Below are 56,019 nucleotides of genomic sequence, written 5' to 3'. Positions count from 1 at the left end.
CCTCGACGGGATCAAGAACAAGATCCACCCCGGCGAAGCCATGGACAAGAACCTGTACGACCTGCCGCCCGAAGAGCTGGCCGACATCCCGACCGTCTGCGGCTCGCTGCGTGAAGCACTCGACGAACTGCAGAAGGACATGGACTTCCTGCTGGCCGGCGACGTGTTCACCAAGGACCAGATCGAAGGCTACATCGCCCTCAAGATGGAAGAGCTGGAACTGTACGAGCACACCCCGCACCCCGCGGAATACGCTCTCTACTACTCCTGCTGATCCGCTTTACGGCGATCAACGGATCGGGGCGCCCACCATCGGGCGCCCCTTTTCTTTTGCCCCGGATTGACCGGTGCCTGCGCGATTGACCGGATTTCGAAGGACCCGCCGCCCCATGCCAAGCGGGCCGCGTGGCAGATTCGGCTATACCCTGCCAAGCTGGCAACCAAATCCGGCAGGAAACGGCTGAAACGCTGACACAAAGCTGTTTCAGCCTGTATCCACCCCGCCTCGAATCGAGAAACTTGTTTCCCCAGACCATCAAATCGACAGGATTCGGGGCAGAGTGTTTCCATGACGCAGGGGAATACTGTGGAAAAGCACGGGAGGATGACGCGAGAATGCTTCAGATCACCCGCCTACTTTGTGGCTACCTGACGCTATATAGCACCACAACCTCAGGCAAATAAAAGGCAATTAAGGCGCACCTGCCTTATTCGTTCGAAGTGCCCCCACGTCAAAATGAAATTATTGACGCGAGACGGCGTAAATCTGGCGAAACGCCACGGGACTGCCGCATTTCGGTCAAAATCACTAAAAAACTGGCCAAATTATTCCGTTTTCTCCCGACAAATATGGAGCATCAAAAAACAAAGGTTCGGGAAAAATGCCCTACAACATGATCAAACACCAAGCGGGCCTCATCTTCACGGATGAAACCTCTGTGCTGGTCAGTGACCTGGCCGAGCCCGTGCAAACGACCCTTGAAGCCTTCGGTCAGGACGCTGTCGCGCCCGTCGAGTTCGACGAAACGGGTCTGCGCCTCCGCGGTCGCAGCCTGGACGTTGAACTTCGGGTCTACGACGCGCCGCAGACGGATGCAGAAGCCCAGAAGCTGATGCCCGCCGCCGAGGTCCGGACGCTGGACAAGGATACCCGCGACGCGGTCGCGCATCCCTCCTGCTGGATCCAGGTGACCATCGCCGCCCACACTTCCGACGACATGATGCACCCCGAGACGCCCAAGGCGGTTCTCGCCGAGGTCCTGCACATGATCGTTGCCGAAACCGGCGCACAATACGTGCAGTGGCTGGACCGCGACGTGGTGCTCAGCGCCAAGCGCTTCCAGTCCGCCTTCACCCCGATTTGCTACCAGCGTCAAGCTGCGTCGCTGGAGGCCGCACAGGCTTCCCTGCACGCCGGCGCTGCGGCGATGGCATCGGCACCGGCCATGGGGGCCGCCATTGCAATGGATGATGGCCGTGCCGTGCCTCGCCGGGTTCGTCCGGCGGCGCGCAACCGCGCCCGGGACGTCTTCCCCGCGATCAACTCGACCGAGAAGGCGCTGGATACCCGGCTCTCGGCGATGCGCGAGAAGACCGATCCGGAGATGTCCCGCCTGCTGAACACCAGCAACTGGGGCCTGCACCAGCGTCAGCTGGAAACCCAGGACCCGTCGCTGGAAACCCTGGCCGCCGTGTTCCGCGAGGACATGGAGCCCGAGGACGGTATCGAGGCCGAACGCGGCCCGCTGGATGCGCGTCTGGCCGCCTGGGCCATGAACGGGGCCGTGGCCGTGTTCTCGCCGCCGATGGCCGCCGCGCTCTTCACCTACAACGTCCTGCGCAAGGAGGATTTCCGCCTCAATGCCCAGGCCATGGGACTGACCGGTCTCTTCGCAGCCCTCGGCGTCTCGTCCAGCGCTGTCGCGGAAACCATCTCGCTGCTGCCCTTCTGACCTGACTGTCCCTTCCGGGTCCGCAGGCCCGCAGCCACAAGGCCCCGGCGCACCGCCCCCACGGTGCGCCGGGGTTTTGCGTTCCCGTCTCTCACAGTCCCGTTTGTCGTCATCCCGGCGCTGCCCTGCCGGCTGCGCCCTACTCTGCCGCTTCGGCGCGGCGCAGGATGAAGGTATGGATGCCAAAGACCACGGCCCGCGTCTGCGGCAGGCGGCGCATGGTCTGGCGCTCGGACCGGATGTAGGTCTGCGGCGCCTTGGAATAATTCGCATAGTCTTTCCGGCTCTCGCTCTGCGGCTGGTAGAGCGAGGGATTGCCGTGGTGCAGATAGTTGTAGCGCCAGAGCGGCTTGCCCACCTGCACCCCGTCAAAGAGACGCTGCACCCGCTTGGCGATGTTCTCGTCATAGACCGCGACAGGCTTGTGGATGCGGATCATCGGGTGCAGGAACTTCTCGGCCAGCGTCCAGCTTGCCGGGAAGCAGAGCACGGCCCCGGTGAGGACGTGTTCCTCCTCGTCCGGCGCCTTCTCCAGCAGGCAGAAGTCCTCCTGCACCAGAAGGCCGAGCGTGCCCATCGGGTCGGCCCGGTCGATCGTCACCGCGACACCGTCGGGCCGGGTCATCACCTCGCCCGTGCGGGAGTAGCCGGGATCGCCCTTCAGGAAATCCAACACCAGCTCCAGCAATTCGTCCGCCGCGGGGCGCGCCCGGTCGGAGAGCCGCAGCACGTCGTCGCGCCGGGTGGAGAGCAGCTCTTCCCGCAGTGCCATCTGGCCGGCAAAGGCCTCGTCACGCAGCAGCCATTGCGCCTCGTCCAGCGGACGGGTGCCGGGCAGCCGGTGGGCCGGATCGATCTCGTAGGGCAGTCGGGTCTGGAGAATCTCTTGCATGGTCCTGATTAGGCCGCGCCCGGCCATCCCGCCTATGGGAAAAACGCCGCAGCAGCGCCGCGACGTGGCGGCGCGGGCAGCGTGCCGGGGATTTTGGCAGGGAACTATCGGCCGGGAGTTTCCGGCCGCAAGCCACCCGGCAGGGTGATCGCTGCTGCGGACAGCGCGGGCGACACTGACCGGGGCCTGCGCCCGCACGACCCCCACCGGTGGGATCACCCGGACAACAGCCTCACATCGGGCTGTAGAGGCTTTCCATCCAGTAGCCCTTGCGCGGCCCGCTCACCCGCCACTCTGCCCGCCAATAGGGCCAGCCGGTGAAATCATAGACCACCTCGTAACGGTCGGGATCGCAGTAATGCGTGGCCTCGGCCCAGCCTCCGGCCGGATCGAAGTCGTGGAACGCGCGCCCGTCGGCAAAGCGCACCGCGATCCCGCGTCCGCCCGCGCCCCAGAGATAGCGCCGCTCGGCCTTCAGCGCGGGGGCCTGCCCCATCTGCAGCGTGCCGCTCTCCTCGACGACAAGACCGGCCCCCTCCGGGCGGAAGTCGACATGCCCCGTGAACCGCCCGTCCGGGCCGACGGCGTTCTCGATCCGCCGCTCCAGCCGCCACCGCCCCTCGAAGTCCGCCAGACCGCGCATTCCTGCCTTCCCTTGCTCAAAACTGCACCCGGCGTTAAAGACCGCGCGAACCCGTGTAAAGGAGCGTCCGCCGATGATCCCCCGCTATTCCCGTCCCGACATGGTCGCCATCTGGGAACCCGCCACCAAGTTCCGCATCTGGTACGAGATCGAGGCCCATGCCTGCGATGCCATGGCCGACCTCGGGGTGATCCCCAAGGAGAACGCCGAGGCCGTCTGGAAGGCCAAGGACGTCGAGTTCGACGTGGCCCGCATCGACGAGATCGAAGCCGTCACCAAGCATGACGTGATCGCCTTCCTGACCCACCTGGCCGAACACGTCGGCTCGGAAGAGGCGCGCTTCGTCCACCAGGGCATGACCTCGTCGGACGTGCTGGACACCTGCCTGAACGTGCAGCTGGTCCGCGCCGCGGATATCCTGCTGGCCGACATGGACAAGGTGCTGGCCGCGCTCAAGACCCGCGCCTTCGAGCACAAGATGACCGTGCGCGTCGGCCGCTCTCACGGCATCCACGCAGAGCCCACCACCATGGGCCTGACCTTCGCCCGCTTCTACGCCGAGATGGACCGCAACAAGGCCCGCCTGCAGGCCGCCCGTGCAGAGATCGCCACCGGCGCGATCTCGGGCGCTGTCGGCACCTTCGCCAACATCGACCCGCGCGTGGAAGAGCATGTCTGCGCCCAGCTGGGCCTTGAGCCCGAGCCGATCAGCACGCAGGTGATCCCGCGCGATCGCCACGCGATGTTCTTCGCCACCCTCGGCGTGATCGCCTCCTCGATCGAGAACGTGGCGATCGAGATCCGCCACATGCAGCGCACCGAGGTTCTGGAAGGCGCCGAGTTCTTCTCGATGGGCCAGAAGGGCTCCTCGGCGATGCCGCACAAGAAGAACCCGGTTCTGACCGAGAACCTGACCGGTCTGGCCCGCCTCGTGCGCATGGCCGTGATCCCGGCGATGGAGAACGTGGCGCTCTGGCACGAGCGCGACATCTCGCACTCCTCGGTTGAACGCGGCATCGGCCCGGATGCGACGATCACGCTGGACTTCGCCCTGAACCGTCTGGCAGGCGTCGTCGAGAAGATGCTGATCTTCCCGGAGAACATGCTCGACAACATGAACAAATTCCCCGGCCTCGTGATGTCGCAGCGCGTACTGCTGGCCCTGACGCAGGCCGGTGTGTCGCGCGAGGACGCCTATTCCATGGTGCAGCGCAACGCCCTGAAGGTCTGGGAAGAGCGCCTCGACTTCCGCGAGCTGCTGCTGGCGGACGAAGAGGTCGTGAAGGCGCTTGGCGTCGACCAGATCAACGAGAAGTTCGACATGGGCTATCATACGAAGCACGTGGACACGATCTTCAAGCGGGTCTTCGGCGAAAGCTGATCCGGCTGATATCGCAGGATCGGGGGCGGTTGCGCAGGCAGCCGCCCCTTTTTCATGCGCATCGCCCGCGGCGGGGCGTCCAAGAATTTTCGAAAATTCTTGGCAAAATTCTTCGAAGAATTTTGGGCGCCAGGTCTCTGCGGCCCACAACGTCCAGACCGGCCCTTCCAGATCAGACCGCAGGTGTCGAAGGCGCAAACCCTGCCGTGCGAGGCGCATGGCAGAGGTGAAAGTGACGCTAGGTCATGGTAGGGTGGCTCCAGCAACCAGAGGAGATGCGCCATGCCGACCCGAGTGATCCTTGCCGTCCTGCTGACCCTTGCCAGCGGCAGCGCCGCGCTTGCCACCTGCGACTATGAGCACCAGAAGCAGGCCCAGAGCTGTTCCGAAGGCTACGTCTGGGACGGCACCCAGGGCGCCTGCGTGCAGAAAGTCACCGGCTGAGTTCAGTCTTTCTTCATGCCCCCGCCGCTATCCTCGCCCGGATGGACACGGACCAAGCGGTGAGGCGTGAATGGGCAACCTGACACCGATCGGCGGAGCGACCGCACCCGCCGGTCTGACTCGCCGCCACAAGGCGGCGATCATCGTGCGGCTCTTGCTCACGGAAGGGGCCGACCTGCCCCTGACCGACCTGCCGGAGGAGATGCAGGCCGATCTGACGCGGCTCATGGGCACCATGCGCCACGTGGACCGCGACACGCTGACCGGCGTGATCGAGGAATTCGCGGAGGAGTTGGACCGCCTCGGCCTGACCTTCCCGCGCGGCGTCGCCGATGCGCTCTCGGCGCTGGATGGGCGGATCAGCCCGCACACCGCGGCACGGCTGCGCAAGGAAGCGGGCGTGCGGCAGACCGGCGATCCCTGGGAACGCCTGCGCGCGATGGAGGCCAAGGCCCTGCTGCCCCTGCTGGAGGAGGAGAGCATGGAGGTCGCCGCCGTCATGCTCTCCAAGCTCGATACCGCCAAGGCAGCAGCACTGCTGGGCATGCTGCCGGGCACTCGCGCCAGGCGCATCACCTACGCGGTCTCCCAGACCACCGGTATCACGCCCGAGGCCGTGGACAGGATCGGCCTGTCCCTGGCGACGCAGATCGACCAGCAACCGGGCCGCGTCTTCGAGAAGGGCCCGGTGGAACGGGTCGGCGCGATCCTGAACCAATCCACCGCCGCCACCCGGGACGAGGTCCTGGGCGGGCTGGAGGAGGAGGACGCCGATTTTGCCGATCAGGTGCGCAAGGCGATCTTCACCTTCCTGAACATTCCAAGCCGGATCGCGCCCCGGGACGTGCCCAAGGTGGTGCGCGGCGTCGATCAGATGGCGCTCGTCACCGCGATCGCCGCCGCGCAGGACAACGCGGAGGCCGAGAAATCGGCGGAGTTCATCCTCGCCAACATGTCCGCCCGCATGGCGGACCAGTTGCGCGAGGAGGCCAAGGAGATGGGCAAGGTGAAACCCCGCGACGCCGAGGAAGCGATGAACAACGTCGTCTCTGTCATCCGCGAGATGGAAGGCGCGGGCGAGATCCTCCTGCTCGCGGATGAGGAAGAAGAGGAGGGTTAGGCACGGCCCAAAGGCGCGCCCTGTCCGGTCCCGGCGCGCAATGAACAGCACGGCGCGGCCTGCCCGATCCCGCCCGATCCGGCCTCCGCCCCACCCGGATGCTTGTCCTTGCGGGGGTGCGGGTCTATGTCAGGCGCACCCTTCGGCGCCGCACCGCGCCCGGAGGCCGCTTGTCGTACGAGGATCGGATCGCATCATGGCCGCCAAACAACTGACACCGCTGCGCAAGGTCGGCCAGTTCGTCGTGAACCTCCCCTTCGAGGGGCTGATCCGCCTCGCCCAACTGCTGCCCTACGAGACCCGCGTGCCGCTGGTCGGCTGGATCACCAGCCGCGTCTTCGCACCGCTGGCGGGCTACAACCGGCGCATCCGCGCGAACCTCGCCCTCGTCTGGCCCGACCTGCCCGAGGCGGAGGTGAAACGCCTCCTGCGCGAGGTCCCCGACAACGCGGGGCGCACCCTGGCAGAGCTCTATTCCACCGAGGAATTCAAGGAGCGCCTCGCCAAGCTGCCGCTGGAGGGCGACGGGGTGCAGCAGATGATCGCAGCCCAGGCCGCCGGGCGTCCGATCATCATGGTCGGCGGCCACTTCGGCAATTACGACGCCATGCGCGGCCTGCTGATCCAGCGCTACGAGAGGGTGGGCGCGCTCTACCGGCCGCAGAACAACATCTACTTCAACCGGCACTACGCCGAGCGGATGAACGCCATGGCGCAGCCGCTCTTCCCGCGCGGGCGGCGCGGGCTGGCGGAGATGGTGAAGTTCCTGCGCAGCGGCCACATGGTGGGCCTGCTGATCGATCAATACGTCAGCAATGGCACGGATCTGACCTTCTTCGGCCGCAAGGCCCGCACGACCCTGTCCGCGGCGGAAATGGCCCTGAAGTACGATGCGCTGATGATCCCCTTCCACGCGGTGCGCAAGCCGGACGGGCTGACGTTCCAGATGATCGTCGAAGCCCCGATCCCCCACAGCGACGCAGTGACCATGAGCCAGGAGTTCAACGACCGACTGGAAGTGATGGTCCGCAAGCACCCCGGCCAGTGGCTCTGGGTGCATCGTCGCTGGAAGGTCAAGCCGGAGTAATCCGCGTCATGCGGACTGTCCCTGCGCGGTGTCGATTGCGCCGTCAGACCGGTGCCGGACCACATGCGCACCCTAGTCCCGGTGGAACGGCGCCAGAGCCGCAGAGCGGCCCGTCAGCGGATCACCTTGGCGATGGAGGGGCTGCGTCACCGCAGGTGGGCGTGGCCGCCCCTGCCCCTCTCAGCGCCCCCTCAACGCAGGCGCGCGGCGGCGACGATCTGGCCCGGACCGGCCTTCTGCATCAGCACGACCACCGGAGCCTCGCCTTCGATCGGCAGGGTCTCATCGAGGGTCGAACTGCCGTCCCATTCGCCGACGACCTTCCATTCGGTCACGACGTTCGAATAGGTCAGCGTCTTGCCCGCGTTCTCGCCGCGCTTCACCTTCACCGATTGCTCGGGACTGTAGCGCACCATGACCACCTGCACGGGCCCCAGTGCCGCTCCGTCCACGGGGCGAGCCTGCAGGCGCAGGCTGGTTGCCCCCTGACGCGCGATCTGCAGCACGGCACTGTAGGGCGTGCTGCGGTGGCTGCGGATCAGGTCGGCCACGTCCATCGGGTGATTGCCCATCACCTCGTCCACGCCGCCGATGATCATCTGGGGCGTATAGACCGCGCGGCGACCGGCCTCGCGGGCATAGGCCTTCTGACGGCGGGTGAAGGCATGGCTGCCGAAGGTGTCCTCCCAGCCGATGTAATCCCAGTAGTCCACGTGCAGGGCGAGGGCGATGACATCGTCACGCTCGGCCAGCATGGTCAGGAAACTGTCGGCGGGCGGGCAGTAGGAGCAGCCCTGCGAGGTGAAGAGTTCCACCACCACGGGCTTGTCCCCCGGCAGCGAGAACCCCGAGCCCGTCGCGTCCCCCAACTGGGCCGCTGCACCGGGTGCGCCGTTTGCACTCTGGTCGGGCGCAGAGGCCGAGGCAGTGGCCGTTCCGGTGCCGCCTGCCCCCTGTCCGGCCGCACCGTCCTGTCCGCCGGGTCCCGATTGCGCAGAGACAGCCCCCGCAGCACAGGCCAACATTCCGGACATGATCAGGCCGATCGCGGCCCCGCGGCGCCACAGTAACATGCGACTGGAACTCCCCATTTCTACCCACCCGTGAATACCTAGAGGGCCTTTGCAGCGCCAATCAAGGTTTCGAGAAGTGCCAGTGACCATCCTGTGGCCCTGTGACGCCACTTTCCCGGTCAGATTGTGCCTTCCTTTGCGGAACCAAGGGCGGCGCTGTGCGTTATCTGGTCATGCCCCCGGCGCGCGCCGCTCTGCGCGGCTCCGGCGCGGCCGAAACCGGGCCATGCCGCACAGCCTTCGGGCTGCCCGCGCCGCCCTCCTACAGCCCTCATCATGAAAGCTTTCCCGGAGAGGGTTGAAACTGTGTGCAATGGTATACATTTCAGGCAAGACCATTGATCGTGCCCTGCTCTTGGGGCACAACCAGCCGTAGCAACACCCCTTGTTTAACCTCAGAGGGAGGCCAATCATGCCCATCGTCGTTGGAAATGATACCGGTAAGACGCGCAAGACGCTGTCTGTCGGCGGAAAATCCTTTGCCTATTACTCCATCCCCGCGGCCGAAGCGGCCGGGCTCGGCGAGTTCTCCAAACTCCCCGCCGCGCTGAAGGTGGTGCTGGAGAACATGCTCCGCTTCGAAGACGGCAAGACCGTCTCGGTGGATGACATCAAGGCCTTCTCGGACTGGGGCAAGAACGGCGGTCAGAACCCGCAGGAGATCGCCTACCGCCCGGCCCGCGTGCTGATGCAGGATTTCACCGGCGTGCCCGCCGTGGTCGACCTTGCCGCCATGCGTGACGGCATCCTCGGCCTTGGCGGCGACGCCAAGAAGATCAACCCGCTGGTACCCGTCGACCTCGTGATCGACCACTCGGTCATGATCGACGAATTCGGCAACCCGCGCGCGTTCCAGATGAACGTGGACCGCGAGTACGAACGCAACATGGAGCGTTACCAGTTCCTGAAATGGGGCCAGACCGCGTTTGAGAACTTCCGCGTCGTGCCCCCGGGGACCGGCATCTGCCACCAGGTGAACCTCGAATACCTCGCCCAGACCGTCTGGACCGACAAAGACCAGAACGGTGAAGAGGTCGCCTACCCCGACACGCTCGTCGGCACCGACAGCCACACCACCATGGTGAACGGCGCGGCCGTCCTTGGCTGGGGCGTGGGCGGTATCGAGGCCGAGGCCGCGATGCTGGGTCAGCCGATCTCGATGCTGATCCCCGAAGTGGTCGGCTTCAAGCTGACCGGCGCGATGGTCGAAGGCACCACCGGCACCGACCTCGTGCTGAAGGTCGTGGAAATGCTCCGCAAGCATGGAGTGGTCGGCAAGTTCGTCGAATTCTACGGTGAGGGCCTCGACAACCTGCCGCTGGCACAGCGCGCCACGATCGCCAACATGGCGCCCGAATACGGTGCCACCTGCGGCTTCTTCCCGATCGACGCGGAGACCCTGCGCTACCTCGAACAGACCGGCCGCGACAAGGACCGGATCGCCCTCGTGGAAGCCTACGCCAAGGAGAACGGCTTCTGGCGGGATGCGGATTACGATCCGATCTACTCCTCGACGCTGCACCTCGACATGGGCACCATCGTGCCGGCCATCTCGGGCCCGAAACGTCCGCAGGATTACCTCGCACTCGACACCGCCGCCGGGGCCTTCGAGAAGGTCGTGGCCGAGTTCCGTGGCACCGACGTCTCGGACGAAGCGCAGGAAATGGCCGACGAGGGCCCTGCCCCGACCCTGACCAAGCCGCTGATCAAGACGGCCCCGGTCGAAGGGGAAGAGTACCAGCTGAACGACGGTTCGGTCGTGATCGCCTCGATCACCTCCTGCACGAACACGTCGAACCCCTACGTGCTGATCGGTGCGGGCCTCGTGGCGCGCAAGGCCCGCGCGCTTGGCCTGAACCGCAAGCCCTGGGTGAAAACCTCGCTGGCGCCGGGTTCGCAGGTCGTGACCCAGTACCTTGAGGCCGCGGGCCTGCAGGAAGACCTCGACGCCGTGGGCTTCAACCTCGTGGGCTATGGCTGCACCACCTGCATCGGCAACTCCGGCCCGCTCCAGCCCGAGATCTCCAAGGCGATCAACGACAATGACCTGATCGCCACCTCGGTCCTGTCGGGCAACCGGAACTTCGAAGGCCGGATCAGCCCCGACGTGCGGGCGAACTACCTCGCCTCGCCGCCGCTGGTCGTGGCCTATGCGCTGGCCGGTGACATGAACATCGACATCGCCAACGATCCGATCGCCCAGACCCCGGACGGCAAGGACGTCTTCCTCAAGGACATCTGGCCGACCGACGCCGAGATCGCCGAACTGGTCGAGAAGGTCGTCACCCGCGAGGCCTTCCTCTCCAAGTACGCCGATGTCTTCAAGGGCGACGAGAAATGGCGCGGCGTCGAAGTCTCGGGCGGGGAAACCTACGACTGGCCCGCGTCCTCGACCTACATCCAGAACCCGCCCTACTTCAAAGACATGGGCAAGGAGGCCGGGACGATCAGCAACATCGAGGGTGCCAAGGTTCTGGCCATCCTCGGCGACATGATCACCACCGACCACATCTCGCCCGCGGGGTCGTTCAAGGACACCACCCCGGCCGGGAAGTATCTGCTGGAACGTCAGGTGCCGGTGCGGGAGTTCAACTCCTACGGGTCGCGTCGCGGTAACCACGAAGTCATGATGCGTGGCACCTTCGCCAACATCCGCATCAAGAACGAGATGCTGGACGGCGTCGAGGGCGGCTACACGCTGTCCCCCTCGGGCGAACAGACCTCGATCTACGACGCCTCGATGGAATATCAGGACGCCGGCACCCCGCTGGTGATCTTCGCCGGTGAGCAATACGGCGCGGGGTCCTCCCGTGACTGGGCCGCGAAGGGCACCGCCCTGCTGGGCGTGAAGGCCGTGATCGCCGAGAGCTTCGAGCGGATCCACCGCTCCAACCTCGTCGGGATGGGCGTCATTCCCTTCGAGTTCACCGGCGGCGACACCCGCAAGTCTCTGGGCCTGAAGGGCGACGAGACGATCGCGATTTCCGGCCTCGACACGATCAAGCCGCTGCAGGAGGTGCCCTGCACCATCACCTATGCCGACGGCACGGTGAAGGAGATCGCGATCAAGTGCCGGATCGATACGGCGATCGAGATCGAATACATCGAACACGGCGGCGTGCTGCACTACGTTCTGCGCAACCTCGCGGCTTCCTGATCCGTCAGGCGCTGTGACAGAGATCGGAAAGGGCTCCTTCGGGGGCCCTTTTCCTTTGCGCGCATCAGGACAGGACGCGACCTCTGCGGCAGAATTGAGCAGCATGCGTCGGAACCGCCGCCCGCGCGCCCCGATCCGCAGATTGGCGGGAACCTGCCGGGCGACTGGCGGTTGGCCCTGCAGGAGGTACAGCCATGAGTGATATTCTCACCCCCATTCAAGCCATCGTCTCCAGCCCGTGGTTCCTCGGCATCTGGTTGGCGCTGATGCTGCCGTCGCTGGCCATCGTGATCCGCGATCTGACCACGAAGAACGCCCACCTCATGTCGCTGATGAAGGTCGTCTGGGTCCTGACGGTGCTCTACTCCGGGCCGCTCGGCCTGCTGATCTACTGGCGCACCGGGCGCAAGGAGATCCCCGACGACGCACCGTGGCGGCGGGCCTTCCGTTCGGTCGCGCATTGCTACTCGGGCTGCGGCCTGGGGGAGATCATCGGCGTGCTGATCGCCGTCGGGCTGTTCTCGGCCGGGAACATCCAGACCGCGCTCGTGACCTTCGCCTTGGCCTATACCATCGGCTTCGCGCTCGGCTTCGGGCCGCTGCTGCAGGATGGCGTCGCCCCCTGGCAGGCCTTCAAGGACACCTTCCGGGCCGAGACCCCCTCGATCATGGTGATGGAGATCGTGGCGATCAGCGTGGACCTGCTGCTGGCCGGTAACGCCGGCATGGGCGAGGTGATCTTCTGGTCGTCGCTGGTGGTTTCGCTGACGCTGGGGCTGGTGGCCGCCTACCCGGTCAACCTCACCCTGATCAAGGCAGGCGTGAAGGAGGGCATGATGGACCCGCGGATGACGGATCATTCCCACCACAAGGAGGCGGAGGCCGATCCGATGCATCCGCGCTATCACCCGGGCCACGCCTGAGGCGGGCCGCAGGAGATCAAACAGGCGGGCTCAGTTCCCGCGGGCCTTCTCGATGGCGGGGCGGATCGTGTCCTCGATCACCCGCTGGGTGATGGGGCCCGCGAAGCGGGTGACGATCGTCCCCTCGCCGTCGATGACATAGGTTTCGGGCACGCCGTAGAGGCCCCAGTTGATCGCCATGCGGCCCTGTTTGTCGGCCCCAACGGCGCTATAGGGATTGCCCAGTTCCTCAAGGAAGCCGAGCGCCTTGTCGGGCTGGTCCTTGTAGTTCACGCCGAGGATCGTCACGCCCTCCTGCGCAAGCGTGGTGAGGTTGGGGTGTTCCACCCGGCAGGGCGCGCACCAGCTGGCCCAGTAGTTCACCAGCGTCACCTCGCCCGAACGCAGATCCTCATCGCTGAAGCCCGGCAGGGCGCCGAGGCTTTCCAGCACCACTGGCGGCGCCGTGCGCCCCGCCAGCGCCGTCGGCAGCTGGTCCGGATCGTCGCGCTGCATCCCGATGTAGAACATGGCGGCCAGCCCGGCAAAGATCACCGGGGGCATCAGCATCAGCGGCTTGATCTTCATTGCGGGGTCCCTTCGCTGCGGCGGGCCTCGACGGCGGCCAGCTGGGCCTTCACCCGGCGGGCACGCCAGAGCGAGGCCGCCACCAGCACCACGATCAGCCCCAGCGAGGCGCCATAGGCCGACAGCACGGCGCCCGCGTATTTTCCAAGGTCGGGCATCATCCCAGACGCTCCCGTGCAAGAAGGGCCCGCATCCGGCGGGCGCGGATCTCGGTCCGGGTCCGCAGCAGGACGAGGGCAAGGAAGAGCAGGATGAACCCCGCCATGCAGACCAGCAGCGGATACCAAAAGATGTCCGCGATGTTCTCCTGCTTGTCCATGGAGAGCGTCGCGCCCTGGTGCAGGCCCTGGTTCCAGAAGTTCACCGCATAGCGCGAGAGCAGCGCAAAGACCGAGCCCACAAGGCAAAGCACCGAGGTCAGGTCGGCGGCGGTGTCGTCGTTCTCGATCGCGGCCCAGAGGGCCATGTAGCCGAGGTAGAAGAGGAAGAGGATCAGGAAGGAGGTCAGCCGCGGGTCCCAGGCCCACCACGTGCCCCACATCGGCTGGCCCCAGATCGCCCCGGTGATCAGCGCGATCAGCGTCATCGTGGCCCCCACGGGTGCCGCGGCGCGGGCCGCAAGGGCGCTGACGTGGTGACGCCGCACGATCCAGATCAGCGAGGCCGCCAGCATCATCAGCCAGCCGTTGATCGCCATCAGCGCGGACGGCACATGCAGGTAGATGATCTTGACGGTGGAACCCTGCCGGTAATCCTCGGGCGTGAAGAAGAAGCCCCAGATCAGCCCGCCCACCAGACAGAGCACGGCCGCCGCAGTCACCCACGGCAGCACCACGTCGGTCGTGCGGATGAACTTCCGCGGGTTGGCGTATTCCCAGATCGAGGCCATGGTCTTCCCTTAGCTTTGCCCCCTCGCAGGGGCCAATCACATTAGCGCAGGTTCACCCGCAATACCGCAGCAGAGGCGAAAGGCAACAGCGCGATACTGCCGCAGGTGATCCCTGCCAGCAGCAGCAGCGGTGCCTCGACCGCCAGCCCCTGCGCGCCGCGCCGGGCCACTTCCGCCCCGAAGATCAGCGTCGGCACGTAGAGCGGCAGCACGAGCAGCGAGAGCAGCAGCCCGCCCCGTTTCAGCCCCACGGTCAGCGCCGCGCCGAAGGTGCCGAGGACAGAAAGCGCCGGCGTCCCGATGGCGAGCGACAGGACGAGCCAGAGGTAGCCCTCCCCCGGCAGCGACATCAGCAGCCCGAAGAGCGGCGCGGCCAGCACCAGCGGCAGGCCGGTGGTCAGCCAGTGGGCGAGCGCCTTGAGGGTGACGATCGCCTCCATCGGCAGGGGTGCGGTCGCCATGAGGTCAAGCGTGCCGTCCTCCCAATCGAGCGCGAAGATCCGGTCGAGCGACAGCAGGCAGGCCAGCAGCGCCCCCAGCCACAGGATGCCCGGCGCGATCCGCGCCAGGAGCCCGGTTTCCGGCCCCACGGCGAAGGGCACCAGCACGGTGACGATCAGGAAGAAGGCAAGGCCAAGGCCAAAGCCCCCGCCCGCGCGCAACGCCAGCTTCAGGTCGCGGATCAGCAGGGCGATCACAGGAAGGCCTCGTCGAAATCATCCTCGCCGCGCAGGGGTGCGCGGGCCTTGAAGGGGGTCACGTCCAGCACCTGCGCGTCGAGCCCGAGGTCGATATGCGTGGCGATCAGCGCCATGCCCCCGCCCGCAAGGTGCCGCTGCACCGCCTGCGCGAAAAGCGCGACAGAGGCCACGTCGAGCGAGACGGTCGGTTCGTCCAGCACCCAGATCGGCCGCCCCGTCACCATCAGCCGCGCCAGCCCGAGGCGCCGCTTCTGCCCGGCGGAAAGCCCGCCCGCGGGCCGGTCCGTCAGCTTGGTCAGGTCGAAACCCTCCAGCGCCGGGGTGATGTCGCCGGTGCCGTAGATCGCGGCCCAGAAGCGGAGGTTCTCCTCGACGCTCAGGGTGGCCTTGATCCCGTCGGCATGGGCGGCATAGGCGATCAGCTCGCGGTCGGCCGAGATCTCGCCCGCCAGCGGCGGTTGCAGCCCGGCGATGGTGCGCAGCAGGGTCGTCTTGCCGATGCCGTTGGGCCCGCGCAGGATCAACGCCTCCCCGGCGGCGAGGGAGAAGCTCAGCCCCCTCAGGACGGGGATGCCACCACGGGCAATGGCAAGATCGGTGATCGTCAGTGACATAGGGGTTGATTAGACGAAAGCAGGCTGTCGCAAAAGCGGTTAAGCGCCGGTCAGACCGGCAGCAATGCCGCAGCCACCCGGCGCGCCTCGGAGAGGAGGACGTTGAAGGTGCGGCAGGCGGAGGGACTGCTCATCGCCTCGACACCAAGGCCCGCGGCGCGCAACTCCGTCACGAGGTCGGCGGGCGCATGGGCGATGTCCGCCCCCATGCCGAGGAAGATCACGTCCACCTGCCCCGCAAGGTCCAGAAGCGCCTGCCGGTCGTCGAACCCCGCCCAAGCCTCCACGCTGTCAGCGGTGACGAGGCAGGGGCCGTGGATGACCTCTCCGCCCACGCGGAAGAAACCGGGGCCGTAGCCGTCGATCGGGCGGGCCTTGCCATAGTCGATTTCGTTCAGACGCATCGGGGTCTCCTCATTCAAAGATCGGCAGGCCGACGACGGCGGCAAGCGCGATGGTGGTATAGGCGATCCCGCGGAAGAGCTTCTCCCGCCCGGGGCGGAACAGCGCCTGCCCGGCCAGCGAGCCCAGCACGAAGGGCACCGCCAGCACGGCCGAGAGCCAGAGCGCCTGCGCCGTCACCAGCTGGTTGATCCAGAGCATCGCGATGATACCCACGTCGATCAAGCCGAGGAAGAGGATCGTGTTGGCCCGCACCGAGGCCGCAGCCGCCGCCCCGGCGAGGTAGAAGAGGATCACCGGCGGACCGGCCAGCCCGGTGGAGCCGCCCAGCAGACCGGCGGCAAGGCCGAGGCCCACCAGAAGGCCCCTGCCCTGCGGCCCGGTGTAGCGCCAGCCCGAGACGAGCGCTGCCAGCGTCAGCGCCACGATCCCGCAAACGGCCCACCGCAGCAGCGCCTCGTCCACGAGGTTCAGAAGCCAGATGCCTGGCGTCATGGCGGCGATGGCAGCCACGCCCATCAGCAGCACTGCGCGCTTGTCCGCGTCACGCAGCGCGCGGGGCACCAGCGAGGGCACGGTCGTCAGATCGGTGAAGGACAGCACCACGATGGCCACGGGCAGCGGCAGCAGGTGGGTGGCGATGGGCATGAAGATCAGCGCGGTCCCGAAACCGGCGAAGCCGCGGACAAGGCCCGCGGCTCCCATAGCCAGGATCAGCCAGATGAGGCCCGGGCTGGCCAGTGCGGCGGCCAGCCCCGACGGGATCGTCTCAGGCATCGATGTCGGCAAACTTGTTGCCGGTGTTCTTGGGGCCGGACTTGGTCCAGTCCCGCTTCACGCCGAGGCGCAGCAGCAGGGCCGAGGCCACGAAGATCGAGGAGTAGGTCCCGACGATCACGCCCCAGGTCATCGCGAAGACGAAGCCCCGGATCACGTCGCCACCCAGCACCAGCAGGGCGATCAGCGCGATCAGCGTGGTACCCGAGGTCATCAGCGTCCGGCTCAGCGTCTCGTTGATCGAGAGGTTGAGCACGTCCTTCAGGGGCATCTGCTTGTACTTGCGCAGGTTCTCCCGCACCCGGTCGAAGACGACCACGGTATCGTTGAGCGAATAGCCCACGATGGTCAGCAGCGCCGCGATGATCGCAAGGTCAAAGCGGATGCCCACCTCCGAGAAGATGCCGATGGTCAGTGCCACGTCGTGGATCAGGGCCACCACGGCACCGACGGCGAACTGCCATTCGAAGCGCAGCCAGATGTAGACCAGCACCGCCGCGATGGCGAGGACGACGGCAATGGCCGCGGTCTTGATCAGCTCGCCCGAGACCTTGGGCCCGACGCTTTCGACCGAGACGAACTTGATGTCCGGCACCGCCGCCTGCAGCGCGCCCTCCACCGCGTTGATCAGGTCCTGCGAGACGGCTTCGGTGTCGTCCTGCGCCTGAATGCGGATCATCGCCACGTTCTGATCGGGGCGGAAGGTCGGATCGAAGATCTCGGTGATGGTCACGTCACCCAGATCCAGAGCCGCCACTGCATCGCGGTAGCCCGCGATATCGACGGGCTGCGCGCTTTCGGTCCGGATCGTGGTGCCGCCGCGGAAATCGATGCCGAAGTTCAGGCCCCGGATCGAGACCGAGACGAGCGCCAGCACGATCAGGAAGGCAGAGATGCCGAGCCAGATCTTGGAGGCCTTGAAGAAGTCGAACTTCGTGTCGTCGGGGATCAGCTTAAGGCGCATCTCACACCTCCAGGGTCTTGGGACGGCGCCGCTGGAACCAGATCACGATCAGCAGGCGGGTCAGGTAAATCGCGGTGAAGACCGAGGTGAGGATCCCAAGGCCCAGCGTGATGGCGAAGCCGCGCACGGGGCCGGAGCCCACGGCGTAGAGGATCACGGCGGTGATGAAGGTGGTGATGTTCGCGTCGATGATCGCGGACAGCGCCTTCTCGTAGCCCAGCTGGATGGCACGCGCCGGGCCCTTGGCCGTTTTCAGTTCCTCGCGGATACGCTCGAAGACCAGCACGTTGGCGTCCACCGCCATACCGATGGTCAGCACGATACCGGCGATGCCCGGCAGGGTCAGCGTGGCCCCCAGCAGCGACAGCAGGCCGAAGATCAGCACCACGTTGGCCATCAGGGCGATGTTGGCGAAGATGCCGAAGAGCCCGTAGGAGGCGACCATGAAGACGAGCACGGCGATGAAGGCGACGGTGGTCGCGATCTTGCCGGCCTCGATGCTGTCGGCGCCCAGTTCCGGGCCGATGGTCCGCTCTTCAAGAAAGTCGAGACCGGCCGGCAGCGCACCTGCGCGCAGCAGCACGGCGAGGTTGGTGCTCTCCTCGACGGAGAAGTTGCCGGTGATGATGCCCGAGCCGCCGGGAATATGCGACTGGATCACCGGGGCGCTGATCACCTCGCCATCCAGAACGATGGCGAAGGGGTTGCCGATGTTGTTGGCGGTATAGTCGCCGAACTTGCGCGCACCGGAGGTGTTGAACCGGAAGGAAACCGCGGGCCGCCCGTTCTGGTCGAAGGAGGGCTGTGCATCCACCAGTTCCTCGCCGCTGACGACGGGGGCGGTTTCCAGCACGTAGTAGACGCCCTGCTCGTCCAGCGAGGGCAGCACTTCGTTGCCCGCGCCCGGCGCGGTGTCGGCGCTGGAGGTCCGGCTGATCACCGGCTGGAAGGTCAACTGGGCGGTGGTGCCGATGATGTCCTTGAGTTCCGCGGCCGAGCCGACGCCCGGCACCTGGATCAGGATCCGGTCGGTGCCCTGACGCTGGATCGTGGGCTCGCGGGTGCCGACCTCGTCGATCCGGCGGCGGATGATCTCCAGCGACTGGCGCACGGTGCGGTCGTCGGTGGCCAGCTTCTCGGCCTCCGAAAGCTGCACGGTGATGACGTCGCCCTGCGCGGAAACGGTGATGTCGGTGGCCCCGGCGCCGGTCAGGCTGGTGACCGGGCGGGCCAGTTCCTCGATCAGCTGCACCGCGCGATCGACGCCACCGGCCTCACCGATGCGGATCTGCAGGACCGACGGGTCCGAGCTGTCTTGCAGGCGGATGGTGCCGACCTCTGCGCGGGCATCGCGCAGGCGGTCGCGAATCTCGGGCCACATGCTCTGCATGCGGGTGGCATAGACGTCCTGAACACGGACTTCTGCCAGCAGGTGCGCCCCGCCCCGAAGGTCGAGGCCCAGGTTCACCAGGTTCGAGGGCAGGAAGGAGGGCCAGCCCTCCCCCTCGCCCGTCGCGGCCACGCTGTCGTTGTAAGTTTCAACGCGATTGTAGAAGGCGTTCGGCAGCGCCAGCAGGAGGCCTGCGACGACCACCAGCCAGATGGCCACCTTCTTCCAAAGCTCGATTTGCAGCATCGGCCGCTCCGGGGGTTATTTCAGGGATCAGGATTCGGTCGGTTCGGTCTTCGACACGACGGCCGCGAGGGTCGTCTTGACCACGCGGACGTTCACGCCCGGTGCGATCTCGACCTCGATGTCGCCATCGTCACGGACCTTCGAAACCTTGCCCTTGATCCCGCCCTGGGTGACGACCTGGTCGCCGCGGCGCACGGCGTTGACCATCGCCTGGTGCTCCTTCATCTTCTTCTGCTGCGGGCGGATCAGCAGGAAATACATGATCGCGAAGATCAGAATGAGCGGGAGAAACTGGGCGATTGCGCCACCATCCATGGGAATTGTCCTTGTTCTTTGTTTGTCGTTGAAGGGCAAAGGCCCGGCGTCCAAGTCGCCGGGAACCTATGGGGCAGCCGCGTTATTTGCAAGGCGCGAAACGCCCCGCTGCCCCGGCGCTCCTGCCGGGGTGCGCGCACCTTCCCGTGAACGCCCCGCAGGCCACCGCCCTCCGCCCGCGCGCGCCCCCGGCGCACCGATGCCGCAGGCCCCACCGGCCCGGCCTGTGCCCCCCTCACACCACCGCCCCGGCCTGCGTCCCTCGCCCGGTTTCCCCCCGCGCGAAAATCCCGCATAAGGCGCTCACGATTCTTCATGAGGGAGACGATCATGCACGACATCCGCGCGATCCGCGAAAATCCAACCGCTTTTGATGCCGCCCTGGCCCTGCGGGGCGCCGCGCCTCTGTCGTCGTCGATCCTCTCGCTCGACGATGAGCGCCGGGCCAAGATCCACGCCGCCGAATCCGCGCAGGCCGAGCAGAACAAGGCCTCCAAGGAAGTCGGCGCCGCCAAGGGCCGCGGCGACGAGGCCGAGTTCGAGCGCCTGCGCGCCCTCGTGGCCGACAAGAAGGCCGAGGTCGCGGCGATGAACGCCGAGGCCAAGGAGCTCGACGCCAAGCTGACGGACGTGCTCATGGGCATCCCAAATGCGCCCTTCGCCGACGTGCCGCAGGGCGCGGACGAGGACGACAACGTCGAGATCCGCCGCTGGGGCAGCCCGCGCAACTTCTCCTTCACCCCGAAGGAGCACTACGAGCTGGCCGGCGTGAAGCCGGGCATGGACTTTGAGACCGCGGCCAAGCTTTCGGGCGCGCGTTTCGTCGTGCTGAGCGCGGGCGTCGCCCGTATTCACCGGGCGCTTGCGCAGTTCATGATCGACACCCACGTCGAGGACCATGGCCTGAGCGAGACCTGGACCCCGGTTCTGGTGCGCGACGAGATGATGCTGGGCACCGGCCAGCTGCCGAAGTTCGGCGAGGACAGCTATCAGACCCGCGAGGGCTGGTGGCTGGTGCCGACGGCAGAGGTCACGCTGACCAACATCGTCCACGGCGAGACGGTCGAGGAAGGCACCCTGCCCCGGCGCTACGTGGCCCACACCCAGTGCTTCCGCTCGGAAGCGGGCAGCGCGGGCCGCGACACCGCGGGCATGCTGCGCCAGCACCAGTTCGAGAAGGTCGAGATGGTCTCGATCACCCATCCGGACAGCTCGCTGGACGAGCACGAGCGCATGACCAAATGCGCCGAGGCGATCCTCGAGAAGCTGGAACTGCCCTATCGCACCGTGGTGCTCTGCACCGGCGACATGGGCTTCGGTGCGCGCAAGACCCACGACATCGAGGTCTGGCTGCCCGGTCAGGACACCTACCGCGAGATCTCCTCGGTCTCGGTCTGCGGGGATTTCCAGGCCCGCCGCATGAACGCCCGCTTCAAGCCGGCCGAGGGTGGCAAGCCGGAGTTCGTGCACACGCTGAACGGCTCGGGCCTCGCCGTGGGCCGCGCGCTGATCGCGGTGCTGGAGAACGGCCAGCAGGAAGACGGCTCGGTCGTGCTGCCTGCGGTGCTGCACCCCTACCTGCGCGGCAAGACCACGCTGAGCGCCGAGGGCGTGCTGGTCTGATCCGGCCCTCTCTGGTCAAACGACAAGACAAGCGGCGTCCTTCGGGGCGCCGTTTTCCTTTGGGGCCCGGCTCCGTCGCGGCCCTGTCTTCGGCCAGCGGGCTGCGCCACCCTCGCCCCCCGCGACCAAGAATTTTCGAAAATTCTTGGGAAAATTCTTCGAAGAATTTTCCGCACAACCGGGATACCGGGGCGGAAACCGAAAGGCATCCGCCTGTCTCATGGCAGGTATTCCGTTTGAGAGTGAACCACTTGGGCGTTTGGAACGTTTCACGCACATGATGAAGATGAATGCGATTTTCGTGCTCGCCGCGGCCCTGGCCTTTGCCGCCTCGCCGCTTGTCAGTACCGGGTTCAACGGCTTCTCGCCGGACCAGTTTCCCGTGCCCCAGACCGATCCGCCGCTGCAGCCGGCGGGCTGGGCCTTTTCGATCTGGGGGGTGATCTACCTCTGGCTGATCGTCTCGGCCGGCTATGGCCTGCTGAAACGCGACACCGATCCCCGCTGGGACCGGACCCGCGCGCCGCTGATCGCCAGCCTCGTGGTGGGCGCGGCGTGGATCCCCGTGGCGAACCTGTCGCCGATCTGGGCCACGGTGCTGATCTGGATCATGTGGGGGACGGCCGTGCTCGCGCTGCTGCGCGCGCCCAAGGTCGATCCGTGGTGGCTGGAGATGCCGCTGGGGCTCTACGCCGGGTGGCTCACCGCCGCCTCCTGCGTGGCGACTGCCGTGCTGGCCACCGGCTATGGCGCCGCGCCGGTGACGCCGATCCACGTGGCCTTCCTCTGGCTGGCGATCGTGCTGGGGCTGGGCGTGCTGCGTCTGCGCCCGCGCAGCTGGGGCTATGCCGCGGCCCTCGTCTGGGCGCTGATCGGCGTGCTGGCCTCGAACATCGACCCGCTGAACACGGTGATGCTGCTCGCCACGGGGCTGGCGCTTCTGGCCGTGGGCCTCACCGCCGCCCGTCAGGCAGCGGTGAGCTGACGCCTCACTTCTTCTTGTCGAGGTGCTTCTTCAAGGCGCCGGCGTTCTTCTCGCGGCGGCTCTTGTAGGGGTTCTTGTTCCCCTGCCCGCGCATGGTCAGCCGGATCGGCGTACCGGGCATGTCGAAGTCCGCCCGCAGCCCGTTCACGAGGTAGCGCGAATAGCTGTCGGGGATCTTGTCGGGGTGCGAGCACATGACGACGAACCCCGGCGGACGGGTCTTGGCCTGCGTCATGTAGCGCAGCTTGATCCGGCGGCCCTGCGGCGCGGGTGGCGGGTGCTGTTCCAGCATCCCGATCAGCCAGCGGTTCAGCTTCGCGGTCGAGATGCGGCGGTTCCACGTCTCATGCGCCCGCAGGATCGCATCGTGCAGCCGGTCGAGACCCCGGCCCGTCTTGGCCGAAACGGTGATCAGCGGCGCGCCGCGCAGCTGCGGCAGGAGGCGCTCGAAGGCTTCCTTCAGGTCGCGCAGCTTCTCCTGCTTGTGCTCTTCCACGTCCCACTTGTTCACCGCGATGACGACGGCGCGGCCTTCCCTCTCGGCCAGATCCGCGATGCGCAGGTCCTGCTGCTCGAACGGGATGGCCGCATCCAGCAGCACCACCACGACCTCGGCGAACTTCACGGCCCGCAGCCCATCGGAGACCGACAGCTTCTCGACCTTGTCCTGCACCTTGGCCTTCTTGCGCATGCCCGCGGTGTCGAAAATCCGCATCGGCGTGCCCTCCCAGTCGATGCGCAGCGAGATGGCATCGCGGGTGATCCCGGCCTCGGGGCCGGTCAGCAGGCGGTCTTCGCCGAGGATGCGGTTAATCAGCGTGGACTTGCCCGCGTTCGGGCGGCCCACAACGGCAACCTGCAAGGGCTTGAACTCGCTCGGGCGCCAGCTCTCGTCGTTTTCCAGCTCCTCGCCCTCGGCCTCGGTCAGGTCCTCGGGAAGGGAGACCTCGATCACCGGTGCCTCCGCCTCGGCCTCGGCGGCCTTCTCGGCGAATTCGTCGGCAATCGGCATCAGCGCGGTGTAAAGGTCGCTCATCCCCTCGCCGTGCTCGGCGGAGAGGCGCAGCGGTTCCCCCAGGCCCAGGTTCCAGGCTTCCAGCACACCGGCGTCGGCGGCGGCGCCCTCGCCCTTGTTGGCGGCCAGCAGGACGCGGGCGGCGCGCTTGCGCAGGATCTCGGCAAAGATCTCGTCAGTCGGCGTGATGCCGGTGCGGGCGTCGATCATGAAGAGACAGACATCGGCCATGTCCACGGCGCGTTCGGTCAGGCGGCGCATCCGACCCTGAAGCGAGTCGTCGGTGGCATCTTCCAGACCGGCGGTGTCGATCACCGTGAAGCGGATATCCCCCAGCTTCGCCTCGCCTTCGCGCAGGTCGCGCGTCACGCCCGGCTGGTCATCGACCAGGGCCAGGCGCTTGCCCACGAGGCGGTTGAACAGCGTGGACTTGCCCACGTTGGGCCGGCCCACGATGGCGAGCGAAAAAGACATCTGTCACTCCAAAGACGGATCAAGCCGCCCCGTTACACGATTTGTCCGCGCGGGGAAAGCGTCAAGCTCAGCGATAGGCGTAGAGCTTGCCGTCTGCCCCGACGACATAGAGCGTGTTGCCCGCCACGACGGGGGCCGAGGTGGCGCCGCCCGCGATTTCGACCTGCCCGGTCAGGCTGCCGCTGGCGGGGTCGAAGAAGTAGACGTAGCCCTCGTTCGAGGCGACCACCAGCCGCCCGCCAGCGAGGATCGGGCCGTAGTAGGCAAAGACCTCTTTCTGCTTCTTCGGCTTGTCCTTGACGAAGAACCGCAGCGGCTGCGCCCAGATCCGGCTGCCGTCGCTGGCGTCTAGCCGCACAAGCTCGTTCCGGTCGGAGAGCAGGAAGACAGAGCCGCCCGCGATCCATGCGGGCGAGATCGGGCCTTCCTCGGTGCTCCAGATCCGGTCGCCGCTGGCCAGGTCCAGCGCGACCATCCGCCCGGAGGAGGAGCCGACGTAGACCGTGTTGCCCACGATCACCGGATCGCCGGTGATGTCGTCGACGTTGGCGCGGGCATAGCCCTCGCGGCGGCCGTTGACGATCGTATCCCAGAGCCGCATGCCGCCGCCCTTGTAGGCGCCCTGCACCTCGCCCGAGCCGAAGCCGAAGACGGCGTATTGATCGGTCACGGCGGGGGCCGGGCCGCCCACCATGTTGTTGATGTCCGGCGCGGCAGAAAGCTGCCATTGCACCCGGCCGGTATCGGCCTTCACGGCCCAGGCGAGGTTATCACCCGAGGTCACGTAGACCATGCCGTCGTGATAGGTCGGCGTACCGGAGCCGGTGGCGTTGAGCCGCTGGGTCCAGAGTTCGCGGCCCGTGGACGGGTCCAGCGCGGTCAGCATCCCGAAGGAGGAGGAGACATAGAGCCGCCCGCCGCCCACGGCCAGACCGCCGCCCGAGGCATCGCCGTCGCTGTCACGCGGCGGCACGAGGTCCTGCGACCACAGCACCTGCCCGCCGGTCGAGACGGCGGTGACCGTCGCCACGGCATCCAGCGTGAAGATACGCCCGTCCGAGACGACGGGATCGGCGGTGATGCGGAACTTGCGGCTGTCGCCCTCGCCGATGTCGGCGGTCCAGGCCAGCTGCGGGTTGGCGCGCAGCGCGGCATGGGCCACGCGGGTCGCGGGCGTCGTGTGGCGCTGCGGCCAGTTGGCGTTGCCCGTCTGCGCGGGCAGCGAGATCGGGCGCGCCTCGTTCACCGTTTCGGTGTGCAGATCGCCGGGCGCCGGGTCCTGCAGGACCGAGCGCGGGTCTTCGCGCGTGCCGGTGAGGATCACCTCGGGTTCAGAGCAGGCCGCGGTCAGCGCGACGAGGCCGCACAGGCCGACACCCAGCATGAGGCGGGCGCGCATTCCGCGCGGCGCACCGGTTCCGGTCCAAATGTTGGACGTATCCTGCGTCATGGCTGCCCGGCCCTCTGTTCTTACCCGTTGTCGGTCCCGGGAGCCGCTGCCGGCTCCCCAAGCGCCACAATCAACTGTGTGACGCGGCGACGCAAGCCTGCGCTTACCTCTGCATCCGATTGAATTGCCCGCAATTCCTCGAGCGCGGCCTCGGCGTCACCCTCTTCGATATAGGTCAGGGCAATCTGCTCCTGCGCCAGCAGGCGGAAGTCCGCGGCACCGCCTTGCAGCGCCTCGTAACCGGCACGGCGGTCAGCGGGCGACATCGTGCCGGCCTGCAGGCCAAGCGCCTTGAAGGAGGCCACGCGGCGATAGACCATCGGCAGGTCCTGCTCCCCTGCGAGCGCTTCGAGCGCATCTGCCGCGGCGGCGCTGTCGCCGGCCTCGGCCGCCTCGGAGGCTTTCAGGAAGGCGCGCAGCGCCCGGCCGCCGGTGGTGTCCACCGCAACGGCGTCGAGGGCTGCGACCCGCGCTTCCGGCGTGTCCTGATCCAGCGCGGCCAGAAGGGCCTCGCCCAGATCCTGCGCCTGCCGCGTCTGCGTCGCACGGCTGTACTCACGCCAGGCGGCACCGCCCACGATGACAAGGACGATGAGGATCGCAATCCAGCCATAGCGCTTGATCAGCGCAAAAAGGCGGTCACGGCGAACCTCTTCGGTCACCTCGTCGATGAAGCTGTCAGTGTCGCTCACGTCTTCCCCCTGAACCGGATCGACCCCTCTTATCGCGTCACTTGGGGCGTGCCAAGGGGCCGGGTCCGCGCGGGCCGGGATCGGCCGCACCGCCCGCACAAACGTGATGCCCCCGAAGTGGACAGCCCTGACCGAAAAGCCCGCTTCCCCACCGGCTCCGCCTTCGCCACGCGCGCGGCGCGGACACGACGCGACCCATTGGCGCAGGTGCGGCTGCGGCGGCTGCCAGCCCCTGTTCCCGTGGTTGCGCCGCGCAGCGAACCTGCCTATTCTGAACCGGACAGTTCAGAATTTTTCAGGCCGACCTTGCATTGTCCGGCGGCCGCCCCATCTGGGCTGAAGCATTACGCGCGCAGCAACAGGGTCAATTTGGTATGCGTTTGTTTCCCCTGCTGACGGCCATCGCCGTCACGGTCTTTCTCTACCTGCTCGTGATCGAGCGCGATGCCCTGCTGGCCTTTGCGCGTGGCGAGGGAATCGAGGAGGCCGTCGCCGTGGCCAAGGCCGAGGACACCCCGGCGATGAGCCCCGAAAGCCTTGCCGCCTCTGCCGAGAAGACCCATGACACCGCGCCCGTCCGCGTCGTCGCCACGCATTCCGCCGCGCGCGAGATCGACAGCGCCGTCATCGTGCGCGGCCAGACCCGGGCCGCCCGCGAGGTCGACCTGATGGCCGAGACCACGGGCCGCGTCATCTCCGAGCCGCTGCGCAAGGGCACGATGGTCGAGGAAGGCGCGGCGCTCTGCCAGCTCGACCCCGGCACACGGCAGGCGACACTCGCCCAGACCCAGGCCGCCCTGGCCGAGGCCGAGGCCGCCCGCCCCACCGCCGACGCCCGTGTTGCCGAGGCCCAGGCCGCGCTGGACGAGGCGCAGATCACCTTCACGGTCCGCGACCGGCTGAAGGGCGACGGTTTCTCCTCCGACACGCAGCTTGCCGCCGCCCGCGCCGCTGTGCGCGCGGCCGAGGCCTCGCTCGCCTCTGCCCGGTCGGGGCTGACCAGTGCCGATGCCGCCGTCGAGGCCGCGCAGGCCTCCGTCGCCTCGGCGCAGAACGAGATCACCAAGCTGACGATCACCGCGCCCTTCGGCGGCCTGCTGGAAAGCGACACCGCCGAACTGGGCACGCTCCTGCAAAGCGGCAGCCTCTGCGCCACGGTCACCCAGCTCGACCCGATCAAGCTGGTGGCCTATGTGCCCGAGCTTCAGGTGGACCGGGTCAAGATGGGCGCCATGGCTTCGGGTCGGCTTGCCTCCGGCGGGGCGCAGGTGACCGGCCAGGTGACCTATATCGCCCGCTCCGCCGATCCCGAGACCCGCACCTTCCAGGTGGAAGTGACGGTCGAGAACCCCGACCTTGCGATCCGCGACGGCCAGACGGTCGAGATGTCGATCTCCGCCGAAGGCGTTCAGGCGCATCTGCTGCCGCAATCGGTGCTCACCCTGAACGACGATGGCGTCCTTGGCGTGCGCGTGGTGGACGGTGACAGCAAGGCGGCCTTCGTGCCCGTCCACCTGATGCGCGACACGGCCACCGGCGTCTGGCTCACCGGCCTGCCGGAGCAGGCGGACGTGATCGTGATCGGGCAGGACTTCGTCATCGCGGGCGTGCCGGTGGCCGCCACCTTCGCGCCGCCCGCAGAGGGGGCAGGCCAGTGAACGGGATCGTCGCGGCGGCGGCCAACCGCGCCCGCATGATCCTCGCCTTCATCGCGCTGTCGCTGATCGCGGGCGGCTTCACCTATGCCAACCTCCCCAAGGAGGGCGAGCCCGACATCGAGATCCCCGCGCTCTACGTCTCGGTCCAGTTCCCCGGCATCTCCGCCGCCGACAGCGAGCGGCTGTTGGTCAAGCCCATGGAGACGGAGCTGTCCGATCTCGACGGGCTCGACAAGATGAGCGCCACCGCGGCCGAAGGCTATGCCGGGGTCGCGCTGGAGTTCGAGTTCGGCTGGGACAAGACCAGGACCATGGCCGACGTGCGCGACGCCATGCAGACGGCGGAAAGCAAGTTCCCCGAAGGCGCCGACAAATACACGATCAGCGAGATCAACTTCTCCGAATTCCCGATCCTCATCGTGGACCTGACTGGCGACGTGCCCGAGCGCACGATGAACCGCGTGGCCCAGGACCTGCAGGACCGGATCGAGGGGCTCGACTCGGTGCTGGAGGCCGGCATCGCCGGGCAGCGCGACGAGATGGTCGAGGTGGTGATCGACCCGCTGCGGCTGGAATCCTACAACGTCACCGCGGCCGAGTTGATCAACGTGGTGACCAACAACAACCAGCTGATCGCCGCGGGCGAGGTCGACAGCGCGGGCGGCACCTTCGCGGTGAAGATCCCCGGCTCCTTCCAGGAACCGCGCGACATCTATGCCCTGCCGGTCAAGATCAACGGCGACCGCGTTGTGACCCTCGGCGATCTCGCCGACATCCGCCTCACCTTCGAGGACCGCACCGGCACCGCCCGCTTCAACGGCCAGACCACGGTCGCGCTGCAGGTGGTCAAGCGCAAGGGCTTCAACCTGATCGACACCGTGGCCGCGGTAAAGGACGTCGTGGCCGAGGCCCGCGCAGACTGGCCCGAGGGGCTGCAATCCGCGATCCACATGGGCACCTCGAACGATCAGAGCCGCGTGGTGGAATCCATGGTGCAGCAGCTCGAAGGCTCGGTCCTGACCGCCATCGCGCTCGTCATGATCGTCATCCTCGCCGCCCTCGGCCCCCGGCCCGCGCTGCTGGTGGGCTTTGCCATTCCCACCTCCTTCCTGCTCTGCTTCGTGCTGCTGGCCGCCATGGGAATCACGATCTCCAACATCGTCATGTTCGGCCTGATCCTCGCCGTGGGGATGCTGGTCGACGGCGCCATCGTCATCGTCGAATACGCCGACCGGCGGATCAGCGAGGGCACCGGCCCGATGCACGCCTACGTGGAGGCAGCACAGCGGATGTTCTGGCCGGTGATCTCCTCCACCGCCACGACGCTCTGCGCCTTCCTGCCGATGCTGTTCTGGCCCGGCGTCCCGGGCGAGTTCATGGGGATGCTGCCGGTGACGCTGATCTTCGTGCTCTCCGCCTCGCTGGTGGTGGCGCTGATCTACCTGCCGGTCATGGGCGGCGTCACGGGCCGCATCGCCCGCACCTTCGACCGCTCCGCCGCGCGTCTGACATCCGCCCTGCCCTGGTGGGCCCGCGCGGCCCTCGTGCCAGTGGCGATGTACGCGATGTTCGTGGGCGCCATGTGGGCGGTGAACCCCGCCTATCTCACCGGCAGCGCCCTGCTACCCGGCATGGCCGCCCCCCTGCCCGGCCTGATCCTCTTCTGCCTTGCCGCCGTGGCGGCCTCGATCACCGTCACCGCCGCCAAGCTGCCCCTGCGCCGGGGCGGCAAGGTTCGCGTCGGCCGCCGCCGCACGCCGTTTGGGTGGTTCATCAAGCTGCTGACCGGCAACCCGGTGATGCCGCTGGTCACCATCGGCACGGTGATCGCCTTCGTGATGGCGACCTTCGTCACCTTCGGCCAGAACAACAAGGGCGTCGAATTCTTCACCGAGAGCGAGCCGGAACAGGCCATCGTCTATGTGCGCGCCCGCGGCAACCTCAGCCTCGACCAGAAGGATGCGCTGATGCACGCGGTGGAGGACATCGTCCTGCAACACCCCGGCGTGCTCAACGCCTTCTCCTTCGCGGGCGACGGCGGGCTCAACACCAACACCGGCGGGGCCGAGGCGCCGCTCGACACCATCGGGCAGATCCAGTTGGAAATCGTGCCCTGGGAAGACCGTAAGGGCCTGCCGGAACTCGACGGCGACGTGGTCATCGCCGACCTGAATAGCGCCCTCGCCGGGGTGCCCGGCATCAAGATCGAGATCCTCTCGGCCTCCATGGGCCCCGCTTCGGCCAAGCCGGTGCACCTGCAGGTGCGCGGCGATGACTGGGACACCCTCGTCGCCGCCACCGAGAAGGTGCGCGCGAAATTCGACGCGACCGAGGGCCTCGACCTCGTGGAAGACAGCCTGCCCCTGCCCGGCATCGACTGGCAGATCGACGTGGACGTGGAGAAGGCCGGGCGCTACGGCGCCGACGTGGCCACCGTGGGCGCCATGGTGCAGCTCGTCACCAGGGGCATCCTGCTCGACACGATGTCGGTGGACAGCTCCGACGAGGAGATCGACATCCGCGTCCGCCTGCCCGCCGAGGACCGGGTGCTCTCCACCCTCGACAACCTCAAGGTCCGCACCTCCGACGGGCTCGTGCCGCTCTCCAACTTCATCACCCGCAAGCCGGTGGAGAAACTGGCCCAGATCAAGCGCGTCGACCAGACCCGCTACTTCGACGTGAAGGCCGCAGTGCTGCCCGGCCTCACCACCGAGGGGCCGGAGGGCAAACCCCTGCCGATCACCGCGACCGAGCGGATCGAGACGCTCCAGCACTGGCTCGACACCGAGGCCGATCTCCCCCCCGGGATCGAAACGGTCTGGACCGGCGACCAGGAGGACCAGGCGGAAAGCCAGCAGTTCCTCATGTCCGCCTTCTCCGCGGCACTCGCGCTGATGTTCATCATCCTGCTGGCCCAGTTCAACTCCTTCTACAACTCGGTGCTGGTGCTCCTCGCCGTGGTGCTCTCCACCACGGGCGTGCTGATCGGCATGCTGGTGATGGATCAGGCCTTCTCGATCATCATGACCGGCACCGGGATCGTGGCCCTGGCGGGCATCGTGGTGAACAACAACATCGTGCTGATCGACACCTACCAGGAATACTCGCAGTACATGCCCAGGATCGAGGCGATCATCCGCACGGCAGAGGACCGCATCCGCCCGGTGCTGCTGACCACGATCACCACCATGGCCGGCCTTGCCCCTATGATGTTCGGCCTCTCGCTCGATTTCTTCGGCGGCGGCTATTCCATCGACAGCCCCACCGCGCTCTGGTGGAAGCAGCTTGCCACGGCGGTGGTCTTCGGCCTCGGCATCGCGACGGTGCTCACCCTCGTCTTCACGCCCGCGATGCTGGCGCTGCGGGTCTGGGCCTCGACCTACGTGAACCTGCTGGCCACCCTGCTTGCGCGGCTCTCCTTCGGCCGCACCAGCCAGGCCGCCCGCGACTGGACCCTGCGCCGCGCCGCCCGCCGCCTGAAGGCCCCGGAAATCCTCTGGGACGCCGGCCCCGACCACCAGATCGAGGTCCTCCCCGCCAACAAGCCCGGCCTGCGCGCCGCCGAGTGACACACCAAGACCCGCGGCGCGCCCCTTTTCATTTTCGTTGCCGAAAATATCCTCGGGGGTGAATTGCAGGCGCAGCCTGCAAGAGGGGGCAGACAGCCCCCTCCAAAATTCTTCGAAGAATTTTGGGAAGAATTTTCGAAAATTCTTCCAGCCTCCCCGCGAAGGCCGCGCGCCTCGACGGGCCCCCGCCCTCACCGCCCTGCCCGTTTTCTGCACAGAAAACGGGCCGGAAAATCTCCATTTTCCGGCCCGTCCTCAGGGATCAACAAGGTATCAGATGCGCGCCCCGCTCAGGGCTCGCCCCCGATCAGCTTGCGCCGCAGCCAGCCCGAGAACCAGTCCATCACGAAGACCAGCAGGATCACGAGGATGATGTAATAGGTCACCTCCTCCCAGTCCTTCTGGGTGATCATCGCCTGGGTCAGCATCAGCCCGATGCCGCCGCCGGTGATCGCGCCGATGATCGTGGCCGACCGGGTGTTGCTCTCGAAGAAATAGAGCACCTGGCTCAGCAGCACCGGCGTCACCTGCGGGATCACCCCGAAGCGGTAGCGCAGCAGCGGCTTGGCCCCGGTCGACTGCACGCCCTCGATCTGCTTTCCGTCCACGTTCTCCAGCGCCTCCGAAAACATCTTGCCGAAACTGCCGGTGTCGGTCAGCAGGATCGCCAACGCCCCGGTCATCGGCCCCGGCCCGAAGGCCCGCGACAGCACGATGGTCCAGATCAGCGCATCGGTGCCGCGCAGGAAGTCGAAGATCCGCCGGAAGGTGAAGCGCACCGCCATCAGGGGCGCGAAGTTGCGCGCCGCGAGGAAGGCCAGCGGCAGCGCCACGATGGCCGCCCCGAAAGTGCCGAGGAAGGCCATCAGCACGGTTTCCACCAGCGCCCAGGCCACGTCCCCGTGGCGCCACATGGCATTGTTCCAGAAGTCATCCCAGATCGCCCCCGCCTCGCCCGAAAGTGCATGGGACAGCAGCTCGCCCGGCCCCATCCCGTGGTAGGGACTGTCGAGGGTGAAGAAGAAGAGCTCCCACCCCAGCGAGTAGCGGAAGACCTCGGTCCGGTTGCGGGTGATCGTCACGCGGCCCGCATCGGTGGTGATCGTCACCCGGTTCTTCGAGGCGTTGATCCACTCCGGCAGCGCGCCTTCCGGGAAGGTCGCGTTCACGCCGCCATTGCCGGGCTGCGCGCTGACCGTGCCATAGCCGGGGATCTCGTAAGACACACCATCGGCCGTGTAATGCACAAGGTGCCCGCCGCCGAGGTCGGTGATCGTGTCATCGCCTTCGATCGTCACCCAGTCCGGGTGGGTGCCCGGGGCGTATTCGCCCTTGCGCTCGCCCTCGATGGCAAAGCTCACCTCGCCCGACCGGTTGTCGCGGGTGACGTGGGTCTTGTAGCTGTAGCTGTCGCGGATCAGCGTGGCCCCGTTCTCGAGGCTGGCCCCCTGCAGCAGCGCAGGCACGTTGAAGGCGAAGAGCGCGTAGACAAGATAGCCCAGCAGCACCAGCGGCAGCGCGATGGCCACCATGCGCTTGCGGCGGAACAGCGCCTCGGCGCGGGTCTTCAGCCCGTCCATCGGCATATCGGCAGCGAGGGTCATGCCAGCATCTCCTTCTTGCGGCCGTGGGTCAGCAGGTCGCGGGCATAGGACGAGAACTGGTCCACCACGACGATGGTCAGGAACAGCAGCAAGAAGATCGCCGCCGCCTCGTCATAGCGCCCGATGCCCCAGCCGATGGCGTTCTTGAGCTCGTAGCCGATGCCGCCCGCGCCCACGAAGCCGAGGATGGCGGAGGCGCGGATGTTGATCTCGAAGCGCAGCAGCGCATAGCTGAGGTAGTTCGGCGCCACCTGCGGCACGACGCCGAGCAGCATCCGCTGCGACCAGTTGGCACCCACCGAGGCCAGCCCCTCGACGGGCTTGAGCGAGGCGTTCTCGTTCACCTCGGAGAAGAGCTTGCCGAGGGCACCGACCGTGTGGAAGGCAATGGCGATCATCGCCGGCACCGGCCCGCCGCCGAGAACGAAGATCAGCACCAGCGCGATGACGATCTCGGGCACGGCGCGCATCACGTCCATGATCCGGCGGAACACCGGGATCAGGCGTGGCCAGCGGGCCATGCCGCGGGTCGCCAGCATCGACAGGACGATCCCGCCAAGCGCGCCCAGCAGGGTGGCGGCGGCGGCGATGTTGATCGTCTCCATCAGCGCGGGGAAGAATTTCACGAGGTTCGCGGGCATCCGGTCGATCTTCTCGACCGTCTCGGCGATGACCCCGGCGGGGAAGTCGAAGATGCGGTGCAGGCCGTCCCAGAAGCCACCGGCGTTGCGGCTGTCGGCGGTGATGAAGCCCCCGGCCATCAGCGCCACGAAGACCGCCAGCAGCATCCCGCTGTAGAGGCGTTTGCGACGGGTCTGGGCAAGATAGCTTTCGCGGATCTCCGCGGGGCTTGCGTCCTCGATGGAGGCGGCGGTCTGGTCGGCCATGGGGTATCCCTGAATAAAGAAGGGCCCGCGCGGACGCGGACCCCTCGAAGCGGTCAGGATCAGTTGATCTTCGACTGGCGGGCAGCGACGATCGACTTGTAGGTCTCGTGGGTGACGGGGATGAAGTCCTTCGCGTCGCCTGCGGCCACGCCGTAGGCGCAATCGGCGTCTTCTTCCCAGAGGTTCGCGGTCAGCTCGGTCACGGTGTCCTTGACCGACTGCGGCAGGGCCTTGCGCAGGACGAAGGGACCTTCGGGGATCACGTTCGACTGCCAGATTTGCACGAGGTCGTTCATGTCGACGAGGCCTGCGTCCACGGCCTTGCGCAGCGCGCCCGAGTTGTAACCGTCTTCCCATGCGCCCTGGCCGTCGGCCCAGGTCACGCCCGCGTCCACGTCACCGTTGTTCACGGCAACGATGGTCTGCTCGTGGCCGCCGGTGAAGACGACGTCACCGAAGAACTGGCCGGGCTCCATCGGGAAGCCTGCATCGGCGATCTCGATCGAGGGGATCAGGTAGCCGGAGGTCGAGTTCGGGTCACCGAAGCCGAACTTCTTGCCTTTCAGGTCGTCCAGCGAGGTCACGCCGCTGTCGGCACGGGCGAAGCCGATCGAGTAGTAGCCGATGGAGCCGTCTTCGTTCTGCTTGACCAGCACGGGCTCGACCGCTTCCGGATCGGCAATGTAGGTGCCAGCGTAGGAGGAGGCGCCCATCCAGGCTGCGTCGATGGTGCCGCCGAGGAGGCCCTGCATCACGCCGTTGTAGTCAGCGGGGGTGAAGACCTTCACCTCGACGCCGAGCGCATCGGCGATCTTGTCGGCGAAGCACTGGTTCGAGGCCAGACGGTCCTGGGCGTTCTCGCCGCCGAGGATGCCGAGGCGGAATTCGGTGATGTCCTGTGCGGAAACGGCGCCGGCCAGGGTGGTGGTGGCCAGGGCGGCCGCGATCAGTTTTTTCATCGGTTGGTCTCCCAGATTGAAAAACCCCGCCGCGACAGGCGACGGGGGCAGATGAAACTCAGGCAGGAACGCGCGCGGTGGTGTGGGCGGAAGGCCGGTCGAGCGCGTCGATTTCGGTGGAGGTGGCGGCCTCGCTGAACGACGCATCGGCGCCGTAGATGTCGCGGGCCGCGCCGGTGGTCAGCTGTTCGGGCAGGCCGTCGAAGACGATGCGCCCGTCGCGCATGCCGATTACCCGGTCGCAGTAGCGGCGCGCGGTGTCGAGCGTGTGCAGGTTGGCGATGACCATGCGGCCGTCTTCCTCGTGGATGCGGCGCAGGGCCTCCATCACCACCTGCGCGTTCATCGGGTCAAGCGAGGCGATGGGTTCATCGGCGAGGATGATCTGCGGGTCCTGCATCAGGGCGCGGGCAATCGCCACGCGCTGCTGCTGGCCACCCGACAGCGCCTCGGCCCGCTTGGGCGCATGTTGTGCGATGCCCAGCCGTTCGAGGATGTCGATGGCGCGATGGATGTCCGAGGCCGGGTAGAGGTTGAAGAGCGCGGCCAGCGTGGAATGGCGGTTCAGCGTGCCGTGCAGCACGTTCGAGACCACGTCCATCCGGGGCACGAGGTTGAACTGCTGGAAGATCATCGCGCATTGCGCCTGCCAGCGGCGCATGTCGCCGCCCTTCAGCGCGGTGACGTCGAGGCCGTTGAAGGTGATCGTACCCGAGGAATGGGGCGTCAGCCGGTTCAGCATCCGCAGCAGCGTCGACTTGCCCGCCCCCGAACGCCCGATGATGCCGATCATCATCGGCCGGTCCACATGGATGGTGGCCCGGTCCACAGCAGTGTTGGCCCCGAAGGTCTTCGTCAGGTTGTCGATCCGCAGCACGTTTTGTCCCCACATCTTTCACGGGGGGTGCTATTGGCGCCGGGAGTCGGAAATGTATCGGTTTGGCGAAAGTTTTGTAACGCACCCCGTCCCGGCCCGATTTCCCCAACGGCAGGCGCCCTGCCCTGCCCGCTGCGCCTTGTTTCATGGCACTTTCGTGACAGAGGACCGGATGAGGGGCCGCAAAGGTGAAGGGCCCCGCTCCATCGGAACGGGGCCCCTGCTCCCTGAGGACCGCCCTGAGAGAGCCGGACGGCCCGCTCAGGGATATGTGTCTTGAAGGTCCGCTCAGGCGGCGGCCTTGACCTCGTTCTCGGTCTCTTTCTCGACCGGCACGACCGCGTCATGCAGCGCACCGACTGTGGCATCCAGCGCGTCGCGCGGCACCACGAACTGCACGTCGACCGAGCGCGTCGTCTGGTGCACGGCCAGCACGTCGATGCCTGCCGTCTCCAGCGCGTCCAGACCACGGGTCAGAACCTTCAGCCCGCGCAGGTCGCGCCCGATGATCGAGGCGATCGCCAGCGACTGCACCGACAGCTCGGCCGAGGGGTAGATCTCGGCCAGGTCGCGTTCCACCCGGCGCATCGCTTTGAGCGAGGCGTCGACGTAGTGGGTGATCGTGTTGGCGTTCGAGGTCTTGGACACGATCCGCACCTTGTGGCGCTTGAGCACCTCCAGCGTGGCCGCGTCGTAGCCCTTCACCCCCACCATGTCCTGCTCGAAGAGTTCGAGCGCATAGACCGGCAGGCCGCAGACGATCTCAGCCGCGGGCGTGTCCGCCTTCTGGTCGTCGATCAGCGTGCCCGGGTCCTCCGGCTCGAAGGCGTTGGTCACGCGCAGCGGCACCTCGGCCTGACGCAGTGTCTTGGCCGCCTTGGGGTGGATCGCCTCCATCCCCATATTCGACAGCTGGTCCGCCACGTCGTAGTTGGTATGGCCCAGCTTGCGCACATGGCCGCCCACGAGGTTCGGGTCCGCCGAGGAGAGGTGGAACTCCTTGTGGATGATCGCCTCGCGCGCCTTGGTCTGGGCAGCGATGCGGCTGAAGGTGACCTCGGAATAGCCGCGGTCGTATTCCTTCATCAGCCCCTCGGTACACTGGGCATAGCCGGTGACGATGGGCATCTCCTTTGAGGTATCCACCCCGTCGAGCGCCGTGGCGATGCGTTCCTCCAGCGTCAACTCGCGCTCATCGCGCCAGCCAGAGAGGTCCACGAACCGCGCGTCGACACTGTGACGGCGCAGCAGCAGCGTGGTGACGAAGGCCGAATGGCTCTCCCCCAGACCCGACAGCAGCTCGCGGATCAGGGCCATGTGTTCCGACAGGCGGAAGTGCCCGTAGGAGCAGAGGCGCTGCAGGTCGATGAGGCAGTTGCGCGCCCCTTCGATCCGGTCGCGGACGAAATCATCGGCATCCGACAGGTCGGCGGGATGGGTCAGGATCTCGCGGTGCGCGGCGTTCATGGCCTCGGTGACGCGGTTGAGCGCGTCCATCCAGCCATGATCGTTCTCGGCGTTCGAGAACAGAGCATAGACCCCGGGCTCGCCGGTCTTCTTGTGCTCGAGCAGCAGGTTCGTGATGCCCCCGAAGGCGGAGACGACGAAGATGCGCTCGTAAAGGTCGGCGCCCTCCCGGCCCCCGATGAAGAGGCTGTCCACGAGTTCGTTGACCCGGGACATGGAGGTGCCACCGATTTTTTCGACGGTATGCTGTGCGTGTGTCACTGTCGTTCCGCCGGGGCTTTCCCCCGGCGGCCTTCCATTGGTCCGTTTCGTGATGAAGCCGTTCCGGATGGGATCAGGCGACTTCCTCGACCGCCGGCGCGTAGGAGCCATCGGCCTGATGGACCTCGGTGCCGGTCACGGGCGGGTTGAAGCAGCAGGCCATGACGAGTTCTTCCTCGGCCCGCAGCACGTGCTTGTCGTGCTCGTTCAGCGCGTACATGACGCCGGGCTTGATCTCGTGGGTCTCGCCGGAGGCAAGGTCGGTGATCGAGCCCTTGCCCTGCATGCAATAGACGCTCTCGAAGTGGTTCTTGTAGTGGAACGTGTGCTCCGACCCCGCTTCGAGGAAGGTGATGTGGAACGAGAAGCCCATGCCGTCGTCGGCCAGCAGCATGCGGACCGAGGTCCACTTGGCGTCCGACACGACGCGGTTTTTCTCTTCGGCAGTGATCTTGTTGAAGTCGCGAACGATCATGGTTTGGTTACTCCGCAGCAATCTTGTGTTTGGTCTGGATGGCGGCCGCCTGCAGGAGGATCTTCAGACCCTCCCGGAAGGTGTCCACCGGCGTGGTCAGCGGCGCGAGGACCTTGACGACCTCGTCATGGGCGCCCGAGGTCTCGATGATGAGACCACGGCGGAACGCTTCGGCACAGATGTCGCCTGCCAGCTCGCCCGAGCCGACGTCGACGCCCATCATCATGCCACGGCCCTTGACCTTGGAGCCAGGGATCTCCTTGGCCAGCTCGTGCATGGCCTCGGACAGGATTGCCGCCTTGGTTTGAATGTCCTTCTGGAAGGTGTCGTCCTTCCAGAACTTCTCCAGCGCGACGCGGGCGGTCACGAAGGCATGGGTGTTGCCCCGGAAGGTGCCGTTGTGCTCGGCCGGCTTCCAGATGTCATGCTCCGGCTTCACCAGCAGCGCGGCAAAGGGCAGGCCCATGCCGGACAGCGATTTCGCCATCGGGATCAGGTCCGGCTCCACGTCCATCTCCTCGAAGGAGAAGAAGGTGCCGGTCCGGCCCACGCCGGCCTGGATGTCGTCGAGGATCAGCAGCGCGCCATGCTTCTTGGCCAGCTTCGCCACGCCCTCGATGAATTCCTTGGAGGCGGCGTTCAGGCCACCCTCGCCCTGCACCGGCTCCATCAGGAAGGCGGCGGGGGCGTCGATGCCGGAAGACGGGTTCTCAAGCATCTGCTCGATGAGCGAGAGCGAGTCCACCTCGTCGCCGAAGGCGCCCTCGTAGGGCATCCGGGTCACGCCGGACAGGTCCATGCCCGCGCCACCGCGCTTGCCGGCATTGGCCGTCGCGGCGAGCGCGCCCAGCGTCATGCCGTGGAAGCCGTTGGTGAAGGCGATCACGTTGGTGCGGCCAGTCACCTTGCGGGCCAGCTTCATGGCGGCCTCGACAGCGTTGGTGCCGGTCGGGCCCACCATCATGATCTTGTGGTCCATGCCGCGCGGCTTCAGGATCACGTTCTCGAAGGTCTCGAGGAACGCGGCCTTGGTCTGCGTGTACATGTCCAGGCCATGGGCGATGCCGTCGTTGCTGATATGCTCGATCAGCGCGGCCTTCATGTCCGGGTCATTGTGGCCGTAGTTCAGCGAGGAACAGCCGGCCAGGAAATCAATGTAGGTGTTGCCCGCGGCATCCGTCATCTCCGACCCGCTGGCCGAGGTGAAGACGGTGTCGAAGCTGCGGCAGTAGGAGCGCGCCTCGGACTCGCGTCGGGCAAATACTTTTTTCTCAACTGACATGTCAGTTGTCATGGGATCTCTCCGGTTCTCTCAGGGATTTGGGGACGGCGGGCAGCCGGGCCTCAGCCTCAGGCCGCCTCACGCAAGGCGGTCAGGCCGCCTGCTGGTCCGCGACAGCCATGTCGATCGTGACCATGTGTTCGGTCGCGTGTTGGCCGTCGAAGTGATCGTCCCGCTTGAAATGGGGTTCATCGTCAAGCTCCGCGCCGCGCTTCTCGGCGAAACGGCGGAACAGGCCCCAGCTCGCGTCATTGTCGGCAGTGATCGTTGTCTGCATCTTGGTAACGCCGTCGCAGGCATCCCGTTCCATCAGAGCGTTCAACATCCGACCGCCGAGGCCGTGGCCGCGGGCCTTTTCGGAGACGGCAACCTGCCAGACGAACACCGTGTCCGGCGCATCCGGCTTCACGTAGCCCGAGATCCAGCCCACGATGTCGCCGTTCAGTTCGGCCAGCACGCAGGTGTCCCGGAAATGGTCGGCCTGAATGAGGTTGCAGTACATCGAATTCTCATCGAGCGGCTTGCACTCACGCACCAGCTCCCAGATGGCCGAACCATCGGTTCCTTCAGGTTTACGCAGCACGGGCGTCTCGCCCCCGCGGATGGTCTTCAGTGTCTGCACGGCCTCATCGCCTCCGTTTTGTTTCGTGTGGCTAAATATATTTCAGCCGCGATTTATTTCAACCCTCTAAGTACTTTTGCCTCAAATGGCCATATTTGCCATATTTTTAAGGCGTACAGCGTACCACTTGCCAACATATGACACTTCGCATGGCAAAGCTTTCTTTCAGACCTCGCGCCCCGTAAAGCTTGCAAGGGCAGCGCAAGCCTGTATCCATGGCAAAAGCCTTGAAAACAGACGACACTGCCATGGATCGCACCGACATCAGCCTGATCGCCCTGCGCCGGATCCTGCGCGCGACAGAGCTTTACGGCCGGCAGCTCGCGCGCGAGGCGGGCATGACCGCCCCGCAGCTGCGCGTGCTCCAGATCGTGGCCGAGACCGGTCAGGCGACGCCCAAGACGCTCTCCACCCGCATGGGCGTGACACAGGCGACGATGACCGCGTTGATCGACAAGCTGGTGGCCCGCGGCATGGTCGAGCGGCAGCGCTCCGAGACCGACAGGCGGCAGACCAACGTGGTGCTGTCCGAGGCCGGGCGCGATGCGCTGGAGGCCGCGCCCGATCCGCTGCAACAGCGCTACGTCAAGCAGTTCGAGGCCCTCGCGGATTGGGAACAGGCGATGATCGTCGCCACGCTGGAACGGGTCGCGGGTATGCTCGATGCCGATGGGATCGACGCGGCGCCGGTGCTCGACGTGGGCGAGATCGGCAAGACGATGTAGGCCGGATGGTCCCAGTACGCAGGGCCCGGCACCCCTTTACGGAGCCTTAAGCCCGCGGGCGTAGCCTCGGTGCCGGAGGGCGACTCATGGCACAGGCACTGGCACATAGACAGTTCGGACGGCCCCCTGCAGCGCGGGGAAGGCGCCCATGGGCTTGCCCCTCTCCGGCGGCTCAGATCATGGCGCGGGCCTTATGGTGGCCATCTGCACCATCACCGTCAGCGCGCCGTCCCGGGGGCCGGGCCCATGGCCGCCTCTGACCTGCCCGCCCTGCCCGGTGCGACGCGGGCCACGTTGCCCCTCTACCCCGCCCTCGCGGCCGCGGACGAGGATACGATGCTGCAACAGTACCGCATGGTGCTGGACCTCTCCCCGACACCGCTGCTGCTGTGCCGCCCCGATGGGGTGATCGCCATGGCGAACGACCATTTGACGACGATGTTCCGCCACCGCCCCGGCAGCCTCGACGGGTTGCGCATCGACCTTCTGGTGCCCGAGGCCGCCCGCCAGCATCATCCCGCACAGCGGGAGGCCTTCCTGCACCGCCCGGCCAAACGCCGCATGGGTGCCGGGCGCGACCTCTTCGGCCTGACGGCGGATGGACACCTCCTGCCCGTGGAAATCGGGCTGGAACCCCTGCCCGTCGGACCGGAGACCTGGATTCTCGCCACCGTGCTGGACATCAGCGAACGCAAGAATGGCGAACGTCGGCTGCGCAGCGCGCTCGACAGTTCCGCCAGTGCGATGATGCTGATCGACGCGGCGGGGCGCATCACGCTGGTGAACTCGGCCGCCTGCACCCTCGCCGGCGCCCCCGAGGACGACTTGCTGGGCCGCAGTGTCGAAACCTTCCTGCCGCCCGCGCTGCGCAAGGCCCATGCGGTCTATCGCAAGTCCTTCGGCGCCGAGGCAGAGGCCCGCGCCATGGGGGCGAACCGCGATCTGACCTTTTGCCGCCCGGACGGGACGGAGGTGCCGGTGGAAATCGCGCTCACCCCCATCGACGGCCCCGACGGCACGCAGGTGATGGCGACCATCGTCGACATCACCGAACGCCTCGCCCACGAGGCCGCGCTGAACGATCGCAACGAGGTGCTGACCCAGCTGAACGAGGAGCTGACCCAGTTCGCCTATTCCGCCAGCCACGACCTGAAGGCGCCGCTGGCCACGATCGCCGGGCTTCTGGAACTTGCGCTCGAAGACCTCGATGCCGGCGCCGAGGAGGATGGCCGCCACGCCATCTCCGAGGCGCTTCAATCCGCACGCCGCAATGCCGCCAAGGTCGAGGCTGTCCTCGCCCTCGCCCGGACCGGTCAGCAGGCAGAGCCGCCCCGCGACGTGGCGCTTGAACCTGCCATCCGGGGCATCTGGGACGACCTGACGGGCAGCCAGTCCGATCCCCCCGTGCTGACGATCCAGTGCCTGGGCGACCCGGTGTTCCGCACCAATCCGCAGGCCCTGCTGACCGTGCTGGAGAACCTGCTCTCGAATGCCTGCCGCTTCCGCGACCCCGGCAAGCCGGACCACTGGGTGAACATTCGCCTCGACGCCGGGCCCAATGGCCTCTCCGTCGTCGTGTCCGACAACGGCCCCGGCATCGCGCCCGAGCATCGGGAGGAGGTCTTCTCCATGTTCCGCACCTTCGCGACGGAGGGCGGCCATGGGCTGGGCCTCGCGCTCGTTCACAAGCACCTGCGGCGCCTCGGCGGGACCATCCGCCTGGAAAGCAGCCCGGAAGGCACGGATTTCCACGTCTTCCTGCCGCCACCGCCCGTGCAGAAGGAGCCATCATGATCCCCGCCATCATCGTCGATGACGTTCTCGCCGATCGCTACATCGTCCGCAGGCGCCTGTCGAAGAGCGGGGCGTTTTGCCCGGTCGGAGAGGCGCAGGACGGCCAGAGCTTCCTCTCGACCTACCTGCCCCAGCCCGGCCGTTCCTCCCTGCCGGAGGGCAACGCCCCCTGCTTGCTGCTGGTCGACATCAACATGCCCGGCCTCAACGGGTTCGAGATGATCGAGGAGATGGGCCGCCGCCTGCGCGACATCCCCGCCCCGAACCCGCTGGTCGTGATGATGTTCACCTCCTCCGACAACCCCGAGGACAAGCGCCGCGCGGCAGAGCAGCCCCTGATCTGCCGCTATCTCTTGAAACCCATGACCGATGCCGCCGTTGCGCAGATCCTGCAAGATTACACCGCGCGCGGCTATGCCGGGTGACGCCGGGCCTGACGACGCACCGTGCATCCGAATGACCAGCACGGCGAAGGCGCGCGCGATCCGGCTGGGTGAAGAGCACCCGGCGCCCCCCCTCAACCGGGCGTCAGCGCATCCCGTGCTGCCAGCAACAGAGCCTCGATCTGGATCAGCCGTTCGCGCCGATCCGCCTCGGACACGGCCGCATCCGTCAGCCGGCTGGAGCGGAGCATGCGCAGCGCGCGCGTCAGCGTCTGCGCCAACCCCTCTCGGAGCGCCTCGCCCAGCGCGTCGCCGGCGGGTCGGGCCCGACCACGGGCCTCCGCGAGGGCGCGGGCCTCTGACAGGCTGAGGGTCAGCAGATCGCTCCCAAGGTCCTCCTTGCCCACGAACCGCGCACCCTCGGGCGCGTGAGAGCTGACGCCACTCACCAGCAGGCGCGGCGTCGCCGGGTCGAGTTCCTCGAGAAAGGCGCGCCCCCGGCCATCGGGCAGGAGGTCATCCGCCAGGACGAGGTCGGCGCCCGTCGCGGCCAGACAGTTCCGTGCGGCCTCCAGCGTTTCGCACTCCGAAATCTCGGCCCCCGGCAGGGCCTTTTCGACCATTCTGCGCAGCACGATACGGTCGATGCGACTGTCATCCACGACGATCACGCGCAGCGGCGGCGCCGTCCCGGCCGCGGGTCCATCCGCGGCATCCCCGGCCCCTGTCAGCGGGTCTGTCATTGGGTCCGGAACACGAAGGTCTGGTTGTCGTCCGTCAGCAGGTCATCCCAGTCCACGCTCGCCGCGGCAGCCGGGATCACCCCGTGCGCCGCCAGCGTGCGGATCAACAGGCCCTCGTCCTGACCGGCGCTCGACGCAGAAATCTCCTCGCGCAGAACCTCCCGGATGATGGAAATCATGTCGTCCTGCGGCACGGGCGCCTCGGCCCGGTCGCGCCTCTTGCGCAGGGCCTGCAGGACGATGTCCTTCACGCCCCCCCGGCTCCAGAACGGATTTCGCGATGTAGTCGAGACAACCGTTCCGGATCGCGGCCACGGCGACATCATAGCGCGCGTCGTTGGTGATCATCACGGCGGGCGCATCGGCGTTCAGCCCGCTGTCGCGCAGGATCTCCGTCGCGTCGAGGCCGTCCCCCTCGGGCAGGAGGTAGTCGATGAAGACGATGTCATAGATCCGCTCCGCCAAGGCCATGCGAAACGCGTCGAGCGTGTCCGCGGTGGTGACGGAGATCGGCAGATGCGTCTTCTCGAAGGTCCGTTCCAACGCGCGGGCATCGAACTCCGAATCGTCGAGGACGAGGATTTCTATGGGCCGGGTCGGCACACCCGGCTGGTGCAGGCGGGCAGCGATCGCAGGGGACAAGGGCCCCGGCCGATCGGAAAGCGAAGGCTGATGAGACATGCGGAAGCTCCTTCGAACCATCATTCGCTGCAGAGACTGCCCCCAATTCCATGAGTGGAGCCTTAACGCCCGCCCGGCAAATCTTTCGCCTTTAGATCAAATCCGACGCGCTTGCCCTGCCCCGTTTATGCCCCCGTTAACCCCTCGACGGCAGTCTATGCCACGGGCCCTCGCGCCGCGAAGAGCGCAGCCCGCATTCCCGTCGCACCGCGCGCCGGGGCAGGAATAGAGAAAGGAGCAAGGGAATGGTCTCCGCGTCCTCCGAACCGGGCGAAGGCCACACGGACGACCGCGGACAGGCCCCGCGGCAGGCAGACGCTCAGCTTGAGGATTTCATTTACCATGTCACCCATGACCTCCGGGCTTGCTTCCGCGCCATGAAGGTGATCCCCGACTGGATCTGCGAGGATCTGGAAAAGAGCGCGCCGGAAGCGCTGCAAATCGTGATGCCACATATCGAGATGCTGACGACGCAGGCGCGCCGGGGCGACCAGATGCTGCTCGACCTGCGGGAGTTTTCGCGCGTGGGGCGCCTGTCTGACCCGCCCGGTTTGCACGATCTTGCCCCCCTGCTGGAGGAGGCCACGGCCATGTCAGAGTTGCCCACGGGGCTGCGGACCGAATTCTGGCTGGATGCGCCGCAGGTCTATGGCCCGCGCAACGATCTGCTTCGCCTCTTCACCGCACTGATCAGCAACTGCGGCAAGCACCATGATCAGGCGGCAGGGCAGATCTGGGTGATCTCTGAGCCCGAGGGCCCGATGGTCTCTCTCCGCGTCATGGACGACGGGCCGGGCATCCCGGAGAAGTTTCGGGACCGGGTGTTCGACCTCATGACCACCCTCAAGCCACGGGACACCTGCGAAGGCAGCGGCGTCGGGCTTGCCCTTGCGCGCAAGGTGGTCACGGCGCTTGGCGGTACGATCGGACTGCGGGAGACAGGCCATGACCGCGGCACCTGCGTGGCATTCACCCTGCCCGGCAGCGCGCCGGAGGCCGCCACGGAGCAGGATCACTCTGCCCAGCAAAGGGAATGGCACGGGATCAGGCCGGGGCCGACCTATTAGAGCAGCCGAACGAACGGCACCTTAGAGCGACTTGACGGGCGGCACCGCGCCTGTCGGGTATTCGAGCCCGGCGGCAGACCGCGGCCATTCTGCCGCAATCGGGGAAGCCGTACACTCCCACGACACAGGGAACCGCCTGCCCGCTTGGCCTTCGTCCCGCTGCGCCCTATAAGAGCCGCGTCACCAGACAGAGGCCAAGATGCGCAGCGCAGACATTTCCCGAGACACCGCCGAGACGAAGATCCGCGTCCGGATCAACCTTGACGGCACAGGCTCTTACGACAACCGCACCGGGATCGGGTTCTTCGACCACATGCTGGACCAGCTGGCACGGCATTCGCTGATCGACATGGAGATCACCTGCGAGGGCGACCTGCACATCGACGATCACCACTCGGTCGAGGACACCGGCATTGCCCTCGGGCAGGCGCTGGCCAAGGCGCTTGGCGACAAGCGCGGAATCAAGCGCTATGGCGCCTGCCTGCTGCCGATGGACGACGCGCTGGTGCGCGCCGCGCTGGATCTCTCCGCGCGGCCCTACCTCGTGTGGAACGTCGACCTGCCGACGCCGAAGATCGGCACCTTCGACACCGAACTGGTGCGCGAATTCTTCCAGGCCTTCTCGACCCACGGCGGGATCACCCTGCACGTGGACCAACTGCACGGGATCAACAGCCACCACATCGCCGAGGCCGCCTTCAAGGCCGTGGCCCGCGCCCTGCGTGAGGCGGTGGAGACCGATCCGCGCAAATCCGACGCGGTGCCCTCGACCAAGGGGACGCTCTGACCCATGCTGACCGTTCTGATCGACTATGAAAGCGGCAACCTGCACTCGGCCGAGAAGGCCTTCCAGCGGATGGCGGCGGAAACCGGTGGCGGCGAGATCCTCGTCTCCTCCCGCGCCGAGGACGTGGCGCGGGCCGATCGGCTCGTGCTGCCGGGGGACGGCGCCTTTCCAGCCTGCTGCCAGGCGCTCAAGGGCCGCGAGAACCTATATGGCGCGCTGCGCGAAGCGGTCGAGCGCAAGGGCCGCCCCTTCCTCGGCATCTGCGTCGGCATGCAGCTGATGGCAGAGCTGGGCCGTGAATACGCGACGACCGCCGGCCTTGGCTGGATCGGCGGCGAAGTGGTAAAGATCACGCCCGCCGACCCCGCGCTGAAGGTGCCGCACATGGGCTGGAACGACCTGATCGTGGACAAGCCGCACCCGGTTCTGGCCGGCATCGAGACCGGCCAGCACGCCTATTTCGTGCACTCCTACCAGATGCGCGTGCGCCGCGAGGAAGAGCTTCTGGCCCACGTGGATTACGGCGGGGACGTCACGGCCATCGTGGCGCGCGACAACATGGTGGGCACCCAGTTCCACCCGGAGAAAAGCCAGGCGACGGGCCTGCGCCTGATCGCCAACTTCCTGAAATGGAACCCGTGAGCGACCGTGGCTAAGGCCTGACTGGCTTAGAGCAGACAGATAAGGGCGCCCGCAGGCGCCCTTTTTCATGCCCCGCCCCGCAGGCCGGGTGAAGAACGTCCGGGCCTATTTCACCCGCGTCCAGGTCTGCTTCTTGCAGATCGGCCCCACGCAGCCCGAGACCGCCAGCGTATCGCCGCTCAGCATCATCTTGGAGCGGTAGACCTTGTCGGTCGACGGCTGCCAGATCTTGCCGTTGCCATAGGCCCCGCCCCCCTTGGCCACCATATCCCAGACCAGCTTGCGGCCCAGATTGTCGCTCTTGTACTCGCCGCCGGACCGGAACGTGCGGGCAATGGTCCCGCAGATTTCCGCGCCGCAGGGCGCGATCTGCACGATGGCATAGGCCCCGTCATCGACCTGCGTCTGCCACATCCCCTCCACCGGATCGGCCAGGGCACCACCGGCCGTCAGCACCAGCGCCGCCAGTGCGGTTTTCATGTATCTCATGCGCTCCTCCCTTGCATGTGCCGCGATCCTGCCGCGAGGCCCCGGGACCGCGCAAGCCTTGCGAGGGCCGCGTTGCAAATCCCGTCACGTCATGCGAAACCGCCCGCGCGGCCGGAAGGGCCCGCTGGCCAGAAGAAAGGGATGCAGATGATCCTCTACCCCGCGATCGACCTGAAGGACGGCAATGCCGTGCGGCTCTACAAGGGCGACATGGAGAAGGCGACCGTCTTCAACGACGATCCCGCGGCCCAGGCCCGGGCCTTTGTCGAGGCGGGCTGCGAGTGGCTGCACCTCGTGGACCTGAACGGCGCCTTTGCCGGTGAGCCCGTGAACGCCGCCCCGGTCGAGGCGATCCTGCGCGAGTGCAAGGTGCCCGCACAGCTGGGCGGTGGCATCCGCGACATGAAGACCATCGAGACCTGGCTGGACAAGGGTCTCGCCCGCGTGATCCTCGGGACCGTGGCAGTGGAAAACCCCGCGCTGGTGCGCGAGGCAGCCGCGGCCTTCCCCGGCAAGGTGGCCGTCGGCATCGACGCCCGCAATGGCCGGGTCGCGACCCGGGGCTGGGCGGAAGAGACCGACGTCATGGTGACCGACCTCGCCAAGAGCTTCGAGGACGCAGGCGTCGCGGCGATCATCTACACCGACATCAACCGGGACGGCGCGATGCAGGGCCCCAACGTCGAGGCGACGGCTGCGCTTGCCAACGCGGTCTCGATCCCGGTCATCGCCTCGGGCGGTGTGTCCTCCATCGCGGACCTGCAGGCGCTGAAGGACTGCGGCGCGGCGCTGAACGGGGCAATCTCGGGCCGGGCCCTCTATGATGGGGCCATCGACCTCGCCGAGGCGCTTGCCGTCCTGAAGGGCTGAGCCCCGAACAGACGCACAGCAGAGCAAACCCATAAAGGCGCCCAAGCTGGGCGCCTTTGTCGTTCAGGGCTATGGGCAGAGAGTTTGCAAACAACCCCTCGGCGGTTTGCAAACATCCCTCAAGCGGCTTCGCGGGCGATGGCCACGAGGGCGCTTTCCATCTGGGCCGCGCAGAGTTCCGGATCGGCGCGGTAGTTGTCCTCGGCGATCTCGCCGTAGCGCAGCCAGACCTCCCCGGTCTCGTCCTCGTAGACCAGCACGCGCAGCGGCACCTTGTCCTTGGCACCGGGGGGCACGAAGATCAGCAGTTGAGCCCGGGCAAGGGACTGGGCGCCCCAGACGGCCCCTTCCTCGTGATCGACGCGGGCCGAGAGCGGCACGCCGACCTCGCGCAGGATGTCTTCGAGCAAATCGGTCGTGGCCGTGACGCTCCGGTCCGACCTCACGCGTTCGAGGGCGGACAATTCTGGGTTGGCCATGACGGCCAGGAGGGAGCTTGCCAGTATCTGTTTCATGACGTGTCTCCTTTGCGCACCAACACGTTGAGACGCGCCTCGGTTCCCGTGGGAGCCCTGCGTGGCAAGGCTCCGCCGATGGTGAGGCCGGTCTCTGCGCAGATGCCGGGACCATTGCAGGGGCCGTGCAGCATACGGGTTCTCGATGCCTGCCACCCTGCGTCACCGCGGCGTCTTGCGCCAAAACGCCCCCTCGCCGACCCTCTGCCCGACACCGTCCGAGGAGGCCGCCCATGTCGTCCCTGCCCTGCACCGCCCTGCGCAACGTCGCGGTGGAGCCGCTGCCCGCCCGAAGCCACCTCTGGTCCCATGTGCGCCCCGGCGATTTCATCGACGGCTACGCGGTGACCAGCGCCCTGCCGCTGGATCAGGCCCTTGCCACCGCCCTTGCCATGCCCGGCTGGGCCCGGCGCCTGCTGGCGCTGCGCAACACGCTGATGCGCCCCTTCGGCCTGCGCCGGGCCGCGCCGGACGCCGAGGGCCGCCTGCCCTTCCCCATCACCTACCGCGGCGGCGACGACACCGCGGGAGAGATCCTGCTGGGCTTCGATGACAGCCACCTCAACTTTCGCATTGCCCTGCTGCGCGAGGGAGAGCGGCTTCACATGGCGACATGGGTGCAACGCAACAACCTGCTGGGGCGGCTCTATCTTGCGGCAGTGATGCCGTTTCACAGGCTGATCGTGCGCGATGCGCTTGCCCGCGTTGCCGCCACCCGCTGAGGTGATTGCCCTTCCTGCGGCAAGGGCCTAGAGAGAGGCAACGCGACGAAGGACGACCATGCTCAAAACCCGGATCATTCCCTGCCTCGACGTGGCCGATGGCCGCGTGGTGAAAGGCGTGAACTTCGTGGACCTGCGCGATGCGGGCGACCCCGTGGATGCTGCCAAGGCCTATGACGCCGCGGGTGCAGACGAGATCTGCTTCCTCGACATCCACGCCACCCACGAAAACCGCGGCACCATGTTCGACGTGGTCACCCGCACCGCCGAAAGCTGCTATGTGCCGCTGACCGTGGGCGGCGGCGTGCGGACCGTGCAGGACGTGCGCAACCTGCTGCTGGCCGGCGCCGACAAGGTCAGCTTCAACTCTGCCGCCGTGGCGAACCCGAATGTCGTGGCCGAGGCCGCCGATCACTTCGGCGCACAGTGCATCGTGGTGGCGATCGACGCCAAGACCGTGGCGCCGGGCCGGTGGGAGATCTTCACCCACGGCGGCCGCAAGCCCACGGGCATCAACGCCGTCGAATTCGCCCGCACCGTGGCCGAGAAGGGCGCGGGAGAGATCCTGCTGACCTCGATGGACCGCGACGGCACCCGCGCGGGCTTCAACATTCCGCTGACGCGCGCGATTTCCGATGCGGTCTCGATCCCGGTCATCGCCTCGGGCGGCGTCGGCAACCTCGACCACCTCGTCGAGGGGATCACCGAGGGCCACGCCTCTGCCGTTCTGGCGGCCTCGATCTTCCACTTCGGCGATTACACCATTGCCGAGGCCAAGGCCCACATGGCCGCGGCGGGCATCCCCGTGAGGCAGACATGAGCGTTCTGGACGAGCTTTTCGCCACCATCGAAAGCCGCAAGGGCGCGGACCCGGACACCTCCTGGACCGCCAAGCTCTTTGCCAAGGGCCCCGAGAAATGCGCCGAGAAGTTCGGCGAAGAGGCCATCGAGGCGATCATCGAGGCGACCAGGGGCGACAAGGCCCGGCTGACCAGCGAGGCGGCGGACGTGCTCTATCACCTGCTGGTGATGCTGGCCGCGCGCGACGTGACGCTGGACGATGTCTATGGCGAGTTGGCGCGGCGCGAGGGCACCTCGGGCATCGCGGAGAAGGCGGCCCGCCCGAAGGGCTGAACCGCCCCTGCCCCTGCCCCCGGGCCGGTACAGGACGGCGCAGGCGCAGACGTGCGGCGTCAGAGTTTCGAGGAAATCACGCCCGTCGCGAAGCCGCCAAGGCGCAGCTCGCCAAAGAGCCGCTGGTACTCGATCTTGGGGCAGCGGTTCATGATCACCGCCTTGCCCGCCGCCCGGGCCAGGGCCGCGGCCTCGGCATTTTCGACCCCGATCTGCATCCAGACGGTCTTGAGCCCCGGCAGCGCCTCCAGCGCCTCCTCGACGATGGGCAGCACATGTTCCGACCGGCGAAAGATGTCGATCATGTCCACGGGCTCGTCGATCTCCGCAATCGACGCGCGGATGCGTTCCCCGAAGATCTCGGTCCCCGCATGGCCGGGGTTCACCGGGATCACCTTGAACCCCTTCAGCTTCAGATAGCGCGCCACGTAATAGCTGGGCCGCACCGCATTGGTTGACACGCCGACGACGGCAACCGTCTTCGTCGTGGTCAGAATCGTCTTCAGCTCTGCGTCGGAATAGGTCTCGCTCATTTCGCCACGCTATCCCCCTGCCCGCCAGCTGGGAAGCGCAAAGCCTGCAGCCCCGCCCACAACATTGGCGCGGACCGTCCAAGCGGCTGACGTGGCAGGGGTTTCTGGCGGGTCCGTGATGGCGGACAAAAAAAGGCCCGGGGTCGATACCCCGGGCACAGTCACGGAACGAGGGACAGTGAAAGGAAACGCTGGGGTTCCGCACCAACGTCTCGCGATGTTACATATGGGGCACATGCGCCGAGAAAAGGGGCGCTCATGGAAACGTGAACGGGATGTAACGGTTGACGGGGGCGTCCGGGGTCGTCCGCCCGGTTGGGCCGACGGTTGTCGCATTGCGCCTGAGCGCCCGGCCTGATGATCGGCCAAACCGCCTGCCCTGCCGTCCCGCCTGCGACGCGATCATCGGGCGTCACCCGGCCTGCCTTGTCGCGAGCGGGCGCGATTTCATGAGAGAGGCGCCCGGCCTGCATACCGAGCCGGAGCCCCTACTGCGGTCGCAAATCTGGCCTTATCGCGCCCCGACGTCCGGGGCATCAACGTCCCTCGGGCTGCCTCAGCCCTTGGCCGCGTAGAGCGCCACCGCCGCCGCGTTGGAGACGTTGAGCGACCCGAAGCTGCCAGCGAATTCGATCTTTACCAGCGCATCGCAGGTTTCGCGCGTCTTCTGGCGCAGGCCCGGGCCTTCGGCCCCCAGCACCAGCGCCACGGGGCGGTCGCGATGGCCCTCGACGGCCTGTTCGATGGTCTGCTCCGCCTCGCCGTCCAGACCCAGCAGGAGGTAGCCCATCTTGCGCAGTTCCTCCATCGCGTCGGAGAGGTTGCGCACCCGCAGGTAGGGCTGGCGTTCCAGGGCGCCGCTGGCGGTCTTGGCCAGGGCGCCGGTCTCGGGCGCGGAATGATGGCGCGGGGCCACGACGGCCACGGCGCCGAAGACCTCGGCCGAGCGCAGGATCGCGCCCACGTTGTGCGGATCGGTCACCCGGTCCAGCATCACCACGCGCGGCGGGCGCTGACCGTCGCCCAGGCAGCGGTCCGTCAGCGAGCCCCAGTCGAGCGGCTTGACCTCCAGCGCGGCCCCCTGGTGAACGGACTGCGGATCGATGGGCGCGGTGAACTTGCGCGGGTCGACGACCTCGGGCTCGATCCCGCCCTTGGCGATCGCCTCGGCCAGCTTGTCGGCCGCGTTCTTGGTGACCATCAGGCGCAGTTTCTCGCGGGCGGGGTTCTCGAGCGCATCGCGCACCGCATGCAGGCCGAACAGCCAGACGGTTTCTGCCGCGGCGGCCTTGCGGCCCTGCTCCTTCTCGATGACCCACTTGGGCTTTTTCATCGCGCCGATCTTTCCTGTTCCGGGCGGTTTCCGCGCCCTCTGCACCGTCTCATGTCTGTGACATTGCCCGCCCGCAGGCGCAAGTCGCTTGCCGTTAGGACCGGCACCGAAAAAGTCGGGATTTTCCTGTTGACGCCCCCCGACCGCGCTTGTAATCACCCCCTCACATCAGCGGCACGCTACGGCGGCTGACGGATGTGGGCGACGAGCTGCAAGGTGCGGCAGCGGACTGTAACTCCGCCGGGGAGACCCATGCCTGGTTCGATTCCAGGGTCGCCCACCACTTCCCCCGAAAAATCGTTACAAGTCAGCGCATGAGCGCCCCGCGCATCGGGCCGATCTGCCTATTATAGATCAATGACTTACAGGCAGAGTGTCCCGCAGTTGAGCGGCTCGGAATCACCGTGCCTGCCAGGCTGGCACCTTCACATGATCCGTCGCGTGGCAGCGCCCCCCCCGGCCCAGCCTCTAGTGTCTCGGCATAACCGTGAGATGCCGGGTGCATCCAGAGGGACCAAAGCCAGTGCGGATCGCTGGGCTAGCGGAGAGGCTGGAAACTAACCCGGCGAACGGTGCAGCCAGCACACAGGAGTGCTCAGTCATTCAGGCCGGCACCCACGACGATCACTGTCGGGATGCAGGCCCAGGTCGTGTGACGGAGATGGCGTCCACGAGGATAGGGACAAGATGCTGGCACCCGTCTCCCACTATCAGGCTTAGGCTCAGGGCTCATACCCAGAACAGCACGATAGCGGCCAACGCGACCGTCATGTTCTGGCTATGCGTCCTGCCCCTCCTAGAAGTAGAAGTCCGAACCCGAATAGGCCAAACCGAAACCGATCTCGGACACCGATATACCCTCCAGCAGGATAGAGATGGTCCCGTAGACGATCTTGGCGTTGCCGCCGTCGTCGACCAGGTGGTTGGCCAGCATATCGGCAAAATCGACAACGTTGGGCACGACGCGCAGATCAATCTTTTCCCGGTTATCCGCGTCGAAATCGGTGATCACCACGGTATCGGAATCGGACACGAAGGTGAAAGTGTCATAGCCTCCGCCACCGGTCGCAGTGTGGATCCCCTGGTCAAAATGGAATCTGTCGTTTCCGCCGTCGCCGAAAAGGATATCCGCCCCGACTACGGCAAAGAGGACGTCCGCGCCGTTGCCCCCATAGAGCGTGTCGTTGCCGTCGGACCCCGCCATAAGGTCATTGCCCGACCCCCCGTAGAGGATATCGTCGCCACCTTCACCGTACATGGTATCCGCATTGCCGCCGCCTTCCAACTGGTCCGCCTGATCCCCTCCAAACATCCGATCATTGCCCGAACCGCCTTTGATGGTGTCCTTTCCCGCGAGACCATAGAAATCATCGGCACCATTGTTGCCCATCATAAGGTCACCGCCATCGCTTCCCCACAGCGTGTCGTTGCCGCGCCCCCCGAACATGACGTCGCTGCCGTTCTGACCGTAGAGTTCGTCACTACCGCCGCCCCCGTAGAGCGTATCGTTGCCATCGCCGCCGAACAGCGTGTCATGACCGCTATCGCCATCGAGCAGATCGGCCCCTTGGCCACCGATCAGCCGGTCGCCACCGCCACCACCGGAGAGCGTGTCGTTGCCGCCGTCGCCGACGAGGAGATCCTTGCCGCTGTCGCCCTGCAGGACATCGTCGCCACCACCGCCTTCCAGCACGTCGTCGCCGCCCCCGCCGATGAGGGAATCGTTGTCGCTACCCCCGAGGAGGGAATCCTCGCCATTCGCCCCCACCAGCGTGTCGTCGCCGCCACCGCCCTTGAACACGGTTGCACTCGACGACCAAAGGGCGCCGCCATTGCTCTCCCATTGGGCGCTGTTGCCCGCTTCGACGTAGTCGTTCCCGTCGCCGGACTGCACCTCGGCCCGCTTGGCGTTGTCGATGTAGATCACGTCATCCCCGGCCCCGGAGCGGATGGAATATTCCTCCACGCCGGTGAAGCGCAGCCCGTAGCTAGCGGTGCCGAACCCATCGCCGTCGGGGCGGGTGTCAAGGGTGAAGGCGGTTGTTTCGGCACTCAGGTCGATGTCGAGGACATCGTCACCGTCGCCACCGTCGAAGGTTTCGGCGTCGAGCACCGTCGTCTTCTCGAGGGAGAAGTGGAACCAGTCCGCACCGGCCCCACCATAGGAGGTGTCATCCCCTTCGCTATTGTAGAAATGATCGTCGCCATCCCCACCATTGTATTCGTCATTTCCGTCGTCACCGAAAATCGTGTCGTCGCCGGCCAATCCGTTGATCGTGTCATCACCGACAGTGCCGTTGAGCGTCTCGCTGTCAGTCGTTCCATCAATGATTGCCATGCCACGTCCCCCGTTGGCGAAAAGTTCTGGTCATAAAAACATGGACTTTTCATCGCTTCAACGGCTCTCAACCCCGAGTTGTCGAATGGCCCACCCGAGACCGGACGAGCCAGAGATCAGGCCCTATGACCTGCCCCCTGCTCGTCCCTCAACTCCAACGAGGTTCCCATTGGAGGACACCAAGCGCGGAAACGTCCTTCCCGCCCCAATCAGCCCCCCCGTTTCAACCCGATAGAATGCGAACACCAAACCGGCTACGATGGTCTGTCGATTTTGGCACGGTAGCAGGAGGCTATCAATGACACTTACATTTATTGGAATTGATTCTGACGGATTCGACGTTGCGGCAAGCGGCGACATGGTGGTGGTGATCGAGACCGGACGTTTGTCGAATTCGGGCTTCGCAGACGCCTTCGACTTTCAAGCGCTGTCCAACGTGAATCTCGTCGTACAGGGCTCGATCTTTAGTGAGGACGCCGACGGCGTCAGCTCGGACAGCGGATCGAGCGGCCATAAGATCACAGTCGACGCAGGTGGGTCGATCATTGCCGGCAGCGACGGGATCGAATTGTTCGGTGCCGATCACAAGATCGCAAACGCCGGGTTCATCCGGGGGGTGTCAGACGCGGGGGTCCAGATCATAGGCGACGCCGCGTCCGTGACGAACACCGGGCAGATATTCGGGGCGCGTGGGATCGTGATCGACGGTCAGGGCGGATACGTGTCCAATGCGGGCATCATCCAGACCGATGGCAGCACCGGGACCGTCGGCATCGACGCGGCCGGAACTGCGACAATCGTGAACTCCGGAACGGTCTCAGCGACCAGGACCGGGGTCCGCTTCTCCGGAGACGACAATACATTGATCAACACCGGGCTGATCACCGGCGGCAACCTCGTCGCCGTGCAAGGGTCGTTCGGGGCCGACACGATCCTCAACTCCGGCGAGATTGTCGGGGACGTCACCCTCGACGAGGGCAACGACGTATTCGACGGGCGCGGCGGCATCGTGCAAGGCACAGTGTTTGGCGGGGCGGGCGACGACACCTTCATCGTCGATGATTCAGCGATGTCGCTGTCCGAACTGGACGACGAAGGTCTGGACACGGTGCAGAGCGTCGTCAGTTTCACTCTTAGCGACAACATAGAGAACCTGACGCTTCTGGGATCCGAGGATATCGACGGCGGCGGGAACAAGTCCAAGAACCTCCTGATTGGCAACGCCGGCGACAACATGCTTTCGGGCGACGGCAGCGTCGACACGATCGACGGCGGGCTGGGCCAGGACACGCTCGATGGCGGGCGCGGCAATGACAAGCTGAACGGCGACGCCGGCGACGACGTGCTGATGGGCCGGGTCGGATCGGACACGCTCAATGGCGGGGACGGCGACGACCTCCTGCAAGGCGGGCGTGGCTCGGACACGCTGAAAGGCGATGATGGAAACGACACCCTGAACGGCGGGTTGGGCACGGATGAGATGACGGGTGGCGAAGGACTTGACGTCTTCGTCTTCAACCGGGCGGCTGTCAGCACAAATGCAACCCCCGACCAGATCCTGGACTTCACAGTGGGCGAGGATCTTCTGAACCTGTCCGGCGTGATTGATGGCACCTTCGACATCGTCCTGCTGGGGAGCTTCCCGGGAACTGGCCCGTCGATCCGCACCTCCGAACAAGCTGCTGGCAACACCATCGTGCGCGTCGATATTGACGGCGACGGCGCCAGCGACATGCGGATTGATCTTCTAGGCACCGTTGGCCTGACCGAAGCAGATTTCCTGCTCTGATCGCGTGGCGCGCGCGGATACTGCATCCGCGCGCGCC

At 66.5% G+C, this 56,019-nt stretch carries 54 protein-coding genes, 1 tRNA gene and 1 pseudogene (1 of these 56 only partly in view); 24 read left to right on the top strand and 32 right to left on the bottom strand.

Going from position 1 to position 56,019, the window contains the following annotated elements; translation table 11 throughout:
• Positions 1-274 carry the 3' end of a type I glutamate--ammonia ligase gene (gene glnA, locus LCM32_RS04865; protein WP_224819945.1) on the top strand. Its footprint begins 1,133 nt before the window's first position, so 274 of the gene's 1,407 nt are visible here — the last part of the coding sequence; the start codon falls outside the window, past its left edge; the stop codon is at positions 272-274.
• Positions 275-893: 619 nt separating this feature from the next.
• On the top strand, positions 894-1,952 hold the full coding sequence (locus LCM32_RS04860) for a hypothetical protein (RefSeq protein ID WP_224819944.1): 1,059 nt from the start codon (positions 894-896) through the stop codon (positions 1,950-1,952).
• A gap of 139 nt (positions 1,953-2,091) precedes the next feature.
• On the opposite strand, the gene LCM32_RS04855 is transcribed toward LCM32_RS04860, so the two are convergent.
• Positions 2,092-2,844 (bottom strand): heme-dependent oxidative N-demethylase family protein, encoded by a 753-nt coding sequence (locus LCM32_RS04855; protein WP_224819943.1) that lies wholly within the window; start codon positions 2,842-2,844, stop codon positions 2,092-2,094.
• Positions 2,845-3,076: 232 nt separating this feature from the next.
• Complete coding sequence (locus LCM32_RS04850) at positions 3,077-3,487, bottom strand: DUF6314 family protein (protein ID WP_224819942.1); 411 nt, start codon at positions 3,485-3,487, stop codon at positions 3,077-3,079.
• Between the two features lie 73 nt (positions 3,488-3,560).
• Between LCM32_RS04850 and purB the strand changes: the two genes are divergently transcribed.
• From purB to LCM32_RS04830, 4 genes are all read left to right on the top strand, one after another.
• A complete protein-coding gene (gene purB, locus LCM32_RS04845; RefSeq protein ID WP_224819941.1) occupies positions 3,561-4,868 on the top strand; it encodes an adenylosuccinate lyase in 1,308 nt (435 codons plus the stop codon).
• Between the two features lie 282 nt (positions 4,869-5,150).
• Positions 5,151-5,312 (top strand): hypothetical protein, encoded by a 162-nt coding sequence (locus LCM32_RS04840; RefSeq protein WP_224819940.1) that lies wholly within the window; start codon positions 5,151-5,153, stop codon positions 5,310-5,312.
• Between the two features lie 70 nt (positions 5,313-5,382).
• Positions 5,383-6,432, top strand: a complete 1,050-nt coding sequence (locus LCM32_RS04835; protein ID WP_224819939.1) for a flagellar motor switch protein FliG — start codon at positions 5,383-5,385, stop codon at positions 6,430-6,432.
• 196 nt (positions 6,433-6,628) lie between these two features.
• Entirely contained in the window at positions 6,629-7,519 is an 891-nt protein-coding gene (locus tag LCM32_RS04830) for a lysophospholipid acyltransferase family protein (RefSeq protein ID WP_224819938.1), read from the top strand.
• A gap of 191 nt (positions 7,520-7,710) precedes the next feature.
• On the opposite strand, the gene LCM32_RS04825 is transcribed toward LCM32_RS04830, so the two are convergent.
• Positions 7,711-8,388: a DUF1223 domain-containing protein gene (locus LCM32_RS04825; protein WP_224819937.1), complete on the bottom strand. Its 678-nt coding sequence runs from the start codon at positions 8,386-8,388 to the stop codon at positions 7,711-7,713.
• A 616-nt stretch (positions 8,389-9,004) separates the two neighbouring features.
• Here LCM32_RS04825 and acnA point away from each other — a divergent pair.
• Both acnA and LCM32_RS04815 read left to right on the top strand, forming a co-directional pair.
• Positions 9,005-11,749 (top strand): aconitate hydratase AcnA, encoded by a 2,745-nt coding sequence (acnA, locus tag LCM32_RS04820; protein WP_224819936.1) that lies wholly within the window; start codon positions 9,005-9,007, stop codon positions 11,747-11,749.
• A 194-nt stretch (positions 11,750-11,943) separates the two neighbouring features.
• Positions 11,944-12,672, top strand: a complete 729-nt coding sequence (locus LCM32_RS04815; protein ID WP_224819935.1) for a DUF4396 domain-containing protein — start codon at positions 11,944-11,946, stop codon at positions 12,670-12,672.
• Positions 12,673-12,702: 30 nt separating this feature from the next.
• On the opposite strand, the gene LCM32_RS04810 is transcribed toward LCM32_RS04815, so the two are convergent.
• The 10 genes from LCM32_RS04810 to yajC are packed head-to-tail and all read right to left on the bottom strand — an operon-like array spanning position 12,703 to position 19,537.
• A complete protein-coding gene (locus LCM32_RS04810; protein ID WP_224819934.1) occupies positions 12,703-13,239 on the bottom strand; it encodes a DsbE family thiol:disulfide interchange protein in 537 nt (178 codons plus the stop codon).
• Positions 13,236-13,400 carry a heme exporter protein CcmD gene (gene ccmD, locus LCM32_RS04805; protein WP_224819933.1) on the bottom strand — a complete coding sequence of 55 codons (165 nt, stop codon included), beginning with the start codon at positions 13,398-13,400 and terminating at the stop codon, positions 13,236-13,238. Before ccmD ends, LCM32_RS04810 begins: the two co-directional genes overlap by 4 nt.
• The gene (locus LCM32_RS04800; protein ID WP_224819932.1) at positions 13,397-14,128 is read right to left on the bottom strand and encodes a heme ABC transporter permease; all 732 of its coding nucleotides are present in this window, start codon (positions 14,126-14,128) and stop codon (positions 13,397-13,399) included. The genes ccmD and LCM32_RS04800 overlap by 4 nt, the downstream gene beginning before the upstream one ends.
• A gap of 41 nt (positions 14,129-14,169) precedes the next feature.
• Positions 14,170-14,826, bottom strand: coding sequence for a heme exporter protein CcmB (ccmB, locus tag LCM32_RS04795; protein WP_222494791.1), 657 nt, complete (start codon positions 14,824-14,826; stop codon positions 14,170-14,172).
• On the bottom strand, positions 14,823-15,443 hold the full coding sequence (ccmA, locus tag LCM32_RS04790; protein ID WP_224819931.1) for a heme ABC exporter ATP-binding protein CcmA: 621 nt from the start codon (positions 15,441-15,443) through the stop codon (positions 14,823-14,825). Before ccmA ends, ccmB begins: the two co-directional genes overlap by 4 nt.
• 50 nt (positions 15,444-15,493) lie before the next feature.
• The gene (locus LCM32_RS04785) at positions 15,494-15,847 is read right to left on the bottom strand and encodes an Mth938-like domain-containing protein (RefSeq protein WP_224819930.1); all 354 of its coding nucleotides are present in this window, start codon (positions 15,845-15,847) and stop codon (positions 15,494-15,496) included.
• Between the two features lie 10 nt (positions 15,848-15,857).
• The gene (locus LCM32_RS04780; RefSeq protein ID WP_224819929.1) at positions 15,858-16,622 is read right to left on the bottom strand and encodes a sulfite exporter TauE/SafE family protein; all 765 of its coding nucleotides are present in this window, start codon (positions 16,620-16,622) and stop codon (positions 15,858-15,860) included.
• Entirely contained in the window at positions 16,615-17,586 is a 972-nt protein-coding gene (secF, locus tag LCM32_RS04775; RefSeq protein ID WP_224819928.1) for a protein translocase subunit SecF, read from the bottom strand. Before secF ends, LCM32_RS04780 begins: the two co-directional genes overlap by 8 nt.
• Before the next feature lies 1 nt (position 17,587).
• The gene (secD, locus tag LCM32_RS04770) at positions 17,588-19,222 is read right to left on the bottom strand and encodes a protein translocase subunit SecD (RefSeq protein WP_224819927.1); all 1,635 of its coding nucleotides are present in this window, start codon (positions 19,220-19,222) and stop codon (positions 17,588-17,590) included.
• 27 nt (positions 19,223-19,249) lie between these two features.
• The gene (gene yajC / locus LCM32_RS04765) at positions 19,250-19,537 is read right to left on the bottom strand and encodes a preprotein translocase subunit YajC (protein WP_222494801.1); all 288 of its coding nucleotides are present in this window, start codon (positions 19,535-19,537) and stop codon (positions 19,250-19,252) included.
• 330 nt (positions 19,538-19,867) lie between these two features.
• On the opposite strand from yajC, the gene serS reads away from it, so the two are divergent.
• Both serS and LCM32_RS04755 read left to right on the top strand, forming a co-directional pair.
• On the top strand, positions 19,868-21,160 hold the full coding sequence (gene serS / locus LCM32_RS04760; RefSeq protein ID WP_224819926.1) for a serine--tRNA ligase: 1,293 nt from the start codon (positions 19,868-19,870) through the stop codon (positions 21,158-21,160).
• A gap of 277 nt (positions 21,161-21,437) precedes the next feature.
• Positions 21,438-22,145: a TspO/MBR family protein gene (locus tag LCM32_RS04755; protein WP_224819925.1), complete on the top strand. Its 708-nt coding sequence runs from the start codon at positions 21,438-21,440 to the stop codon at positions 22,143-22,145.
• A 4-nt stretch (positions 22,146-22,149) separates the two neighbouring features.
• Here the strand turns inward: LCM32_RS04755 and der are convergent, their stop codons facing one another.
• From der to LCM32_RS04740, 3 genes are all read right to left on the bottom strand, one after another.
• On the bottom strand, positions 22,150-23,634 hold the full coding sequence (gene der / locus LCM32_RS04750) for a ribosome biogenesis GTPase Der (protein WP_224819924.1): 1,485 nt from the start codon (positions 23,632-23,634) through the stop codon (positions 22,150-22,152).
• Between the two features lie 67 nt (positions 23,635-23,701).
• Positions 23,702-25,033 (bottom strand): PQQ-binding-like beta-propeller repeat protein, encoded by a 1,332-nt coding sequence (locus LCM32_RS04745; RefSeq protein WP_224819923.1) that lies wholly within the window; start codon positions 25,031-25,033, stop codon positions 23,702-23,704.
• Between the two features lie 71 nt (positions 25,034-25,104).
• Complete coding sequence (locus LCM32_RS04740; RefSeq protein ID WP_224819922.1) at positions 25,105-25,776, bottom strand: tetratricopeptide repeat protein; 672 nt, start codon at positions 25,774-25,776, stop codon at positions 25,105-25,107.
• A 374-nt stretch (positions 25,777-26,150) separates the two neighbouring features.
• Between LCM32_RS04740 and LCM32_RS04735 the strand changes: the two genes are divergently transcribed.
• Both LCM32_RS04735 and LCM32_RS04730 read left to right on the top strand, forming a co-directional pair.
• Positions 26,151-27,434 (top strand): efflux RND transporter periplasmic adaptor subunit, encoded by a 1,284-nt coding sequence (locus LCM32_RS04735; RefSeq protein WP_224819921.1) that lies wholly within the window; start codon positions 26,151-26,153, stop codon positions 27,432-27,434.
• On the top strand, positions 27,431-31,003 hold the full coding sequence (locus tag LCM32_RS04730; protein WP_224819920.1) for an efflux RND transporter permease subunit: 3,573 nt from the start codon (positions 27,431-27,433) through the stop codon (positions 31,001-31,003). Before LCM32_RS04735 ends, LCM32_RS04730 begins: the two co-directional genes overlap by 4 nt.
• Positions 31,004-31,293: 290 nt before the next feature.
• Here the strand turns inward: LCM32_RS04730 and phnE (LCM32_RS04725) are convergent, their stop codons facing one another.
• The 8 genes from phnE (LCM32_RS04725) to ectA all read right to left on the bottom strand — a co-directional run bounded on the left by phnE (LCM32_RS04725) (position 31,294) and on the right by ectA (position 39,437).
• The gene (gene phnE, locus LCM32_RS04725) at positions 31,294-32,607 is read right to left on the bottom strand and encodes a phosphonate ABC transporter, permease protein PhnE (protein ID WP_224819919.1); all 1,314 of its coding nucleotides are present in this window, start codon (positions 32,605-32,607) and stop codon (positions 31,294-31,296) included.
• On the bottom strand, positions 32,604-33,494 hold the full coding sequence (phnE, locus tag LCM32_RS04720) for a phosphonate ABC transporter, permease protein PhnE (RefSeq protein ID WP_224819918.1): 891 nt from the start codon (positions 33,492-33,494) through the stop codon (positions 32,604-32,606). The genes phnE (LCM32_RS04725) and phnE (LCM32_RS04720) overlap by 4 nt, the downstream gene beginning before the upstream one ends.
• A gap of 59 nt (positions 33,495-33,553) precedes the next feature.
• Positions 33,554-34,453, bottom strand: a complete 900-nt coding sequence (gene phnD, locus LCM32_RS04715) for a phosphonate ABC transporter substrate-binding protein (protein WP_224819917.1) — start codon at positions 34,451-34,453, stop codon at positions 33,554-33,556.
• Between the two features lie 58 nt (positions 34,454-34,511).
• Positions 34,512-35,330 (bottom strand): phosphonate ABC transporter ATP-binding protein, encoded by an 819-nt coding sequence (gene phnC, locus LCM32_RS04710; RefSeq protein WP_224819961.1) that lies wholly within the window; start codon positions 35,328-35,330, stop codon positions 34,512-34,514.
• A 288-nt stretch (positions 35,331-35,618) separates the two neighbouring features.
• Complete coding sequence (locus LCM32_RS04705) at positions 35,619-37,058, bottom strand: aspartate kinase (RefSeq protein WP_224819916.1); 1,440 nt, start codon at positions 37,056-37,058, stop codon at positions 35,619-35,621.
• A 73-nt stretch (positions 37,059-37,131) separates the two neighbouring features.
• Complete coding sequence (locus tag LCM32_RS04700; protein ID WP_224819915.1) at positions 37,132-37,533, bottom strand: ectoine synthase; 402 nt, start codon at positions 37,531-37,533, stop codon at positions 37,132-37,134.
• 7 nt (positions 37,534-37,540) lie between these two features.
• Complete coding sequence (gene ectB, locus LCM32_RS04695) at positions 37,541-38,827, bottom strand: diaminobutyrate--2-oxoglutarate transaminase (protein ID WP_412070663.1); 1,287 nt, start codon at positions 38,825-38,827, stop codon at positions 37,541-37,543.
• Between the two features lie 79 nt (positions 38,828-38,906).
• Positions 38,907-39,437: a diaminobutyrate acetyltransferase gene (gene ectA, locus LCM32_RS04690; protein WP_412070662.1), complete on the bottom strand. Its 531-nt coding sequence runs from the start codon at positions 39,435-39,437 to the stop codon at positions 38,907-38,909.
• Positions 39,438-39,685: 248 nt separating this feature from the next.
• Between ectA and LCM32_RS04685 the strand changes: the two genes are divergently transcribed.
• From LCM32_RS04685 to LCM32_RS04675, 3 genes are all read left to right on the top strand, one after another.
• Positions 39,686-40,162 (top strand): MarR family winged helix-turn-helix transcriptional regulator, encoded by a 477-nt coding sequence (locus tag LCM32_RS04685; protein WP_224819913.1) that lies wholly within the window; start codon positions 39,686-39,688, stop codon positions 40,160-40,162.
• 246 nt (positions 40,163-40,408) lie between these two features.
• Complete coding sequence (locus LCM32_RS04680; protein ID WP_224819912.1) at positions 40,409-41,956, top strand: sensor histidine kinase; 1,548 nt, start codon at positions 40,409-40,411, stop codon at positions 41,954-41,956.
• Positions 41,953-42,381: a response regulator gene (locus tag LCM32_RS04675; RefSeq protein WP_224819911.1), complete on the top strand. Its 429-nt coding sequence runs from the start codon at positions 41,953-41,955 to the stop codon at positions 42,379-42,381. Before LCM32_RS04680 ends, LCM32_RS04675 begins: the two co-directional genes overlap by 4 nt.
• 92 nt (positions 42,382-42,473) lie before the next feature.
• On the opposite strand, the gene LCM32_RS04670 is transcribed toward LCM32_RS04675, so the two are convergent.
• The 3 genes and pseudogenes from LCM32_RS04670 to LCM32_RS22140 all read right to left on the bottom strand — a co-directional run.
• Positions 42,474-43,082, bottom strand: a complete 609-nt coding sequence (locus LCM32_RS04670; RefSeq protein ID WP_224819910.1) for a response regulator — start codon at positions 43,080-43,082, stop codon at positions 42,474-42,476.
• Complete coding sequence (locus LCM32_RS04665; protein ID WP_224819962.1) at positions 43,079-43,333, bottom strand: hypothetical protein; 255 nt, start codon at positions 43,331-43,333, stop codon at positions 43,079-43,081. Before LCM32_RS04665 ends, LCM32_RS04670 begins: the two co-directional genes overlap by 4 nt.
• Positions 43,334-43,409: 76 nt before the next feature.
• Positions 43,410-43,763 (bottom strand): annotated as a pseudogene (locus LCM32_RS22140) (response regulator); the annotation flags it as partial.
• Positions 43,764-44,008: 245 nt separating this feature from the next.
• On the opposite strand from LCM32_RS22140, the gene LCM32_RS04655 reads away from it, so the two are divergent.
• The 3 genes from LCM32_RS04655 (at position 44,009) to hisH (ending at position 46,259) form a co-directional block, all read left to right on the top strand.
• The gene (locus tag LCM32_RS04655) at positions 44,009-44,830 is read left to right on the top strand and encodes a sensor histidine kinase (protein ID WP_224819909.1); all 822 of its coding nucleotides are present in this window, start codon (positions 44,009-44,011) and stop codon (positions 44,828-44,830) included.
• Positions 44,831-45,029: 199 nt separating this feature from the next.
• Complete coding sequence (gene hisB, locus LCM32_RS04650) at positions 45,030-45,617, top strand: imidazoleglycerol-phosphate dehydratase HisB (RefSeq protein WP_224819908.1); 588 nt, start codon at positions 45,030-45,032, stop codon at positions 45,615-45,617.
• Between the two features lie 3 nt (positions 45,618-45,620).
• Positions 45,621-46,259 carry an imidazole glycerol phosphate synthase subunit HisH gene (gene hisH / locus LCM32_RS04645; RefSeq protein ID WP_224819907.1) on the top strand — a complete coding sequence of 213 codons (639 nt, stop codon included), beginning with the start codon at positions 45,621-45,623 and terminating at the stop codon, positions 46,257-46,259.
• A 105-nt stretch (positions 46,260-46,364) separates the two neighbouring features.
• On the opposite strand, the gene LCM32_RS04640 is transcribed toward hisH, so the two are convergent.
• Positions 46,365-46,739 carry a DUF2147 domain-containing protein gene (locus LCM32_RS04640; RefSeq protein WP_412070665.1) on the bottom strand — a complete coding sequence of 125 codons (375 nt, stop codon included), beginning with the start codon at positions 46,737-46,739 and terminating at the stop codon, positions 46,365-46,367.
• A gap of 156 nt (positions 46,740-46,895) precedes the next feature.
• Here LCM32_RS04640 and hisA point away from each other — a divergent pair, with 156 nt between their 5' ends.
• Complete coding sequence (gene hisA / locus LCM32_RS04635; RefSeq protein ID WP_224819959.1) at positions 46,896-47,618, top strand: 1-(5-phosphoribosyl)-5-[(5-phosphoribosylamino)methylideneamino]imidazole-4-carboxamide isomerase; 723 nt, start codon at positions 46,896-46,898, stop codon at positions 47,616-47,618.
• A 119-nt stretch (positions 47,619-47,737) separates the two neighbouring features.
• Here the strand turns inward: hisA and LCM32_RS04630 are convergent, their stop codons facing one another.
• Complete coding sequence (locus LCM32_RS04630) at positions 47,738-48,133, bottom strand: hypothetical protein (protein ID WP_224819905.1); 396 nt, start codon at positions 48,131-48,133, stop codon at positions 47,738-47,740.
• Between the two features lie 233 nt (positions 48,134-48,366).
• On the opposite strand from LCM32_RS04630, the gene LCM32_RS04625 reads away from it, so the two are divergent.
• Genes LCM32_RS04625 through LCM32_RS04615 form a run of 3 tightly spaced genes read left to right on the top strand, consistent with a single transcriptional unit; the run spans position 48,367 to position 49,989 of the window.
• The gene (locus LCM32_RS04625) at positions 48,367-48,855 is read left to right on the top strand and encodes a DUF2867 domain-containing protein (protein ID WP_224819904.1); all 489 of its coding nucleotides are present in this window, start codon (positions 48,367-48,369) and stop codon (positions 48,853-48,855) included.
• A 58-nt stretch (positions 48,856-48,913) separates the two neighbouring features.
• Positions 48,914-49,675, top strand: a complete 762-nt coding sequence (gene hisF / locus LCM32_RS04620) for an imidazole glycerol phosphate synthase subunit HisF (protein WP_224819903.1) — start codon at positions 48,914-48,916, stop codon at positions 49,673-49,675.
• Positions 49,672-49,989, top strand: coding sequence for a phosphoribosyl-ATP diphosphatase (locus LCM32_RS04615; RefSeq protein ID WP_224819902.1), 318 nt, complete (start codon positions 49,672-49,674; stop codon positions 49,987-49,989). Before hisF ends, LCM32_RS04615 begins: the two co-directional genes overlap by 4 nt.
• Before the next feature lie 59 nt (positions 49,990-50,048).
• Here the strand turns inward: LCM32_RS04615 and LCM32_RS04610 are convergent, their stop codons facing one another.
• Both LCM32_RS04610 and rlmB read right to left on the bottom strand, forming a co-directional pair.
• Positions 50,049-50,522, bottom strand: coding sequence for a CoA-binding protein (locus LCM32_RS04610; RefSeq protein ID WP_224819901.1), 474 nt, complete (start codon positions 50,520-50,522; stop codon positions 50,049-50,051).
• A gap of 556 nt (positions 50,523-51,078) precedes the next feature.
• The gene (gene rlmB / locus LCM32_RS04605; protein WP_224819900.1) at positions 51,079-51,855 is read right to left on the bottom strand and encodes a 23S rRNA (guanosine(2251)-2'-O)-methyltransferase RlmB; all 777 of its coding nucleotides are present in this window, start codon (positions 51,853-51,855) and stop codon (positions 51,079-51,081) included.
• Positions 51,856-52,054: 199 nt separating this feature from the next.
• Here rlmB and LCM32_RS04600 point away from each other — a divergent pair.
• A tRNA-Tyr gene (locus LCM32_RS04600) sits at positions 52,055-52,138 on the top strand.
• Between the two features lie 513 nt (positions 52,139-52,651).
• Here LCM32_RS04600 and LCM32_RS04595 read toward each other — a convergent pair.
• On the bottom strand, positions 52,652-54,193 hold the full coding sequence (locus LCM32_RS04595; RefSeq protein WP_224819899.1) for a calcium-binding protein: 1,542 nt from the start codon (positions 54,191-54,193) through the stop codon (positions 52,652-52,654).
• 298 nt (positions 54,194-54,491) lie between these two features.
• On the opposite strand from LCM32_RS04595, the gene LCM32_RS04590 reads away from it, so the two are divergent.
• A complete protein-coding gene (locus LCM32_RS04590) occupies positions 54,492-55,982 on the top strand; it encodes a calcium-binding protein (protein WP_224819898.1) in 1,491 nt (496 codons plus the stop codon).
• The last annotated feature ends 37 nt before the right edge of the window (positions 55,983-56,019 follow it).

It is taken from the genome of Pseudooceanicola nanhaiensis (assembly GCF_020171315.1).
In the GTDB taxonomy this organism is placed as follows: Bacteria; Pseudomonadota; Alphaproteobacteria; order Rhodobacterales; family Rhodobacteraceae; genus Pseudooceanicola; species Pseudooceanicola nanhaiensis_A.
Note: the sequence above shows the minus strand (reverse complement) of the source record. Positions and strands in the feature narration are given on the sequence as shown.

Bases quoted from the DNA above. Each gene is read 5' to 3' on its own strand.
- LCM32_RS04855 (WP_224819943.1), bottom strand. From the start codon at position 2,844: ATGCAAGAGATTCTCCAGACCCGACTGCCCTACGAGATCGATCCGGCC.
- hisB (WP_224819908.1), top strand. From the start codon at position 45,030: ATGCGCAGCGCAGACATTTCCCGAGACACCGCCGAGACGAAGATCCGC.
- LCM32_RS04755 (WP_224819925.1), top strand. From the start codon at position 21,438: ATGATGAAGATGAATGCGATTTTCGTGCTCGCCGCGGCCCTGGCCTTT.
- ccmD (WP_224819933.1), bottom strand. From the start codon at position 13,400: ATGATGCCCGACCTTGGAAAATACGCGGGCGCCGTGCTGTCGGCCTAT.
- LCM32_RS04615 (WP_224819902.1), top strand. From the start codon at position 49,672: ATGAGCGTTCTGGACGAGCTTTTCGCCACCATCGAAAGCCGCAAGGGC.
- LCM32_RS04735 (WP_224819921.1), top strand. From the start codon at position 26,151: ATGCGTTTGTTTCCCCTGCTGACGGCCATCGCCGTCACGGTCTTTCTC.
- phnE (WP_224819918.1), bottom strand. From the start codon at position 33,494: ATGGCCGACCAGACCGCCGCCTCCATCGAGGACGCAAGCCCCGCGGAG.
- secF (WP_224819928.1), bottom strand. From the start codon at position 17,586: ATGCGCCTTAAGCTGATCCCCGACGACACGAAGTTCGACTTCTTCAAG.
- LCM32_RS04810 (WP_224819934.1), bottom strand. From the start codon at position 13,239: ATGAAGATCAAGCCGCTGATGCTGATGCCCCCGGTGATCTTTGCCGGG.
- LCM32_RS04610 (WP_224819901.1), bottom strand. From the start codon at position 50,522: ATGAGCGAGACCTATTCCGACGCAGAGCTGAAGACGATTCTGACCACG.
- phnD (WP_224819917.1), bottom strand. From the start codon at position 34,453: ATGAAAAAACTGATCGCGGCCGCCCTGGCCACCACCACCCTGGCCGGC.
- LCM32_RS04800 (WP_224819932.1), bottom strand. From the start codon at position 14,128: ATGGCCTCGATCTGGGAATACGCCAACCCGCGGAAGTTCATCCGCACG.
- LCM32_RS04830 (WP_224819938.1), top strand. From the start codon at position 6,629: ATGGCCGCCAAACAACTGACACCGCTGCGCAAGGTCGGCCAGTTCGTC.
- LCM32_RS04590 (WP_224819898.1), top strand. From the start codon at position 54,492: ATGACACTTACATTTATTGGAATTGATTCTGACGGATTCGACGTTGCG.
- LCM32_RS04835 (WP_224819939.1), top strand. From the start codon at position 5,383: ATGGGCAACCTGACACCGATCGGCGGAGCGACCGCACCCGCCGGTCTG.
- LCM32_RS04640 (WP_412070665.1), bottom strand. From the start codon at position 46,739: ATGAAAACCGCACTGGCGGCGCTGGTGCTGACGGCCGGTGGTGCCCTG.
- LCM32_RS04595 (WP_224819899.1), bottom strand. From the start codon at position 54,193: ATGGCAATCATTGATGGAACGACTGACAGCGAGACGCTCAACGGCACT.
- secD (WP_224819927.1), bottom strand. From the start codon at position 19,222: ATGCTGCAAATCGAGCTTTGGAAGAAGGTGGCCATCTGGCTGGTGGTC.
- LCM32_RS04850 (WP_224819942.1), bottom strand. From the start codon at position 3,487: ATGCGCGGTCTGGCGGACTTCGAGGGGCGGTGGCGGCTGGAGCGGCGG.
- LCM32_RS04675 (WP_224819911.1), top strand. From the start codon at position 41,953: ATGATCCCCGCCATCATCGTCGATGACGTTCTCGCCGATCGCTACATC.
- LCM32_RS04700 (WP_224819915.1), bottom strand. From the start codon at position 37,533: ATGATCGTTCGCGACTTCAACAAGATCACTGCCGAAGAGAAAAACCGC.
- phnE (WP_224819919.1), bottom strand. From the start codon at position 32,607: ATGACCCTCGCTGCCGATATGCCGATGGACGGGCTGAAGACCCGCGCC.
- LCM32_RS04785 (WP_224819930.1), bottom strand. From the start codon at position 15,847: ATGCGTCTGAACGAAATCGACTATGGCAAGGCCCGCCCGATCGACGGC.
- yajC (WP_222494801.1), bottom strand. From the start codon at position 19,537: ATGGATGGTGGCGCAATCGCCCAGTTTCTCCCGCTCATTCTGATCTTC.
- ccmA (WP_224819931.1), bottom strand. From the start codon at position 15,443: ATGTCACTGACGATCACCGATCTTGCCATTGCCCGTGGTGGCATCCCC.
- LCM32_RS04625 (WP_224819904.1), top strand. From the start codon at position 48,367: ATGTCGTCCCTGCCCTGCACCGCCCTGCGCAACGTCGCGGTGGAGCCG.
- rlmB (WP_224819900.1), bottom strand. From the start codon at position 51,855: ATGAAAAAGCCCAAGTGGGTCATCGAGAAGGAGCAGGGCCGCAAGGCC.
- der (WP_224819924.1), bottom strand. From the start codon at position 23,634: ATGTCTTTTTCGCTCGCCATCGTGGGCCGGCCCAACGTGGGCAAGTCC.
- LCM32_RS04780 (WP_224819929.1), bottom strand. From the start codon at position 16,622: ATGCCTGAGACGATCCCGTCGGGGCTGGCCGCCGCACTGGCCAGCCCG.
- LCM32_RS04860 (WP_224819944.1), top strand. From the start codon at position 894: ATGATCAAACACCAAGCGGGCCTCATCTTCACGGATGAAACCTCTGTG.
- LCM32_RS04745 (WP_224819923.1), bottom strand. From the start codon at position 25,033: ATGCGCGCCCGCCTCATGCTGGGTGTCGGCCTGTGCGGCCTCGTCGCG.
- hisH (WP_224819907.1), top strand. From the start codon at position 45,621: ATGCTGACCGTTCTGATCGACTATGAAAGCGGCAACCTGCACTCGGCC.
- hisF (WP_224819903.1), top strand. From the start codon at position 48,914: ATGCTCAAAACCCGGATCATTCCCTGCCTCGACGTGGCCGATGGCCGC.
- ectB (WP_412070663.1), bottom strand. From the start codon at position 38,827: ATGACAACTGACATGTCAGTTGAGAAAAAAGTATTTGCCCGACGCGAG.
- LCM32_RS04840 (WP_224819940.1), top strand. From the start codon at position 5,151: ATGCCGACCCGAGTGATCCTTGCCGTCCTGCTGACCCTTGCCAGCGGC.
- LCM32_RS04680 (WP_224819912.1), top strand. From the start codon at position 40,409: ATGGCCGCCTCTGACCTGCCCGCCCTGCCCGGTGCGACGCGGGCCACG.
- LCM32_RS04815 (WP_224819935.1), top strand. From the start codon at position 11,944: ATGAGTGATATTCTCACCCCCATTCAAGCCATCGTCTCCAGCCCGTGG.
- acnA (WP_224819936.1), top strand. From the start codon at position 9,005: ATGCCCATCGTCGTTGGAAATGATACCGGTAAGACGCGCAAGACGCTG.
- hisA (WP_224819959.1), top strand. From the start codon at position 46,896: ATGATCCTCTACCCCGCGATCGACCTGAAGGACGGCAATGCCGTGCGG.
- LCM32_RS04670 (WP_224819910.1), bottom strand. From the start codon at position 43,082: ATGACAGACCCGCTGACAGGGGCCGGGGATGCCGCGGATGGACCCGCG.
- LCM32_RS04630 (WP_224819905.1), bottom strand. From the start codon at position 48,133: ATGAAACAGATACTGGCAAGCTCCCTCCTGGCCGTCATGGCCAACCCA.
- LCM32_RS04655 (WP_224819909.1), top strand. From the start codon at position 44,009: ATGGTCTCCGCGTCCTCCGAACCGGGCGAAGGCCACACGGACGACCGC.
- LCM32_RS04685 (WP_224819913.1), top strand. From the start codon at position 39,686: ATGGATCGCACCGACATCAGCCTGATCGCCCTGCGCCGGATCCTGCGC.
- serS (WP_224819926.1), top strand. From the start codon at position 19,868: ATGCACGACATCCGCGCGATCCGCGAAAATCCAACCGCTTTTGATGCC.
- purB (WP_224819941.1), top strand. From the start codon at position 3,561: ATGATCCCCCGCTATTCCCGTCCCGACATGGTCGCCATCTGGGAACCC.